General features: G+C 64.4%; 49 protein-coding genes (1 of these 49 running past the window's edge). 40 read left to right on the top strand and 9 right to left on the bottom strand.

Annotation, left to right across the window (positions count from 1 at the left end):
* Positions 1-76: 76 nt before the first annotated feature.
* From B7G53_RS09095 to B7G53_RS09145, 11 genes are all read left to right on the top strand, one after another.
* Positions 77-1,312: a CaiB/BaiF CoA transferase family protein gene (locus B7G53_RS09095; protein WP_096666811.1), complete on the top strand. Its 1,236-nt coding sequence runs from the start codon at positions 77-79 to the stop codon at positions 1,310-1,312.
* Positions 1,309-2,475, top strand: a complete 1,167-nt coding sequence (locus B7G53_RS09100; RefSeq protein WP_096666813.1) for an acyl-CoA dehydrogenase family protein — start codon at positions 1,309-1,311, stop codon at positions 2,473-2,475. The genes B7G53_RS09095 and B7G53_RS09100 overlap by 4 nt, the downstream gene beginning before the upstream one ends.
* A 37-nt stretch (positions 2,476-2,512) precedes the next feature.
* Positions 2,513-3,670, top strand: coding sequence for a CaiB/BaiF CoA transferase family protein (locus tag B7G53_RS09105; protein WP_096666815.1), 1,158 nt, complete (start codon positions 2,513-2,515; stop codon positions 3,668-3,670).
* Between the two features lie 130 nt (positions 3,671-3,800).
* Complete coding sequence (locus B7G53_RS09110; RefSeq protein ID WP_176491322.1) at positions 3,801-4,412, top strand: TRAP transporter small permease subunit; 612 nt, start codon at positions 3,801-3,803, stop codon at positions 4,410-4,412.
* The gene (locus tag B7G53_RS09115) at positions 4,409-5,698 is read left to right on the top strand and encodes a TRAP transporter large permease (protein ID WP_096666819.1); all 1,290 of its coding nucleotides are present in this window, start codon (positions 4,409-4,411) and stop codon (positions 5,696-5,698) included. Before B7G53_RS09110 ends, B7G53_RS09115 begins: the two co-directional genes overlap by 4 nt.
* Before the next feature lie 56 nt (positions 5,699-5,754).
* Complete coding sequence (locus tag B7G53_RS09120) at positions 5,755-6,780, top strand: TRAP transporter substrate-binding protein (RefSeq protein WP_096666821.1); 1,026 nt, start codon at positions 5,755-5,757, stop codon at positions 6,778-6,780.
* Between the two features lie 22 nt (positions 6,781-6,802).
* Complete coding sequence (locus B7G53_RS09125; protein WP_096666823.1) at positions 6,803-7,954, top strand: acyl-CoA dehydrogenase family protein; 1,152 nt, start codon at positions 6,803-6,805, stop codon at positions 7,952-7,954.
* Positions 7,951-8,973, top strand: a complete 1,023-nt coding sequence (locus B7G53_RS09130; protein ID WP_096666825.1) for an acyl-CoA dehydrogenase — start codon at positions 7,951-7,953, stop codon at positions 8,971-8,973. Before B7G53_RS09125 ends, B7G53_RS09130 begins: the two co-directional genes overlap by 4 nt.
* Entirely contained in the window at positions 8,970-9,761 is a 792-nt protein-coding gene (locus B7G53_RS09135) for a crotonase/enoyl-CoA hydratase family protein (RefSeq protein ID WP_096666827.1), read from the top strand. Before B7G53_RS09130 ends, B7G53_RS09135 begins: the two co-directional genes overlap by 4 nt.
* A gap of 47 nt (positions 9,762-9,808) precedes the next feature.
* Positions 9,809-10,558 carry an electron transfer flavoprotein subunit beta/FixA family protein gene (locus tag B7G53_RS09140; RefSeq protein WP_096666829.1) on the top strand — a complete coding sequence of 250 codons (750 nt, stop codon included), beginning with the start codon at positions 9,809-9,811 and terminating at the stop codon, positions 10,556-10,558.
* 12 nt (positions 10,559-10,570) lie between these two features.
* Entirely contained in the window at positions 10,571-11,515 is a 945-nt protein-coding gene (locus B7G53_RS09145) for an electron transfer flavoprotein subunit alpha/FixB family protein (protein WP_096666831.1), read from the top strand.
* A 305-nt stretch (positions 11,516-11,820) separates the two neighbouring features.
* Here the strand turns inward: B7G53_RS09145 and B7G53_RS09150 are convergent, their stop codons facing one another.
* The 7 genes from B7G53_RS09150 to B7G53_RS09180 all read right to left on the bottom strand — a co-directional run bounded on the left by B7G53_RS09150 (position 11,821) and on the right by B7G53_RS09180 (position 19,185).
* Positions 11,821-13,089 carry an acetyl-CoA hydrolase/transferase family protein gene (locus B7G53_RS09150; RefSeq protein WP_096666833.1) on the bottom strand — a complete coding sequence of 423 codons (1,269 nt, stop codon included), beginning with the start codon at positions 13,087-13,089 and terminating at the stop codon, positions 11,821-11,823.
* Positions 13,086-13,970, bottom strand: a complete 885-nt coding sequence (locus B7G53_RS09155) for an HpcH/HpaI aldolase/citrate lyase family protein (protein WP_096666835.1) — start codon at positions 13,968-13,970, stop codon at positions 13,086-13,088. Before B7G53_RS09155 ends, B7G53_RS09150 begins: the two co-directional genes overlap by 4 nt.
* Before the next feature lie 18 nt (positions 13,971-13,988).
* Entirely contained in the window at positions 13,989-15,101 is a 1,113-nt protein-coding gene (locus tag B7G53_RS09160; protein ID WP_096666837.1) for a nitronate monooxygenase, read from the bottom strand.
* Positions 15,098-16,402 carry an MBL fold metallo-hydrolase gene (locus B7G53_RS09165; RefSeq protein ID WP_096666839.1) on the bottom strand — a complete coding sequence of 435 codons (1,305 nt, stop codon included), beginning with the start codon at positions 16,400-16,402 and terminating at the stop codon, positions 15,098-15,100. The genes B7G53_RS09160 and B7G53_RS09165 overlap by 4 nt, the downstream gene beginning before the upstream one ends.
* Before the next feature lie 204 nt (positions 16,403-16,606).
* Complete coding sequence (locus tag B7G53_RS09170) at positions 16,607-17,545, bottom strand: electron transfer flavoprotein subunit alpha/FixB family protein (protein WP_096666841.1); 939 nt, start codon at positions 17,543-17,545, stop codon at positions 16,607-16,609.
* Positions 17,545-18,294 (bottom strand): electron transfer flavoprotein subunit beta/FixA family protein, encoded by a 750-nt coding sequence (locus B7G53_RS09175; protein WP_096666843.1) that lies wholly within the window; start codon positions 18,292-18,294, stop codon positions 17,545-17,547. Before B7G53_RS09175 ends, B7G53_RS09170 begins: the two co-directional genes overlap by 1 nt.
* 291 nt (positions 18,295-18,585) lie before the next feature.
* Positions 18,586-19,185: a TetR/AcrR family transcriptional regulator gene (locus B7G53_RS09180; RefSeq protein WP_096666845.1), complete on the bottom strand. Its 600-nt coding sequence runs from the start codon at positions 19,183-19,185 to the stop codon at positions 18,586-18,588.
* A gap of 145 nt (positions 19,186-19,330) precedes the next feature.
* On the opposite strand from B7G53_RS09180, the gene B7G53_RS09185 reads away from it, so the two are divergent.
* The 20 genes from B7G53_RS09185 to B7G53_RS09280 all read left to right on the top strand — a co-directional run bounded on the left by B7G53_RS09185 (position 19,331) and on the right by B7G53_RS09280 (position 46,262).
* Entirely contained in the window at positions 19,331-20,467 is a 1,137-nt protein-coding gene (locus tag B7G53_RS09185) for an acyl-CoA dehydrogenase family protein (RefSeq protein ID WP_096666847.1), read from the top strand.
* 70 nt (positions 20,468-20,537) lie between these two features.
* Positions 20,538-21,746, top strand: coding sequence for an acetyl-CoA C-acetyltransferase (locus tag B7G53_RS09190; protein WP_096666849.1), 1,209 nt, complete (start codon positions 20,538-20,540; stop codon positions 21,744-21,746).
* A 45-nt stretch (positions 21,747-21,791) separates the two neighbouring features.
* Positions 21,792-23,924, top strand: coding sequence for a 3-hydroxyacyl-CoA dehydrogenase NAD-binding domain-containing protein (locus B7G53_RS09195; RefSeq protein WP_096666850.1), 2,133 nt, complete (start codon positions 21,792-21,794; stop codon positions 23,922-23,924).
* Positions 23,925-23,975: 51 nt separating this feature from the next.
* Entirely contained in the window at positions 23,976-25,595 is a 1,620-nt protein-coding gene (locus B7G53_RS09200; RefSeq protein ID WP_096666852.1) for an acyl-CoA carboxylase subunit beta, read from the top strand.
* 8 nt (positions 25,596-25,603) lie between these two features.
* Positions 25,604-27,565, top strand: a complete 1,962-nt coding sequence (locus B7G53_RS09205) for an acetyl/propionyl/methylcrotonyl-CoA carboxylase subunit alpha (RefSeq protein WP_096666854.1) — start codon at positions 25,604-25,606, stop codon at positions 27,563-27,565.
* Positions 27,566-27,620: 55 nt separating this feature from the next.
* A complete protein-coding gene (locus tag B7G53_RS09210) occupies positions 27,621-28,796 on the top strand; it encodes an acyl-CoA dehydrogenase family protein (RefSeq protein WP_096666856.1) in 1,176 nt (391 codons plus the stop codon).
* Positions 28,793-29,929: an acyl-CoA dehydrogenase family protein gene (locus B7G53_RS09215; RefSeq protein ID WP_096666858.1), complete on the top strand. Its 1,137-nt coding sequence runs from the start codon at positions 28,793-28,795 to the stop codon at positions 29,927-29,929. Before B7G53_RS09210 ends, B7G53_RS09215 begins: the two co-directional genes overlap by 4 nt.
* Positions 29,926-30,894 carry an AAA family ATPase gene (locus tag B7G53_RS09220; protein WP_096666859.1) on the top strand — a complete coding sequence of 323 codons (969 nt, stop codon included), beginning with the start codon at positions 29,926-29,928 and terminating at the stop codon, positions 30,892-30,894. Before B7G53_RS09215 ends, B7G53_RS09220 begins: the two co-directional genes overlap by 4 nt.
* On the top strand, positions 30,878-32,308 hold the full coding sequence (locus B7G53_RS09225; protein WP_176491323.1) for a VWA domain-containing protein: 1,431 nt from the start codon (positions 30,878-30,880) through the stop codon (positions 32,306-32,308). The genes B7G53_RS09220 and B7G53_RS09225 overlap by 17 nt, the downstream gene beginning before the upstream one ends.
* A 32-nt stretch (positions 32,309-32,340) precedes the next feature.
* Positions 32,341-33,981, top strand: a complete 1,641-nt coding sequence (locus B7G53_RS09230; protein WP_096666863.1) for an MBL fold metallo-hydrolase — start codon at positions 32,341-32,343, stop codon at positions 33,979-33,981.
* A gap of 5 nt (positions 33,982-33,986) precedes the next feature.
* Positions 33,987-34,505 carry a PaaI family thioesterase gene (locus tag B7G53_RS09235; RefSeq protein WP_096666865.1) on the top strand — a complete coding sequence of 173 codons (519 nt, stop codon included), beginning with the start codon at positions 33,987-33,989 and terminating at the stop codon, positions 34,503-34,505.
* A gap of 39 nt (positions 34,506-34,544) precedes the next feature.
* Entirely contained in the window at positions 34,545-36,326 is a 1,782-nt protein-coding gene (locus tag B7G53_RS09240) for an acyclic terpene utilization AtuA family protein (protein ID WP_096666867.1), read from the top strand.
* A gap of 38 nt (positions 36,327-36,364) precedes the next feature.
* Positions 36,365-37,558, top strand: coding sequence for an acyl-CoA dehydrogenase family protein (locus tag B7G53_RS09245; RefSeq protein WP_096666869.1), 1,194 nt, complete (start codon positions 36,365-36,367; stop codon positions 37,556-37,558).
* Positions 37,559-37,666: 108 nt separating this feature from the next.
* Positions 37,667-38,347, top strand: a complete 681-nt coding sequence (locus tag B7G53_RS09250; protein ID WP_255249955.1) for a TetR/AcrR family transcriptional regulator — start codon at positions 37,667-37,669, stop codon at positions 38,345-38,347.
* Between the two features lie 247 nt (positions 38,348-38,594).
* Positions 38,595-39,209 (top strand): TetR/AcrR family transcriptional regulator, encoded by a 615-nt coding sequence (locus B7G53_RS09255; RefSeq protein WP_096666873.1) that lies wholly within the window; start codon positions 38,595-38,597, stop codon positions 39,207-39,209.
* Positions 39,210-39,274: 65 nt separating this feature from the next.
* Positions 39,275-39,862: a hypothetical protein gene (locus B7G53_RS09260; protein ID WP_096666875.1), complete on the top strand. Its 588-nt coding sequence runs from the start codon at positions 39,275-39,277 to the stop codon at positions 39,860-39,862.
* 114 nt (positions 39,863-39,976) lie between these two features.
* A complete protein-coding gene (locus tag B7G53_RS09265; RefSeq protein WP_255249956.1) occupies positions 39,977-40,387 on the top strand; it encodes a DUF883 domain-containing protein in 411 nt (136 codons plus the stop codon).
* A gap of 246 nt (positions 40,388-40,633) precedes the next feature.
* On the top strand, positions 40,634-41,692 hold the full coding sequence (locus tag B7G53_RS09270; RefSeq protein ID WP_255249957.1) for an efflux RND transporter periplasmic adaptor subunit: 1,059 nt from the start codon (positions 40,634-40,636) through the stop codon (positions 41,690-41,692).
* A complete protein-coding gene (locus B7G53_RS09275; protein ID WP_096666881.1) occupies positions 41,689-44,970 on the top strand; it encodes an efflux RND transporter permease subunit in 3,282 nt (1,093 codons plus the stop codon). Before B7G53_RS09270 ends, B7G53_RS09275 begins: the two co-directional genes overlap by 4 nt.
* Positions 44,967-46,262: a TolC family protein gene (locus B7G53_RS09280; protein ID WP_096666883.1), complete on the top strand. Its 1,296-nt coding sequence runs from the start codon at positions 44,967-44,969 to the stop codon at positions 46,260-46,262. The genes B7G53_RS09275 and B7G53_RS09280 overlap by 4 nt, the downstream gene beginning before the upstream one ends.
* A 485-nt stretch (positions 46,263-46,747) precedes the next feature.
* Here B7G53_RS09280 and B7G53_RS09285 read toward each other — a convergent pair whose 3' ends face one another.
* On the bottom strand, positions 46,748-47,590 hold the full coding sequence (locus B7G53_RS09285) for a TauD/TfdA dioxygenase family protein (RefSeq protein ID WP_096666885.1): 843 nt from the start codon (positions 47,588-47,590) through the stop codon (positions 46,748-46,750).
* Positions 47,587-48,834: a CaiB/BaiF CoA transferase family protein gene (locus tag B7G53_RS09290; protein ID WP_096666886.1), complete on the bottom strand. Its 1,248-nt coding sequence runs from the start codon at positions 48,832-48,834 to the stop codon at positions 47,587-47,589. Before B7G53_RS09290 ends, B7G53_RS09285 begins: the two co-directional genes overlap by 4 nt.
* Positions 48,835-49,039: 205 nt before the next feature.
* Between B7G53_RS09290 and B7G53_RS09295 the strand changes: the two genes are divergently transcribed.
* The 9 genes from B7G53_RS09295 to B7G53_RS09335 form a co-directional block, all read left to right on the top strand.
* Positions 49,040-49,885, top strand: a complete 846-nt coding sequence (locus B7G53_RS09295) for an IclR family transcriptional regulator (protein WP_096666887.1) — start codon at positions 49,040-49,042, stop codon at positions 49,883-49,885.
* Between the two features lie 16 nt (positions 49,886-49,901).
* Positions 49,902-50,663 (top strand): enoyl-CoA hydratase-related protein, encoded by a 762-nt coding sequence (locus B7G53_RS09300; protein ID WP_096667022.1) that lies wholly within the window; start codon positions 49,902-49,904, stop codon positions 50,661-50,663.
* 7 nt (positions 50,664-50,670) lie between these two features.
* Entirely contained in the window at positions 50,671-52,077 is a 1,407-nt protein-coding gene (locus B7G53_RS09305) for an MmgE/PrpD family protein (protein WP_217992607.1), read from the top strand.
* Between the two features lie 343 nt (positions 52,078-52,420).
* Positions 52,421-53,407, top strand: a complete 987-nt coding sequence (locus B7G53_RS09310) for an NADPH:quinone oxidoreductase family protein (RefSeq protein ID WP_096666889.1) — start codon at positions 52,421-52,423, stop codon at positions 53,405-53,407.
* A 122-nt stretch (positions 53,408-53,529) separates the two neighbouring features.
* Entirely contained in the window at positions 53,530-54,684 is a 1,155-nt protein-coding gene (locus B7G53_RS09315; protein ID WP_096666890.1) for an acyl-CoA dehydrogenase family protein, read from the top strand.
* Between the two features lie 43 nt (positions 54,685-54,727).
* Positions 54,728-55,204 carry a MaoC family dehydratase gene (locus B7G53_RS09320; protein WP_096666891.1) on the top strand — a complete coding sequence of 159 codons (477 nt, stop codon included), beginning with the start codon at positions 54,728-54,730 and terminating at the stop codon, positions 55,202-55,204.
* Complete coding sequence (locus B7G53_RS09325) at positions 55,201-56,427, top strand: CaiB/BaiF CoA transferase family protein (RefSeq protein ID WP_096666892.1); 1,227 nt, start codon at positions 55,201-55,203, stop codon at positions 56,425-56,427. The genes B7G53_RS09320 and B7G53_RS09325 overlap by 4 nt, the downstream gene beginning before the upstream one ends.
* A 200-nt stretch (positions 56,428-56,627) precedes the next feature.
* Complete coding sequence (locus tag B7G53_RS09330; protein WP_096666893.1) at positions 56,628-57,605, top strand: Bug family tripartite tricarboxylate transporter substrate binding protein; 978 nt, start codon at positions 56,628-56,630, stop codon at positions 57,603-57,605.
* Between the two features lie 3 nt (positions 57,606-57,608).
* Positions 57,609-57,671, top strand: the beginning of a protein-coding gene (locus B7G53_RS09335; RefSeq protein ID WP_096666894.1) for a CaiB/BaiF CoA transferase family protein. It continues 1,080 nt past the right edge of the window; 63 of the gene's 1,143 nt are visible here — the first part of the coding sequence; it begins with the start codon at positions 57,609-57,611; its stop codon lies beyond the right edge, outside the window.

Genomic DNA, 57,671 nt, shown 5'->3' on the forward strand with positions numbered 1-57,671 from the left:
TTATCCATAGAAAGTGAAGATTGTTCATGTCGAACAACGCTTCCAACATCATTGAGCAGAAGATTGAGGTCATTACATGGGTCCATTGCACGGCATCAAGATCATCGACATGACGTCGGTGCTGATGGGGCCCTTCGCGACGCTGTCGCTGGGCGACATGGGCGCCGACATCATCAAAATCGAGGCGCCGCAAGGCGACCTGGTGCGCGAGATCGGCCCGGGTCGGCACGCCGACATGGGCCCGATCTTCCTCAATGCCAATCGCAGCAAGCGCAGCATCGCGCTCGACCTGAAGAAGCCTGCCGGGCTGAACGTGCTCCACCGCTTGCTGGCTGACGCGGACGTGCTCGTCTACAACGTGCGGCCCAATGCCATGGCACGGCTCGGACTCGACTATGAAACGGTGGCCGCCATCAACCCGCGCATCGTCTATGCAGGTCTGTTCGGCTTTGGTCAGGACGGACCCTATGCCGCGCGTCCCGCATACGACGATCTGATGCAGGGCGGTGCGGCGCTGTCACACCTGATCGCGCGCTCCGGCGACGGCACGCCGCGCTACGTGCCAACGGCGATGGCCGACCGCATCGTCGGCCTGACCGCCGTGGGCGGCATCCTCGCAAGCCTGCTGGCACGCGAGCGTACCGGGCGCGGACAGCGGCTGGACGTGCCGATGTTCGAAACGATGGTGGGCTTCGTGCTTGGCGACCACCTGGGCGGACTGACCTACGACCCGCCGCTGGATGGCGGCGGCTATGCGCGCCAGCTCTCGCCGGAGCGGCGCCCGTACCGCACGCGCGATGGTTATGTCTGCGCCGTGGTCTACAACGACAAGCAGTGGGAGCGGTTCCTGCGCGCGGTGGGCCGCGAGTCCCTGCTTGCCACCGATCCCCGTTTCGCCACCTTCGCCGCACGCGCGCGCAACATCGACGCGGTGTATGGCGAACTCGCCCGCATGTTCGAAGAACGGACCACTGCCGAATGGATGAAGCTGCTTGAGGAGAGCGACGTGCCGATGATGCCGATGCACGACCTGCACAGCGTGCTCGAAGACCCTCACCTGCAGGCCACGGGTTTCTTCTCGATCACCGATCACCCGAGCGAGGGACGAATCCGCCAGATGCGCATGCCGATGACCTGGTCCGACAGCCAGCCCGGGCCGGCGCGCCATGCGCCCCGGCTCGGCGAACACAGTGTCGAAGTGCTGCAACAGGTCGGATTCAGCGACGCAGAGATCGAGAAGCTCATCGAGGAAGGAACGGTGCTTGTGTGCAGCGAGCGCTCTCCAACCACCCCATCGAAAGGAACCATATGAACTTTACGTTAACCGAGCAGCAGGAAAGTATTCGAGAGGCGATTGCGAAGATCTGCGGCCGCTTCAACGACCAGTACTGGTTTGACCGCGACCACGACGGACGCTTCCCCGAGGAGTTCTACCAGGCGCTCGCGGGCGACGGCTGGCTCGGTATGTGCATCGGCGAGCAGTACGGCGGCGCGGGGCTCGGCGTGACGGAGGCGGCGCTGATGATGCAGACCATCGCGCAATCCGGTGGCGGTATGTCGGCGGCATCGTCCGTGCACATCAATCTCTTCGGGCTCAACCCGGTAGCGGTGTTTGGCAACGAAGAGCAGCGCCTGCGCATGCTGCCGCCGGTGGCGCGCGGCGAGGTCAAGAGCTGCTTTGGCGTGACCGAGCCGAACACCGGCCTCAACACGACACAGCTCAAAACGCGCGCCGTGCGCAAAGGCGACCGCTACGTCGTCAACGGGCAGAAGGTGTGGATATCGACGGCGCAGGTGGCACACAAAATCCTGCTTCTCGCCCGCACAACGCCGCTCGAGGAGGTGGACAAGCCGACGCACGGCCTGAGCCTCTTCTACACGAACTTCGACCGCAGCCGCATCACCGTGCACGAGATCGAGAAGATGGGCCGCAAGTGCGTGGACTCGAACGAACTGTTCTTCGAGGACTTCGAGATTCCGGTCGAGGACCGCATCGGCGAGGAAGGCCGCGGCTTCGAGTACATCCTGCACGGCATGAATCCCGAACGCGTCCTGATCGCCGCCGAGGCGGTGGGCATCGGACGGCTCGCGCTGTCGCGCGCGGTCGACTACGCAAAGCAACGGGTAGTATTCAACCGGCCGATCGGCAAGAACCAGGCGATCCAGCACCCGCTGGCGCAGAACTGGATGGAGCTCGAGGCGGCGAACCTGATGGTCATGCAGGCGGCCTGGCAGTACGACAACGACATGAACTGCGGCGCCGCGGCCAATGCCGCCAAGTACCTCGCCGGGGAGGCCGGCTTCAACGCCTGTCAGCAGGCGGTCATGGTCCACGGCGGCTTCGGCTATGCCAAGGAATACCACGTCGAGCGCTACCTGCGCGAGGTGATGATTCCGCGCATCGCGCCAATCAGCCCGCAACTGGTGCTGTGCTACATCGCCGAGAAGGTGCTCGGCCTTCCGAAGTCCTACTGACGCCCCGGCCGCCGACAACATGAGCACTTCTCCTGGCATGAACGCCGGCCCGCTGGCCGGGCTGAAAGTGGTGGAATTCGCCGGCATCGGTCCTGGGCCGATGTGCGGCATGCTGCTCGCCGACCTGGGTGCGCAGGTGCTGCGCATCGACCGCCTGGAGCCGAGCGGCCTTGGGGTCGCGCGGCCCGCACGCTTCGATCTGCTGCAGCGCGGCAAGCGGTCACTGCGCATCGACCTGAAGCGCGACGCGGGCGTCGCCCTGGCCCGCGAGCTGGTCGCCCGGGCCGACGCTCTGATCGAGGGCTTCCGTCCCGGGACCATGGAACGCATGGGTCTCGGCCCCGACGTGTGCATCGGCCTGAACCCGCGGCTGGTCTACGGTCGCGTCACCGGCTTCGGGCAGACCGGCCCGCTGGCGCGAAGCGCCGGGCACGACCTCAACTACGTGGCGCTCGCGGGTGCGCTGCATGCCATCGGTCGAGAAGGCACCGCCCCGACGCCGCCGCTGAACCTGCTGGGCGACTACGCGGGCGGCGCGATGCTGCTCGCCTTCGGGATCATGAGCGCGCTGTGGAGCGCACGCGAAAGCGGGCGCGGGCAGATCGTCGATGCGGCGATGATTGACGGTGTGGCGTCGCTAATGACCAGCCTGTACGGCCTTCTCGCCGCCGGGCTGCAAAACGGGCCGCGAGGCACGAACCTGCTCGACTCGGGTGCGCCGCACTACGACGTGTACCGCTGCGCCGACGGTGAGTACGTGTCGGTGGCGCCGCTGGAAACAAAGTTTCGGGAGGTTTTCGTCGCGCGTTTGGGGCTTTCCCCGGGTGACCTGCCCGACGTCCAGGATCCCGGCCGGTGGCCCGAAGCCAGGCGGAAGTTGGCCGAACTTTTCGCAGGCCGCACCCGTGCACAGTGGTGCGAACTGCTTGAAGGCAGCGATGCCTGTTTCGCGCCGGTGCTCGCACCGCTGGAGGCGCCGAATCACCCTCATCACCGCGCACGCCAAACCTTCATCGAGATCGACGGCATTGCACAACCCGCGCCGGCCCCGCGATTCAGCGTGACACCGCCGCGTCTCCCCGAGCCGCCGTATCCGCCAGGCGAAGGTGGCATCGAGTGGGCCGCGCAGTGGGGTATTCCCGAAGAGGTGCTGTTCCGCGGTGTCGCACCCGACGACGGCACTGCATCTAACTGAGAAAGATTTACATGACCGGACTGCAGTCATTTTCGGTGGGACATCTATTTGATCGTGTTTACCGCAGTGCGGGTGCCCAGGAGAGACCGCAGGCATTTCGAGCGAAACGAAAACACCAATGGAAAGGCCGATGACCGCCATGCTTGCCAACACCAAAACGCCGCCCGACGACCCCCGCCGGCCCGCCGGAGCCTACGCGATGCTGCGGCGCGCGGTCGACGTGCTCGACGCGGCGCTGATGGTCGTCGGCTGCCTGATGCTGTTCCTGCTGATGCTCGTCGTGGTGTTCGACGTGTCGCTGCGCTATCTCTTCAATTCGCCGCTGATCTGGTCCTACGAGGTGATCTCCAACTACCTGATGCCGGGCCTTTTCTTCCTCGCCGTATCAGACACGCTCAAGGCGCATGCCCATGTCAGCGTCGACATCGTCCACAACTACATCTCCACGAACACGCGCTATTTGTTCCAGGCAATCTGCAGCGTGATCGCCGCGCCCGTGTTTTTCTACATCACGGTCGTCTCAACGCAGCGCACCTTCGAGGAATTCCAGTCGGGAGCGGTGTCCACGAGCGGACTGGAATTGCCCAGTTGGACCATTAGCGCGTTGCTGCCGCTCGGCTTCGGCCTGCTGGCGATCCGCCTGACGCTCGATGCGGGCGGTTATGTCTGGACGCTGGCGTCAGGCCGGGAAATTGTACCGCTGCCACCGATGTCGGGCACGGAAGAAGAGGTGACACCATGATCGCATCCGGGATCGTCTTCCTCTTGTTCCTGCTGCTCGCACTGGGCATGCCAGTGGCTTTTTCTCTCGCCACCGCGGGCACCCTCGGGCTCTATCTGATCGGCGGGCTGGAGGCTCTGGCGGGCGTCGTCGCGACGACGCCGCTGGCGACTGCTGGTACCTATGAGCTGATCTCCGTGCCCATGTTCATCCTAATGGCCGAGTTCGTGATCCTGAGCGGCGTGGCCGACAACTTGTTCAAGGCCGCAGCCACCTGGGTCGGCCGCGTGCCGGGCGGCCTCGCCATGGCGACGGCGCTTGCCGGTGCGGGCTTCGGCGCGATTTCGGGCTCAAGCACCGCCTCGGCCGCGACGCTGTCGTCGACCACTATGCCGATGATGCTGAAGCAAGGCTACGATCCGAAGCTCGCCGGCGGGGTGGTGGCGATTTCGGGAACGCTCGCGATGCTGATTCCTCCAAGCATCGCGCTCGTCCTCTACGGAATCATCGCCGACGTGAATATCGGCCAGTTGCTGGTCGGCGGCGTGATCCCGGGCATTCTCGTCACGCTCACGATCATTGCCACCGTGTGGGTGCTGGTCAAGCTCGACCCCGCCGCGGCGCCGCTCGGCAACGCGTATTCGATGCGCGAGAAATTCGCTTCGCTGAAGGTCGTCGGCCCGATGCTGGCATTGTTCATGTCGGTCACCGGCGTGATCTACACCGGCATCGCGACGCCGACCGAAGCGTCCGGCCTCGGCGCCTTCGGCGCGTTCCTGATCGCGCTTCGGGAGCGCAAGGTCAACAGGGCCTCGCTGATGAAGGCGCTGACCCATGCCGCCCATGCGAGTTGCATGATCATCATGATCATCGTGTGCGCGAAGATCTTCGGGTATTTCTTCACCCTCACGCAGGCGACGCAGAGCATCGTCCAGTGGGTCGGCGCGCTCGACGTGTCGCGCTGGGTGGTAATGGCTTTCATCCTCTTCGGCTTTCTGGTCCTCGGCTGCGTGATGGACCAGGTCGCGATCCTGATCCTGACAGTCCCGATCGTCCTGCCGCTGGTCAAGGCACTCGGATTTGATCCGGTGTGGTTCGGCGTCATCGTCATCGTCGTGGCCGAGGTCGGCCTCGTCACGCCGCCCGTCGGCCTGAACGTCTTCGTCGTCTCGCGCTACGCGAAGCGGCCGCTGCGGGAAATCTTCGCCGGGGTGTGGCCCCATGTCTTCAGCCACCTGCTGTTGCTGATCGTGCTCGTCGCGTTCCCCTCCATCATTCTTTGGCTTCCTTCTCAGATGGCGCCCTGACCGACTAGGTCTAACGCCGATTTTCCGTCCCACGTCCCACAATGAAAGGCTTCCACATGACTCGAATCGTCAACAGGGCCATCCAGACGCTCGCCCTCGTGTCCGTTTGCACCGCAGGGCCCGCTCTCGCCCAGACGCCGATCAAGCTCAAGATCGCCGACTCGTTCCCGGTCGGCCACTACCTGCCAAAGTACATCATCTACCCGATGATGGAGCGGCTGAAGGAGAACCCGGCAGCCAAGGGCATCGAGTTTGAGTACTACCCGGCTGAGCAGTTGGGCAAGGCGAAGGACTTCCTGGCGCTCACGCAGTCTGGCCTGGTCGACATCGCGTACGTTGCACCGGGCTTCGTGTCCGACAAGATGCCTCTGTCCGTCGTGGCCGAGCTGCCGCTGGACTTCACCGGCTCGTGCCAGGGCACCCTCGCCTACTGGAACCTCGCGAAGCCGGGCGGGCTGATCGCGAAGAAGGAGTTTGAGCCCAACGGCGTGCGCTTGCTGTTCACGATCGTGCTGCCGCCTTACCAGATCGTCACGCGCAAGCCCTTCGCCACGCTGAAGGATGTCGAGGGCATGAAAATCCGCGCATCAGGCTCGGCCAAGGAACTGGTGCTGAAGAAAATCAAGGCCACGCCCGTGTTGATGCCGACGCCCGACGTTTACGAGTCGCTGTCGCGCGGCACGATCGACGGCGTGCTGTTCCCGTTCAACAGCCTCGCGCCGTACAACATACACAAGCTGTCGAAGACCTCCACGGTCGGCGAGAACTTCGGCACCTTCATCGCCAACTACGTGATCAGCGAGAAGCGCTGGCAGACTCTGCCCCCGGCGATCCAGGCCCAGTTGTCGGCGATGGGCGATGACATCGTGCGCAGCGCGTGCGCGCAGGTCGAAAAGGATGAAGCCGGCGACATAGAGAAGGTCAAGCAGGCCGGCGTCAATCTCATCACCTTGTCGACGGCCGACAAAGCGGTGGTAGCCAACGCGATGAGCGAAGTCGCCAAGGAGTGGGCCGAGGGCCTGGACAAGCGCGGACGCCCCGGCACCGAGGTGCTGAACGCGTTCAAGGCCGGCCTCAAGTGACGGCGGCGCGCCGGGCAGTCCCATGATCGATGCACTTTCCCTCGTATCCGTGCCGCACGCGGCCGAGGCGCTTCGCGCCGAGGTGCGCGCCTTCCTCGACGACACGCTACGCGACATGCCGCCTGAGCGGCGTGCGCAGTCGTGGCTCGGGTTCGACGCGGACTTCAGCAAGGCGCTGGGCCAGCGCGGCTGGATCGGGCTGGCGCTGCCGCACGAGTACGGCGGTGGCGGACGGGACGCATTCGCCCGCTTCGTCCTGGTCGAGGAACTGCTCTCGCGCGGCGCACCGGTGTCGGCGCACTGGATCGCGGAGCGCCAGAGCGCGCCCGTGATCCTGCGTTACGGCACCGAGGAACAGAAGCGGTTCTACGTGCCGCGCGTGTGCAGCGGCGACCTGTTCTTCTGCATCGGGATGAGCGAGCCGCAGTCGGGCTCCGACCTCGCGAGCATCAAGACGCGGGCAACGCCTACGCCGGGGGGCTGGCGCCTGAAAGGCCAGAAGGTCTGGACCACGAACGCGCACCGATCGCATTTCATGATCGCGCTGGTGCGAACGTCCGGCACGGCGGAAGACCGCCATGACGGGCTCTCGCAGTTCGTCATCGATCTCACGCTGCCCGGCATCACGGTGCGTCCGATCGAGGACCTCACCGGCGGCAAGCACTTCAGCGAAGTGTTCTTCGACGACGTCGAGCTGCCGCACGACGCGCTGGTCGGTCAGGAAGGTTCGGGCTGGAAACAGGTGACGGCCGAACTCGCCTACGAGCGAAGCGGCCCCGAGCGCATCTACTCCAGCATCGTGCTCTTCGACACCTGGCTGGATCACCTGCGTTGCGAGCGGGCCGACGATGAGGCATCCATCGTCCTCGCGGGGCGCATCGTCGGCCACCTGGCGACGCTGCGGTCGATGTCGGTGGCGGTCACGGCGAAGGTGAACGCCGGTGACAGTCCGATGGTGGAAGCGTCGCTCGTCAAGGACCTTGGCACCGAGCTTGAGCAGTTTATTCCGCTCGCGATCGGCGACGCCATCGCGAGCGCGTCCGAACGCGATGCGCCGGCCGAGTTGCTGCGGACGCTGACCTACGTGACGCAGATCGCGCCGACCTATTCGCTTCGCGGCGGCACACGAGAAATATTGCGCAGCCTGATCGCGCGCGGATTGGGACTTCGATGAACGAACTCTTGTCGCAGGCATTCGAGCGCCTGCTGGCCGATTGCTCCACGCCCAAGGCGATCCGGCAGGTGGAGCGCGGCGGGTCCACCGCCGAATTGTGGGCGCGCATCGACGAATCGGGCTACCTGGACGCGCTGGTGGCGGAGCAGACCGGCGGAGCGGGACTGTCGCTCGCCGACGCGTTTCCGCTGTTCGTGGCCGAAGGACACCATGCGCTACCGGTGCCGCTGGCGCACACGATGGTCGTACGCGCCGTGCTGGCGCATGCGGGCATCGAGGCACCGGCCGGAGCGATCGCGATGGCATCGCAAACTCGCGTCGATGCGGGGGGCGCGGTAACCGCGCTCGCGACACCGTACGGCAAGATCGCGGACTGGGTTGCCGCCGCCATGCCCGACGGCTGGCTGCTGCTGCCTACCGCGAAGGCCGATGTGCGAGACACCGGCATTCACGGCAGCCTGCGCGCTGACCTGTACTGGCCGGCGCAGGCGCGCGCGGGACTCGCGCTTCACGCGGCCGTCGCGTGGCGCGAGGCGGGTGCGGCAATCGCTGCGGCGCAGCTCGCCGGCGCCATGCAGCGGACGCTCGAAATGACGGTCGTCTATGCCAACGACAGGGTGCAGTTCGGCCGCTCGATCGGAAAGTTCCAGGCGATTCAGCACCAGATCAGCGTGATGGCCGAGCATGTCGTGGCCGCGCACATGGCCGCCGAAATAGGCTGCAGCGGGCCGGGGCCGCTGCCGCACGGCCTGCGTGCGGCGCTCGCGAAAGCGCGCGCCAGCGAGGCGGCCACGCTGGCGACATCGACAGCGCATGCCGTTCACGGCGCGATCGGCGTCACGGCGGAGATGGACCTGCAGATCTACACCCGCCGCATCCACGAATGGCGCGCCGACTTCGGCTCGGAGCGTCACTGGAATCGTGTACTGGGCCAGGCGCTCATGGCCTCGCCCGCCGCGTCGGCGCTCGAATTCATGCGCGCCGACCTCATCCCAACCACCAAGGAACCCGCGCCATGAGCACTTTTCTTTTGTACGAGCAATCGGGAGCGGTCGTCACGCTCACGATGAATGCGCCCGAGTCGCGCAATGCGCTAACCGGCAATAACGCGCCGCAGGAATTCGTCGACGCCTGTGCGCGCATTTCAGAGGACATGTCGGTGCGCGCCGTGGTGCTCACAGGCGCCGGCCCGGTGTTCTCCTCCGGCGGCAACCTGAAGCACATGAAGGCGCTGTTCGACGAGACGCCGAGCGCGATCCGCAACTGGTACCGCCAGGGCATCCAGCGTCTGTCGACGGCGCTCTATAACCTCGAGGTGCCAACCATCGCTGCCGTCAACGGTGCCGCTATCGGCGCGGGATGCGACCTCACCTGCATGTGCGACATCCGGATCGCGGCGGACACCGCATCCTTCGCCGAAAGTTTCGTGCGCGTCGGTCTTATTCCGGGCGACGGGGGCGCCTGGCTGCTGCCGCGGGTGGTCGGCATGTCAAAGGCCATGGAAATGTCGTTCACCGGCGATTCGCTGTCGGCCGCCGAAGCGCTCGCATGCGGCCTCGTGTCGAAGGTCGTGCCGGCCGACCGGTTGATGGACGAGGCCCGCGCACTCGCTGGGCGGATCGCGAAAAACCCCGGCACGGGCCTGCGCATGACGAAGCGTCTGTTGCGCGAAGGGCAGCACATGCGGCTCGAATCGCTGCTCGAAATGTCGGCCGGCTTCCAGGCCATCGCGCACAAGACGCCACACCACGTCGAGGCGGTGAACGCTTTCATCGAGAAACGCGCGCCGAACTTCCCTGATCGCTGACCACCAACAGGGCGTCAGAGTTTGTACTTTTGAATATTTTTCCCCTTATGAAAATCCTAGTCCCCGTTAAACGCGTAGTCGACTACAACGTCAAGGTCCGCGTCAAGTCGGACAACACCGGTGTAGATATTGCCAACGTCAAAATGAGCATGAACCCGTTTGACGAAATCGCCGTCGAAGAAGCCATGCGCCTCAAAGAAAAAGGCGTGGCCACCGAGGTGATCGCCGTGTCTTGCGGCGTGGCCCAATGCCAGGAAACCCTGCGCACCGCCATGGCCATCGGCGCCGACCGTGCCATTCTCGTGCAGACAGACGTGGAGCTGCAGCCGCTGGCCGTGGCCAAGTTGCTCAAGGCCCTGATCGACAAAGAACAACCTGGCCTGGTGCTTCTGGGCAAACAAGCCATTGACGATGACTGCGCCCAAACTGGCCAGATGCTCGCGGCCTTGGCCGACCTGCCCCAAGCCACATTTGCCAGCAAAGTCGAAGTGGCCGATGGCAAAGCCACTGTTACCCGCGAAGTGGACGGCGGTCTGGAAACCATCTCGGTCACATTGCCAGCCATCGTGACCGTGGACCTGCGCCTCAATGAGCCGCGCTATGTGACCCTGCCCAACATCATGAAGGCCAAGAAAAAGCCGCTTGACATCGTCACGCCGCAAGACCTCGGCATTGACGTGTCACCGCGTCTGAAGATTATCAAGGTCTGTGAGCCGCCCAAGCGCAGCGCCGGCATCATGGTCCCGGATGTGTCCACCCTGGTGGACAAACTCAGAAACGAAGCCAAAGTGATCTAAGGAATTGAAGAAATGAACGTCCTCGTTATTGCGGAACACGACCATCACGCCATCAAGCCAGCCACGCTGAACTGTGTCATGGCTGCTGCCCAAATCAGTATGTTCACTGATGGGCAGGTCCATCTGATGGTAATTGGCCACCATGCCCATCAAGCCGTGGAAGCGGCGACACACATACCCGGCATTGCTAAAGTCATTCATGCCGACGGTGAGCAGTTTGCCCACGCGCTGGCCGAGAACGTGGCCGCCCAAGTGCTGGCCGTGGCCGGCAATTACTCGCATATCCTGTTTGCCGCCACTGCTGGCGGCAAGAACGTGGCCCCGCGCGTGGCCGCCCAGCTCGACGTTGCCCAGATCTCGGACATCACCCGAATCGACAGCATCGATACCTTTGAGCGCCCAATCTATGCCGGCAATGCCCTGGCTTGCGTGCAAAGCCTCGATGCCATCAAGGTCATTACGGTGCGCACGACCGCGTTTGATGCGGCGCGAGCCAGCAGCGGCTCAGCCACCGTTGAAGTAATTTCCGCCGTGCCAGCCCATGGCAAAACCACTTTTATCGGCAGCGAAATCGCCAAAAACGATCGCCCTGAACTGACCGCCGCCAAGGTGGTGGTCTCTGGTGGCCGCGCCTTGGGTTCGAGCGAGAAGTTCACCGAAGTCATGACGCCGCTGGCCGACAAGCTCGGTGCGGCCATGGGTGCCTCACGCGCTGCCGTGGATGCAGGTTACGCCCCCAACGATTGGCAGGTCGGCCAGACCGGCAAGATCGTGGCGCCCCAACTCTACATTGCAGCGGGCATCAGCGGCGCCATTCAGCACCTGGCTGGTATGAAAGACTCCAAGGTGATTGTGGCGATCAACAAGGACCCGGAAGCGCCGATCTTCAGTGTGGCCGATTATGGGCTCGAGGCCGACTTGTTCGTGGCGGTGCCTGAAATGGTCGCTTCGCTCTAGACCGAACTTTGGCACATGTGAAGGAGCGACTCCATTGCTTTACTACGTCAATGCTTGCAGGAGCATCGCTAGCGCCGTCTTGCTCGGTTTGTTGCGTTCACCCATTCGGTGAGTCTCCCAGATCAACGTAACCGCGCGCCAGCGTTGAGGAAACCGCTTCAGGTGGAGCGTCAATCGCTGCGTTTAAGATGAAAGAAGAAAGTGGCTATTCATCGGCTCACAGCAAGCCGGTGAACCTGCCGCCAAGCTGAGTTGTCCCTTCCCCCCCGCCCTGTCTCCAACTGATCGCTGACCAGGAAGTCTCGTCAGAGTCCGTAGAACTCGTGCGCCTGGCGTTCGAGCGCTTCGCGGTGCTGAGGCGCCGCGAGGTCGATCATGGCCTTGACGCGGTGGCGCAAGGGCATCCCCCGCAGGCGCACGGCACCATGTTCGGTGGCCACCACATCGACGTCGCTGCGCGCGGTCGTCACGGGGCCACTCAACCGCGCAACGATCTTCGGCAGCGTGCCGCCCTTCGCAGCGCTCGGCAGCGCGATGATCGATGCGCCACCCGGCGAACGGCCCGCAGCACGCACGAAATCGACCTGGCCGCCGACCGCACCGATGTAGTCGCCGTTCACGCTCTCGGCGTTGACCTGGCCAGTCAAATCGACCTCAAGCGCGGAGTTGATCGACACGTAGCGCGAGAGGCGCGACAGCACCGCACCGGCATGCGTGTAGTCGATTGAGCAGACTCGAACGGCCGGATTGCGATGGACGAAGCGGTAGAGCCGGTCATCGGTGCCGAACAGCACGCCGGTTACGCTGACGCCGACGTCCATCTCCTTGAACGCATTGGTGACGGCGCCGCATTCGACCAGGTCAACGAGCGAATCACCGACCATGCCCGAGTGCACGCCAAGGTCGCGGCGGTTCGAGAGCATCGCGATGACGGCCTCGGGAATCGAACCGTAGCCGACCTGCAGCGTGGCGCGGTCTGGGATGTAGGCATCGACGTGGGCGGCGATGCGGCGCTCGAGATCACCGATCGGCGCGGACGGCAATTGAATTGGTGCGCGACGTGTCTCGACCAGCACGTCGATGTCGCTGGCGACCAGCACCCCGTCGCACAGCGATTGCGGCACGAGGTGGTTCATCTCGGCGATCACTACGCGCGCCTTGTCGACGGCGGCGCGCGTGTAGTCAGCCGCGAGCCCCAGGCTGTAGCGGCCCTGCTCGTCGGGCGGGCTGACCTGCACCAGTGCAACGTCGCACCCGATTTCACCGCCTGCAATGAACTCGTTCACTTGCGAAACGTGGCACGTCATGACGTCAAGCACGCCCGCCTTGACGAGGCGGCGGTTCGTGCCCACACCCCCGAGGCCGCGAAGCTCGATGCCGTCGCACTGCGCGGGATCGAAAGTGTCGGAGAACATCACGCCCAAAAAAACGCGCACGCCACCGAGCTCGCGTCGCTGGCGCACCAGCGCCTCGGTGAGGGTCAGCGGCTCGGCCGTGCCTTGTCCCATCACGATGGCATCGCCGGGGCGGATGAATTCGCACAGGTCGAGCTGCGCCGGGTCAATGCGGATCATGCCGAGGCTCCCGCGTCCAGGCGCTCGGCGAGCGCAACGATGCGCTGTGCGCGCTTGAGCAAAGGTCCGTCGATCATCTTGCCTTCGAAGTCGATCGTGCCGATGCCCTTGGCCGTGGCGTCGGCATAGCGCGCGATAAGCCGGCGCGCGTAGTCCACGTCGCTCGCGCTTGGACGAAACACGCGGTTCGCCACATCAAGCTGCCGCGGCAGCAGGCATATCTTGCCGTCATAGCCCATGCTGCGCCCGGTCTGCGCATCCTGCTCGAAGTGGTTGTCGTCCCGGATCTCCACCACCGCCTGGTCAATGGCAACGATGCGCGCCGCCTTGGCATGCAGCAGCACCTGCGACCTGGCGTACAGCACTTCCATCGATTCTTTCGTGCGACGGGCGCCAAGCTCGCTGGCGAGGTCTTCCGCGCCAAAGTACACCGCAGCCAGTTGCGGATGCGCGCGGCACAGCGCGGCGGCGTTCGCCACACCGTTAATCGACTCCAGCCCGCCAACGATAAAGCGCGGTTCGCGCCGCGGCCTGTCACGCTCGATGCGTCGCAGCCAGTGCAGCGCCGGGTAGAGTTGTTCGATGGTCTCGAGCTTCGGAATCACGATGCCGTCGGCGTCGGTTTGCCACGCGGCGGTGAGGTCGTCAAGGTAGTGGTCAGACTCCGGCTCGTTGACGCGGATCGTCAGCGTACCAGGAAGCTCGCTGCGGCGCAGGTCGGAAACCAGCGCATGAAGACCGGAACGCGCGGCCGCTTTTTCAGCAGGTGGCGTGCCGTCCTCAAGATCGATGACATAACAGTCTGCGCGAAAGCGCGGGAACTTTGCGACCAGGTCGGCGCGGTTCGCCGGCGCGAAGAAAAGGCTTCGAATGGTGTGCATGGGGGGCTTTCTCCAGTTTCAGTTGAGTAGTTCATCGAGCCGTTCCTTGGACTCGATCAATTCGAGCAGCATCTCGTGCACGACGTTGCGCACCGAGGTCTCGCCGGTCATGTCACCGACGATCTGCCCGACCGGGTAAGTGAGGAATTCCTTCGCCCGCACGCGTTCTACTCTGGTGCGGCCCTGGCCCCACCAGAGTAGCGCCTGCAGCGGCGCGGGCAGCGTGTCGGGTGCACCTGGCTTTTCCCACGCATCGGTGAACGTGCTGCGCAGCGTTCGGCACGGCTTGCCGGTCACCGAGCGGGTCAACACCGCGTCGTCGGATTGCGCCTCGAACATCTTCTGCTTGATCTCGGGCGTAACCTCGCTCTCGACCGTCTTCAGCCACACCGACCCGCACCAGACGCCTTCGCATCCCAGGGCCAGCGCGGCCGCCATCTGCCGGCCGCGGCCAACGCCACCGGCGCCGAGTACCGGCATCGGCGCGACGGCGTCCACCACGCGTGGCCACAGTACCATCGAGGTGGTGGTGCCTGTGTGACCGCCGGCTTCAGTGCCGACGGCGATCACGAAGTCGCAGCCGACCTCCTTGTGGCGCAGTGCATGCTTCGGCGCACCCGCCATGGCGGCCACCTTGATGCCGCGGGCATGAGCACGTTCCACCAGTTCCCTCGATGGCGAGCCAAGCGCGTTCACGATCAGCTTGATTGGGTGTTCTAGCGCGATGTCGATCATGCGCGCGCTCTCTTCCGGCGTGAACGTGAACTCGTTGACCATCGCCTTCATGATCTGCTCGGCATCGGCTGCCGGCAAAGGCGGGATACCGGCGTTGTCGAGCATGTTCTTGACAAAATCGCGTTGCGCCTGTGGAAACAACCGCTCGGGGTCGAACTTGCGATCGCCCAGCGCTTCAAAGCTGGCCGGATTGAGGATATCGATGCCATAGGGCTTGCCATCGATATGCTCATCGATCCATTTCAGTTCTTCATGCACCCGCTCCGGACTCATGCGGGCCATACCCAGCACCCCCAGTCCTCCAGCCTTCGAGACTTCGACGACGACGTCGCGGCAATGAGAAAAAGCGAAGATCGGGACCTCGATCCCAAACATCTCGCAGAGGCGGTTTTTCATCTTGTCTCCTTATGGGGGGGTGCCGTCACCAGGAAGCCTCGGCGCGGTGCCAGCCATTCGATATGTTGTTCAGCGAGCCATTCCCGTGGCACCGTTTGTGCGCCAACGAACAACATTTTTTCCTGCACAAGCAGGTAGCTTATGCTGTTGGCCGTCGGGCCGGGTAGAGCGCGCAGCGTGATGCCGGGTACGGCCTCATTGTTCTGCTGAGGACCTCGCACTTGCGCGCCGGTGCGGGCCTGCAGTTGTGCCGCACTTTCGACCTGTTCGGCATCGCCATCGGTGAGGAAAATCCAGCGGATTGGACCCGGGGCAACAGCGATAACGGCGTCGAGATGGCCTTCGTCCTGGGGCCCGGGGTCGATCACTGCCCATTCGTTGTTGCCGATGTCGATCAGGTAGCTGTGGCTGCCCGACCGACCGACGCTGAGTCGAAACACGCCATGTGACAAGCGCACCGGCACGCCGAGTCGTATCTCGCACCATGCATCGCCCCGGCCTTCGGGGTCGAGTCGGCCTACCTCAGCCCATGCCGGGTGATTTGGAAGGACTGGGTTGAGGCCGGCAAAGGTGGTTGCCAGACGTGGCAGCACGCACGTAACCTGCCGCGGTGAACGAGCCCAATTCAATAAGGCACTTGTGTTCGCAAAAGTTCCGATCTGCTCGATCATCGCCCGCGTCGGTGCCATCAGTCGACGGGTGTTCTCAGCCGACAAAGCCATCAAGGGCGTTAGCCAAACTTGTTCGACAGTCTCAAAATCATCATGCATAGACGACTGACCATCGGGCAGAATGGCCAGGAAGAATCGGGTGTCGAAGCGTTTGGCACGCCCCTTTGGCGTTAACCAATGGCCGATGTAGAACAAGCGATCCGCTGAGAGACCTAGCGCAAAGTCACGGCAGAAATCGATAAATTCATAATCACCGCTGTTTAGTCGACCGCGCAATGCCGACAGCCGCTCCCCGAATTTTCTATGGAGGTTAACGACCTGACCGCCTTCGTCTACCGCGAACAGCAAGCCCGCTTCTTCGAAGCACTCCCGTATTGCAGCTACGTAGTAATCCAGCCCGCCAGCTTCAACGCCGAGGCGAGCACTGGCTTGGACGTCGTCAAGGCCGATGCAAACTTCGTGGCTGCGATGATCTGCCGAGTCGATCAGACCTCCAGGGAAGACCCAAGCTCCGCTGTTGTGGTCGCCCTTATCGGCACGGCGCAGCAGCAATACCTCAGGTCCGCTCGACGCATCACGCACCACAACGAGGGTCGCCGCAACCCGTAGATTGACACTATCGGTCTTCATGACTCTTATTTGTTGTTCACATACATGGATTAATAGTCTCTGATGGTGATCTTTATGTCAAGTCAGGGAAAACCCTTGTGCGGTTACCTTGCATACCGGCAAGCAAATCGGTTCAGTCGCATTAACAGACAGGCCGCGAGGGTGTCGCGCTAGCCACTGATGATCGTGATTCTGGCGGGGGCGAACGCGGTCTGCGACACCCTGCTACAGAGCAGCCACCAGTTCCGGCACGGCCGTGAACAGATCGGCCACCAGACCATAGTCGGCCACCTGAAAGATCGGCGCTTCGGCGTCCTTGTTGATGGCGACGATTACCTTGCTGTCCTTCATGCCGGCCAGGTGCTGGATGGCGCCCGAGATGCCGACCGCCACGTACAACTGGGGCGCCACGATCTTGCCGGTCTGGCCGACCTGGTAGTCGTTGGGCGCGTAGCCGGCGTCGACGGCGGCGCGCGAGGCGCCGATCGCCGCGCCGAGCTTGTCGGCCAGCGGCTCCAGCACGGTATGAAACTTGTCGGCCGCGCCCAGTCCGCGTCCGCCCGACACGATGACCGATGCGGCGGCGAGTTCCGGGCGCTCCAGCTTCACCACCTCACGTCCGACCAGGGTGGTCAAGCCGAGATCGGCGCCCGCGTCCAGCGCCTCGACCGCTGCCGTGCCGCCCGCACCGACCGGGTCGAAGGCGGTGGTGCGAATGCTCAGCACCTTGATGGCATCCTTCGATTGCACGCGGGCCAGCGCGTTGCCGGCATAGAACGGGCGCAAGAAGGTGTCGGGCGACTCGATGGCGATCACGTCCGACACCTGGGAGGCGTCCAGCAAGGCCGCCACGCGCGGCAGCACGTTCTTGCCAAAGGCTGTCGCCGGCGCCAGTACATGGGTATAGCCGGCATCGGCGCGCACGCGTGACTGCACCAGCGCGGCCAGGTTCTCGGCCAGATGGGCCTCGTAGTGCGCCGCGTCGGCGTGCAGCACCTTGGCTACGCCCGCGACCGCTGCAGCAGCCTGGGCAACGGCAGCGCAATTGCGACCCGCCACCAGCACATGAATGTCGCCGCCGATGCGCGTGGCGGCAGCAATCGTGTTCAGCGTTGCCGCTTTGAGTACGGTGTTGTCGTGTTCCGCAATGATCAGGGTTGTCATCAGATCACCTTCGCTTCTTCTTTGAGTCGTTTGACGAGTTCGGCCGTGTCGGCTACCTTGATGCCGGCCTTGCGCGTCGGCGGCTCGCTGACGTGCAGGGTCACGGTGCGCGGCGCGATGTCGATGCCGAGCTCGGCCGCCTTGATTACCTCCATCGGCTTTTTCTTGGCCTTCATGATATTGGGCAGCGTGATGAAGCGCGGCTCGTTCAGGCGCAGGTCGGTCGTGATCACGGCCGGCAGCTTCATGGCCAGGGTTTCCAGGCCGCCGTCGATCTCGCGCGTGATGGTGGCGGTGTCGCCGCTGATCTGCACCCTGGAGGCGAAGCTGGCCTGGGCCCAGCCCATCAGCGCGCCAAACATCTGGCCGGTCTGGCCGGCGTCGTCATCAATGGCCTGCTTGCCGAAGATGGCGAACTGCACGCCTTCTTTGGTGGCCACGTGCTGCATCAGTTTGGCCACCGCCAGCGGTTCGAGCCCGGCGTCGGCTTCGATCAGCACGGCGCGATCGGCGCCGATGGCCATCGCACTGCGCAGCGTCTCCTGGCAAGCGCTTGGGCCGCAGGACACGACGATCACTTCCGAGGCGACACCGGCCTCCCTGAGACGGACTGCTTCTTCGCAGGCGATCTCGTCGAACGGGTTCATGGACAACTTCTGGTTCGCGAGATCGACTCCCGAACCGTCGGACTTGACGCGGGCCTTGACGTTGTAGTCCAGCACCCGCTTGACGGCGACCAATATCTTCACTTCATCTCCATGTGATTAAAAAATAGGCAACTCAAAAATGGTAAGAACGGAGCAAATCCGGTCCGCTTAACCCGAATGGCACTTACTTAAGCCAAAAAGGCTGTCATCCCGGCCTTGAGCCGGGATCCATGCCACATGTTCCACCGCACAGGCCCGCGAGGCATGGATTGCGGGTCAAGCCCGCAATGACAACTTCAGGCGTCATCCACGTTTCCGTTTGTCATCCCGGCTCAACGCCGGGGACAGGTTTCTCGGTATTCGCGCCTTAAGTAAGTGCCATTCCGCTTAACCCTAGCTCACTCCCGATGCGGCCACACGAGGAAACAGCATCGTGTACATGCGCTGCGCCAGCGCGTCAACGTCCAGGCGCCCGCCTGGCCGGTACCACTGCGCCGTCCAATTGAGGGCACCGAGCACCGTCTGGCGCACCAGCACGACATCGGCGTCGACCAGGCCCAGAGTCGCGGCCTCGTTGATCGGCTCCATCCACAAGGCCTCGTAGGCGTCGCGCGATGCCATCACCCGGGTCTGCGCGTCCGGCGACAGGCTGCGCCACTCGTAGAGCAGCACGGTCATGGCGTCGAGCCGCGGACCGAGCAAGGCCTTCAGGTGGCTGCGCACCATCGACAACAGCCGCTCGGGCAGCCGGGGCTGGCCGGCCAGCCCGTCGCGCACCGACTGCATGATGTCGCGAACGCCCTCCTCCATGATCGCCACCAGCAACTCCTCCTTGGTGGCGAAGTGATAGAAGAGCGAGCCCGAAGTCATGCCCATGGCCTGGGCAATCTCGCGCACCGAAGTGCGCTCGAAGCCCTGGCGCCGGAACCGGCTCGCCGCGGTCGCCAGGATCGCATCTCTGCGCGGGAGTGGGTTGCTTCGCTGCTCTATCATGCCATATACTATACCATCTAACAAGCGTTTGGTTGATGGCTTTGTCCATCGCGTGTTGGGCGCTTCCGGCGCCTTCCCGCGTGGACGAGCGACTCTTCGCGGCCGTCGGCCATGCCAGTGTCAATCGGACTTCAAGGACAGACCCATGCTCAACCGCACCATCTTCGGTGAAGAACACGAACTCTTCCGGGACCAGGCCCGCCGCTTTCTGGAAGAAGAAGTCATCCCCCATCACGCCGGCTGGGAAACCGATGGCATCGTGCCGCGCGCCGTCTGGCGCAAGGCCGGCGCCGCGGGCTTGCTGTGTCCAGCCATTCCCGAAGCCTACGGCGGCGGTGGCGGCACGCGCCTGCACAGTGCCGTGCTGATTGAAGAAGTCTCGCGCGCCGGCACGAGCGGGCTCGGCTTCGGCCTGCACTCCGACATCGTGGCGCCCTACATCCTGGCCTACGGCACCGAGGAGCAAAAGCGCAGCTGGCTGCCGAAGATGGCCACCGGCGAGGTGATTGGCGCCATCGCCATGACCGAGCCGGGCGCGGGCAGCGACCTGCAAAACGTGCGCACCAGTGCGGTCCGTGACGGGGACCAACTGGTGATCAATGGTCAAAAGACCTTCATCACCAACGGCCAAAACGCCGACCTGGTGATCGTTGTCGTCAAGACCGACCCGACGCAAGGCGCCAAGGGCACCTCGCTGGTGCTGGTCGAGACCGATCGTCCCGGTTTCACGCGCGGGCGCAACCTCGAAAAGATCGGCATGAAGGCGCAGGACACCTCGGAACTCTTCTTCGACGACGTGCGCGTGCCGGTCAGCAACATCCTTGGCGGCGAGGGCAAGGGCTTTTTCCTGCTGATGCAGGAACTGGCCTGGGAGCGCATGCAGATCGCCATCGGCGCGGTGGCGGGCGCCGAGGCCGCGCTCGAATGGACGCTGGCCTACACCAAGGATCGCAAGGCCTTCGGCCAGCGCGTGATTGACTTCCAGCACAACCGCTTCAAGCTCGCCGAAATGAAGACCGAGGTGCAGATCGCACAGGTCTTTGTCGACCGCCTGCTCGGCCTGCTGATGGACGGTCAGCTTGATGCTGCCACCGCCGCGATGGCCAAGTACTGGACCACCGACCTGCACTGCAAGGTGATCGACCAATGCCTGCAGATGTTCGGCGGCTTCGGCTACATGTGGGAGTACCCGATTGCCCGCGCCTATGCGGATGCGCGCGTCGCGCGCATCTACGGTGGCGCCAACGAAATCATGAAGGAAATCATCAGCCGTACGCTGTAGCACCCGCCGCCAGCCGCTTTTCGCCCTCTTGCCTATCGCTTCCACAGATTCAAAAAGAAGGAAACCCACCATGACCGACGCATTCATTTACGACGCCGTGCGCACGCCGCGCGGCAAGGGCCGCAGCTCGGGTGCGCTGCACGGCACCACGCCCATCAGCTTGGCCATCACGGCGCTGCAGGCACTGCGCGACCGCAACACCCTGGACACCGCCTTCGTGGACGACATCATCCTCGGCTGCGTCGAACCCGCCGGCGAGCAAGGCGCCGACATCGCGCGCGTTGCGGCCATCGCCGCCGGGTACCACGAGAGCGTGGCCGGCGTGCAGGTCAATCGCTTTTGCGCCTCGGGGCTCGAGGCCTGCAACATGGCCGCCGCCAAAGTGATGTCGGGCCAGTCGCCACTGGTCATCGGCGGCGGCGTGGAGAGCATGAGCCGTGTGCCCATGGGCACCAGCGGCGGCGCCTGGGCGATTGACCCAGCAGTGGCGATTCCGACCTATTTCGTGCCGCAGGGCATTTCGGCCGACCTGATTGCCACCCTATACGGCCACAGCCGCAGCGACGTCGACAGCTACGCGGTCGAAAGCCAGCGCCGCGCTGCGCTCGCCTGGGCCGAGGGCCGCTTCGCCAAGTCGATCGTTCCAGTCAAGGACGTGAGCGGTTGCCTCGTACTTGAGCGCGACGAACACATGCGCGCCGAAACCACGCTGGAGTCGCTGGCCAAGCTGGAGCCTGCGTTCAAGGTGCAGGGCGAAAAATACGGTTTCGACGCGGTGGCCATCCAGCGTTATCCGGAGCTGGAGCGCATGGTGCACGTGCACCACGCTGGCAATTCGTCGGGCATTGTTGACGGTGCGGCTGCGGTGCTGATCGGCAACGCCGAGGTCGGTAAACAGCTGGGCCTGAAAGCCCGTGCCCGCATCCGCTCGTTCGCCTCCATCGGCAGCGAGCCCACCATCATGCTGACCGGCCCCTCCTACTCGGCGGAAAAGGCGCTCAAGCTCGCCGGCATGAAGGCCAGCGACATCGACCTCTATGAATTGAACGAAGCCTTCGCCTCGGTCGTGCTGCGTTTCATGGAAGTGATGAAGGTCTCGCACGACAAGATGAACGTCAACGGCGGGGCCATCGCGATGGGGCACCCCCTGGGCGCGACCGGCGCCATGATTCTGGGCACCCTGCTCGACGAACTCGAGCGGCGCAACCTGTCCACCGGCCTGATCACGCTGTGCGTGGGCGCCGGCATGGGCACCGCCACCATCATCGAGCGCGTCTGAAGCCCCGGCACGACGCGAACCTCATCACAGACCTGGACCACCACCATGACGATTGACTACAAGCTTGATGCCGACGGCATCGCCACCATCACTTGGGCCATGCAGGACGTGCCCATGAACGTCCTCAACCAACAATCGATTCCTGCCTTCGCCGACGCCGTGAAGCGTGCCCAGGCGGATTCCGCCGTCAAGGGCGTGATCGTCACCTCGGCGAAGGCGGACTTCATTGCCGGCGCTGACCTCAACATGGTGCTGGCGCTCCAAGATGCCGCTGGCATGCTGGATTTTGTGTCGTCGTTACACAGTCTGCTGCGCGGCATCGAAACGGGCGGCAAGCCATACGTGGCGGCCATGAATGGCACAGCGCTGGGCGGCGGCTATGAAATTGCGCTGGCCTGCCATCGGCGCATCGCCGCCGACAATCCCAAAGCACTCATCGGGCTGCCCGAAGTCACGCTCGGCTTGCTACCAGGCGGGGGTGGCACGCAAAGGCTGCCACGCGTGATCGGCGTGCGCAACGCCCTGCCCTTCCTGCTGGAAGGTAAGAAACTCGCACCCAAAAAGGCACTGGAAGCCGGCCTGGTTGACGAGGTCGTCCCGGCCGATGAATTGCTCTCTCGTGCCAAGGAGTGGTTACTCGGCGACGGTGCCAAGAACGCCACCAGGCCATGGGACCAGAAGGGTTTCAAACTTCCCGGAGGCGCTGTGCAAAGCCCCGCCGGCTACGAAACCTTCACCGCAGGCAACGCCATGCTGCGCGCCAAAACCTTTGGCAACTATCCCGCACCTGAGGCGATCTTGAACTGCGTCTACAACGGCTGCCAGGTCGACATCGACACCGGCTGCAAAGTCGAAATGCGTGAATTCGCGAAGCTGGCGACGGGGGTCGAATCCAAGAACATGATCCGCTCGCTGTTCTTCGGCATCACCGCCGCCAGCAAGCTGGCCTCGCGGCCTAAGGGCGTGCCCAAGGCCAGCTACCGCAAGGTCGGCATTCTGGGGGCCGGCATGATGGGCGCGGGCATTGCCTTCGCCGCCGCGGAGGGCGGCATGGACGTGGTGCTGCTCGACAGCAGCACCGACGGCGCGGCCAGGGGCAAGGCCTACAGCGAAGGCCTGTGGAACAAACGCGTTGGGGCCAAGCGCCTGACCGAGGCCGAGCGTGATGCCAAGCTCGCGCTGATCAAACCGACCACCGACTTTGCCGACCTGGCAGGCTGTGACATCGTGGTCGAAGCGGTGTTTGAAGACCGTGCCATCAAGGCCGACGTGACGCGCAAGGCCGAAGCGGTGATTGCCAGCAGCGCCATCTTCGCCTCCAATACCTCCACCCTGCCGATCAGCGGGCTGGCCGAGGCCTCGGCGCGTCCGGCCAACTTCATCGGCCTGCATTTCTTCTCGCCAGTCGACAAGATGCCGCTGGTCGAGATCATTCGCGGCCAGGCTACCAGTGACGAATGCCTGGCCCGCGCCATGGACTTCGTCAAGGCGATCCGCAAAACGCCCATCGTCGTCAATGACAGCCGCGGCTTCTACACCAGCCGCGTGTTCTCCACCTACGTCGGCGAAGGCCTGGCGCTGCTGGCCGAAGGCGTGAAGCCGGCCCTGATCGACAACGCCGGGCGCATGACCGGCATGCCGGTGGGGCCGCTGGCGCTGGCCGACGAAGTCTCGCTCGAACTGATGGCGCGCATCCGCAAACAAACCGCCGCCGACCTCGGCGCGGCCTACCAGCGCAGCGCCATCGACGACGTTTGCGACCGCATGGTGGACAAATTGGGGCGGCTGGGTAAAAAGACCGGCCAGGGCTTCTACGACTACCCGCAAGACGGCCCCAAGCAGCTCTGGCCGGGCCTGGCGCAGGAGTTCCCGCTGTCAGCCACGCAACCCACAGTCGAAGAGGTCAAGCAGCGCCTGATGTTCATCCAGTCGCTTGAGACCGCACGCTGCCTCGAAGAGAAAGTTCTGCTGGCACCGATCGATGCTGATGTCGGCGCGATCCTGGGCTGGGGCTTCCCAGCCTACCTGGGTGGCCCGATCGGCCAGATCCACAGCCTGGGGGTGTCCGCCTTTGTCAAAGCCTGCGAGAGCCTGGCAGAGCGGCACGGTGCGCGCTTCGCGCCGCCGCAACTGCTGCGCCGCATGGCCGACCATGGTGAGCGTTTTTACGACCTGTAAGCAGGCCTGTTACCACATTCGTTCACTGCGACCTTTCAGCGAGAACCGCCCATGCCCGCCATTCAAAGTCAAGTCGACCCGCAGTCAGAGAGCTTCCAGCGCGAGCGCGCACAGATGCTCGCGCTGATCGACAGTTTCCGCACGCTCGAAGACCGTGTGCGCAACACGTCGAACAGCCAGGAAGCCAAGTTCCGCGCCCGCAAACAGCTGCTGCCGCGCGAGCGCATCGCGCTGCTGCTCGACCGCGGCTCGCCGTGGCTGGAGTTCTCGACCCTGGCCGGTTTCAGGATGCACGACGACGACGGCGAGAAGAACGTGCTGGGGGGCGGGATCATCTGCGGCATCGGGGTGGTGTCGGGCATCCGCTGCGTGGTGATCGCGTCGGACAGCGCGATCAAGGGCGGCACCATCACGCCGATGGGCCTGCGCAAGAGCCTGCGCGCCGAAGCCATCGCACTGGAGAACAAACTGCCGGTGGTGCGACTGGTCGAGTCCGGCGGCGCCAACCTGATGCATGTGGGCGAGGTGTTCATTGACGGCGGCCGCGGCTTCGCCAACCAGGCACGGCTATCGGCCAGGGGCATTCCGCAGGTCTGCGTGATGCACGGCCACTCGACCGCCGGCGGCGCCTACCTGCCGGGCATGTCCGACTATGTGATCATGGTGCGCGGCCGCGCCAAGGCTTTCCTGGCCGGCCCGCCCTTGCTCAAGGCCGCCACCGGCGAGATCGCCACCGGCGAAGAGCTGGGCGGCGCCGAGATGCACTGCTCGATGTCGGGCGTGGCCGAGTACCTGGCCGAGGACGATGCCGACGGCATCCGCATCGCACGCGACATCCTGGCGCGGCTGCCGTGGAACGACCGCTTGCCGATGCGAGCGGTGAAGACCTGGAAAGAGCCGCGTTATCCGGTCGAGCAACTGGCGGGCGTGGTGCCGGTTGACTTCCGCCAGCCCTACGACATGCGCGAAGTGCTGGCGCGGGTGATCGACGACTCCGACTTCCTCGAATTCAAATCGCTGTACGGCTCCAGTACCGTGTGCGGCCATGGCGCCATCGAGGGACACCCTTGCGGCTTCATCGGCAACAACGGGCCCATCGATCCGCAAGGCGCCACCAAGGCGACCCAGTTCATCCAACTGTGCTGCCAGTCTGGCACCCCGATCGTCTATCTGCAGAACACCACCGGCTTCATGGTCGGCAAGGACGTCGAACAGGTCGGCATGATCAAGCACGGCGCCAAGATGATCCAGGCCGTGGCCAATGCCACCGTGCCGCAGATCACCGTGATGACCGGCGCCTCCTTCGGCGCCGGCAACTACGGCATGTGCGGCCGCGCCTACGACCCGCGCTTCATGTTCGCCTGGCCCAACGCGCGGGTGGCGGTGATGGGCGGCGAACAGGCCGCCACCGTGATGCGCATCGTGACCGAGGAAAAAATGGCCAAGACCGGACAGGAACCATCGGCCGAAACCATGGCCACCATGAAGAGCGAGATCCTGGCGCGTTTTGACCTCGAATCGCATTCGCTGTTTGCCACCGCGCGCCTGTGGGACGACGGCATCATCGACCCGCGCGACACCCGCCGCGCGCTCGCCACCACCCTGGCGGTGTGTCGCGAAGCCGGGTTGCGGCCTCTGAACTCGAACACCTTTGGCGTGGCACGGATGTGAGAACCCTGATGAACTTCACAAAAATTCTGATTGCCAACCGCGGCGAAATCGCCTGCCGGATCATCCGCACGGCCCAGGCGCTGGGCTACCGCACGGTGGCCGTTTACAGCGAAGCCGATGCTCAAGCGCTGCATGTCACCATGGCCGACGAAGCCGTGTGCATCGGCCCGGCGCCGGTGCGTGAGAGCTACCTCAATGTCGCGGCGCTGCTGGCGGCGGCGCGCAGCACGGGCGCCGATGCGGTCCACCCCGGCTACGGCTTCCTGTCCGAGAACGACGCCTTTGCGCAGGCTTGCCTCGACGCCGGGCTGGTGTTCATCGGCCCGGACCCGCAGGCCATCCTGAAAATGGGCAACAAGGCCGGCGCCAAGCGCTTGATGCTGGCCGCGGGTGTGCCCTGCGTGCCGGGCTACCAGGGCGCGGACCAATCCGACGCCACACTGGTCGCGCAGGCGCGCGACATCGGTTTCCCGATCATGGTCAAGGCTGCCGCGGGCGGCGGCGGACGCGGCATGCGGCTGGTCGAACAGCCGCAGGACTTGCCCTCCGCGCTGGTCAGTGCCCGTTCGGAAGCAGGCAATGCCTTCGGCAGCGAAGAGCTGATTCTCGAACGCGCGGTGATCGAACCGCGCCACGTCGAAATCCAGGTCTTCGGCGACCGGCACGGCCACATCATCCACCTGGGCGAGCGCGACTGCTCGATCCAGCGTCGGCACCAGAAGGTGTTCGAAGAAGCGCCCTCCCCGGCGGTCACGCCCGAGCTGCGCGCGCAAATGGGTGCGGCGGCGGTGGCGGCGGCGCGCACCGTGAACTACGTCGGCGCCGGCACGGTCGAGTTTTTACTTGACCGCGAAGGGCGTTTCTACTTTCTGGAGATGAACACACGGCTGCAGGTCGAACACCCGGTGACCGAGTGCATCACCGGTCTGGACCTGGTGGCGTGGCAGATCGCCGTGGCCCGTGGCGAGCCCTTGCCGCTGACTCAGGAGCAAGTGCAATTGAACGGGCACGCTATCGAAGTGCGCCTGTATGCCGAAGACCCGTACGCGGGCTTCCTGCCGCAAAGTGGCGATGTTGCGCTCTGGCGCCCGCCCACGGGCGAGGGCGTGCGCGTTGATCATGGACTGACATCAGGTCAGACCGTCAGCCCGCACTACGACCCCATGATCGCCAAGATCATTGCGCACGGCGCGACCCGCGACGAGGCCCGACGACGCCTGATCGGAGCGCTGCAACGCACCCGCCTGCTCGGCCTACCCCACAACCGTGCCTTCCTCGAAGCCGTGGCCAGCCACCCGGCCTTCGCCGCTGGCGAAACGACCACTGCCTTCATCGCCCAGCACTTCGACAGTGCGGCGCTGGTGCGGCCCCAACCCGATTCGTTGGCGTTGGCGCTGGCCAGCACGCTGTGGTTCGAAGCCAGCGCCACGCCGGTCGCAGCCGCGCCCTGGCGCTCCAGCGGACCGGCACGCTGGCCGATGCTGATCGGCGAGGGCGAACACCGCCATGCCGTGCACATCACGGTCACAGGAACCCACAGCTACACGCTCGAAGTGGGCGCGGCGCTGCACCACATCACCCTCAGCGGGCGCGAAGGCGAGTGCCTGCGCCTGATCGCCGATGGCGTGCAGCAGCACGCGGCGGCGGTGTTTGCCGGCGGCGTGTTGCACCTGGAACTGGGCGACCTGAGCGCCAGCTTTGAAGACTTGACCTATGCCCCGCCGGCCGCGGCTGCAGGAAGCGCGGAGTCACGCGTGCTCGCACCCATGAATGGACGGGTGCTGGCAGTTGACGTCCAAAATGGCGACACGGTCACCAAGGGGCAACGCCTGGCGGTGCTCGAAGCCATGAAGATGGAGCATCAACTGCTGGCCCGTCGCGATGGCGTGGTGGACCAGGTTGCGGTGCGCGCTGGCGACCAGGTTGCCACGCGCGCATTGTTGGTGTCACTGGTCGAGCAGCCTGATTGATGCGCACGTCGCCCTGCACGCACGACACACGCCATACCCACGAGGAGTAATACCCATGCCAGCCGAAACCCTGCCTGCCAAGAGCCCCTTCTATACGCCCGAGCACCTGGCGTTCCGCGATGCGATGCGCCGCTTCGTCGCCAGAGAAATCAGCCCGCATGTTGACGCCTGGGACGAAGCCGAGTCCTTTCCTGTCGAGTTGTACCGCAAGGCAGCCGAGATCGGCCTGCTTGGCTTGGGCTTCCCCGAAAGCCATGGTGGCAACGACGGCGACCTGTTCATGACCATCATCGCCGCGCAGGAACTTGCGCGTTGCGGTGCTGGCGGTGTCCTGGCGAGTCTGCTGTCGCACACCATCGGCTGTCCGCCCATCGTCAATGTGGGCAACGAGGCGCTCAAGCATCGCGTCTTGCCGCCGGTGCTGCGGGGCGAGAAGATCAGCGCGCTCGGCATCACCGAACCCTCCGGCGGCTCGGACGTGGCCAACCTCAAGACCACGGCGCGCCGGGATGGCGACCACTACGTCGTCAACGGCTCGAAAACATTCATCACCTCCGGCATGCGCGCCGACTTCTACACCGTGGCGGTGCGCACTGGCGGGCCGGGGCCAGGCGGCGTGTCGCTGCTGCTGATCGAGAAAGGCACGCCCGGCTTTACGCAAACGCCTTTGAGAAAAATGGGCTGGTGGTGCTCCGACACCGCCGCCCTGTATTTCGACAATTGCCGCGTGCCGGTGGAGAACCTGGTGGGGGTGGAAAACCAGGGCTTCAAGGCCATCATGAAGAACTTCAACCGCGAGCGCATCTTCCTCGCCGCCGGTGCCAACGGTTTTGCCCGTGTCTGCCTGGACGAAGCGCTGGCCTGGTCGCGTGAACGCGAGATGTTTGGCGGCAAGTTGATCGACCAGCAGGTCACCCGCCACAAACTCGCCGACATGGCCATGCGCGTCGAGGCGACCCAGGCCATGCTGGAATTGCTGGCCTGGCGCGTCGAACAGGGCGACACGCCAGTGGGCGAAATCTGCCTGCTGAAGAACCAGGCCACCCAGACCATGGCCTATTGCGCTAGCGAGGCGGTGCAACTGCACGGCGGCGCCGGCTTCATGCGCGGTGTCAAGGTGGAACGCATTTACCGCGAGGTCAAGGTCAACGCCATTGGTGGCGGCGCCGAAGAGGTGATGCGCGACCTGGCGGCGCGCCAGCTCGGGTTTTACGCCGGAAGCCCTCGATGAAGTCCACCACCTCACCCACACAGCACATGCCGCCTTCGGCGCTGCCCGAGGCCATGCGCCTGGCCTTGTCGGACGCGCCAGCGCCTGACTGCGCGCACGGCTTCCCCCGTGCCTGGTGGCGTCATCTCGGCGCCAGCGGCCTGCTCGGTGTGGGGTTCGACAGCGACGGCGGGCCGCCCGTCACGGACGCCGTGCGGGTCAGCGCTGTGGCCGAAATCGTCGCCCGGGAATCCGCCAGCCTGGGCCTCGGCATGGCGTGGATGATGCAGCAGATGCTGGGGCGCTTCGTGCTGGCGCCGAATCTGCGCAGCGACCGGCATCGTGCCCTGCTGCAATCAATGACGGTCGGCGACACACTGCTGGCACTCGCGATCTCCGAGCCCGGCACCGGCGCGCATCCCAAACACCTGAGCTGCCGGGCGGTTCGGGACGGCGACGACTGGCTCTTAGACGGCCACAAGGCCTTCGTCAGCAACGGCCCGGCCGCCGATGCCATCATCGTGCTGGCCGTCAGCGGCGAGCACCAGGGGCGCAAGCGCTTCGATGCGTTCGTCGTTGAGGCCAACACACCGGGTCTGACCCGCGAACTGGACGACAAAGTGCGCGGACTGGCGCCGCTCGGCCATTGCGGCCTGCGCCTGGTCGGCTGCCGGGTGCCGGACAGCCAGCGCCTGGGCGCGCCGGGGCAGGCCTTCGACACCATCGCGCGGCCGCTGCGCGCGATCGAAGACGCGCTGCTGCTGGGGGCTATGCTCGGCGCCATGCAAGCCGAGCTGGATGCCCTGGCACGCTGGTTCCGCAATGCAGCCCGCACGCCGGCTTTGACGCGTGACCTGGGCGCCCTGCAACTCGAACTCGATGCCCTGTCACCCGTGGTCCGACATGCTGCCCAGCACCTGGACCAGCACGGGCCGGACGAGGCACTGGCGGCGTTCAATCTGGGCGCGCGCCGCCTGTTTGATCGCTGGCAAGGCGCCTGTGAATCCTTTGCCGCGGCCCTGGACGACCATGAACCGGCCCTGCTCACCCTGGCGCGCGACCTGCGCCTGGTGCTGGGCATAGCCCGCGGCATCGCCGACTCCCGACAACTTCAAGCCGGCGAAAAAATGCTGCTCACCCAAGGAAACCGATGAAAACACTTTACCAAACCCACTTTGATTCCATTGATGGCCTGGCGCAGCGCCTGGCTGCGGTCGACTACATTGCCAGCCGCGAAATCGCCACCTCGGTCTACCTGGGCTTCAACCTGGAAAAGCCGATCCTGGTCGAAGGCCCGGCCGGCGTCGGCAAAACCGAACTGGCCAAGGGCATGGCCGAGATCCTCGACGTGCCCCTGATCCGCATGCAGTGCTACGAGGGCCTGGACGAGTCCAAGGCCCTGTACGAGTGGAAATACGGCAAGCAACTGCTGTACACGCAACTGCTCAAGGACAAGCTGGGCGAGATGATGCAAGGCGCGGTCGGCTTGGCGGCCTCGATCGAACGGCTGCATGCACACGACGACCTGTTCTTCTCCGAACATTTTCTGGAGCCGCGCCCGCTCTACCAGGCCTTGCACCAGGAGCGCGGCTGCGTGCTGCTGGTGGACGAGGTTGACAAGTCCGATCCCGAATTCGAGGCGTTCCTGCTCGAAGTGCTGTCGGACTTCCAGGTCTCGGTGCCCGAACTCGGCACCATCAAGGCCAAGGTCAAGCCCATCGTCTTCCTCACCAGCAACAACACGCGCGAGATGAGCGACGCGCTCAAGCGCCGCTGCCTGCATTTGCACATTCCCTTCCCCGAGGCGAAGCTGGAGCGGCGCATTCTGGAGCGCCGCGTGCCCGGCTTGTCGGCAACCCTGAACCGCGAGCTGGTGGCCTTCATTCAGGCGGTGCGCCAGATGGACCTGAAAAAGCAGCCCTCGGTCAGCGAGACCATCGACTGGGCCAAAACGCTGCTGCTGCTGCACGCCGAACACCTGAGCCTGGACATGGTGAAGGGCACGCTCAACGTCTTCCTCAAGTTTGAGCAGGACATTGCCTCGGCCAGCGAGCAACTGTCGGCCCTGCTGCAGCAAGCGCGCAAGGATGCGGAGATTCCCCGTGCAAGCCACGCTTGAAGACTTTTTCAAGGCGCTGCGCGGCAGCGACCTCGAGATCAGCCTGAACGCCCAGATCGATGCGGCGCGCGCCGTGGAACTGGTGGGCTGGCGCGACCGCACCCTCCTGAAAAGCGCGCTGGGCACGACACTGGCGAAAACCACCCCGGATCGCGTCCTGTTCGACGAGTCCTTTGACCGCTTCTTCCGTTTCAGCTCTTTTGAGAACATGACCGCGCAAGGCCGCCCGACCAAGCACGCTTCCAACCCCGGCGCCGACGCCACACCAGCGCAAGACCTGCCCGAGCAAAGCCCCAAAGACCCGACGGCCACCGGCTCCGGCGGGCCGGGCGGCTGCCAGGGCAGCGGTGGCCAGGCCTTGTCGCAATTGCTGCTGGCGGGCGATTCGGCCGCGCTGGCCAAGCGCATGCAGGAAGCCGCGCGCGAGGTCGGCCTGACCGACATCTGGTTCTTCACGCAAAAAGGCTACTACACCCAGAAGATCCAGAAGGCCATGGGCCTGGAATTGCTGGACCGCGAAATTTCCGACACCAAACGCCAGACGTTGGCGCCCGAGCGCGCTCGCGAACTCGAACGGGTGCGCAAGAAATTGTTCGTGGAGGTGCGCAATTTCGTCGAACGCAAACTCGCGCTCTACGGCACGGCACCGACGCGCCAGTTGCACGACGATTTCCTGCAATCGCAAAAGCTCTCCAACATCGAAAAACGCGATTTCGCGCGCATGCACGTCATCGTCAGCAAGATCGCCAAGCGGCTGGCCGATCGCCACTCGCGGCGCAAGAAAAAACGGGTGCGCGGCCAGCTCGACTTCCGCAAGACCCTGCGCAAGAACGCGGCCTACGACGGCGTGATGTTCGAGACCTTCTGGCGCTCCAAAGTGGTGGACCGTCCGCGCGTGGTGGCCATTTGCGATGTCAGCGGCTCGGTACGCCAGTACGCGCGCTTTTTGCTGCTGTTCCTGCACAGCCTGGGCGAGCAGGTGAGCGACCTGCGCAGCTTCGCCTTCACCAACCACCTGGTCGAGGTGAGCGACACCTTCGAGTCGCTGCCGGTCGAACAAGCGGTCGACAAAGTGATGCAGGCGGTGGGCGGCAGCGGCACCGACTACGGGCAGACCCTGCTCGATATTGAAGAACAATTGCTGGGCGACATCGACCGCCGCACCACGGTGCTGATCCTGGGCGACGCGCGCAACAACCGCGGCGAGGCGCATGTCGAGGTCATGAAGCAGCTTTATGAGCGCGCGCGCCGGGTGATCTGGCTCAACCCCGAACCGACCTCGTTCTGGGGTTTGGGCGACTCGGAAATGAAGCGCTACGCGCCCTATTGCCACATCGCGCGCGAATGCAATTCGCTGGCCCACCTGGAAAGCACGCTCGATGCCTTGTTGCGCACCCATTCGGCCAGCGCGTAGAGCCCATCCACCCCCGCCCAAGGAACACCGCCATGGCCCGCTCCACCCTGCAACTGCACCCCCATAAAGAACCAGCCGTGGCGCACCCGGCGGCCACCCTGTTACTGCTACGCGATGGCGCGCAAGGGGTTGAAGTTTTGATGACCCGGCGATCGCCGACAGCCAGCTTTTTACCCGGCGCCTATGTGTTTCCCGGCGGGCGAGTGGACGCCGACGACCACCAGGCCCACCCGCTGGCGCGCGCACCCGGCGCGGGCGGACGCTACCGCACGGCGGCACTCGCTGCCCTGCGCGAAACCTTTGAAGAGCTGGGCCTCCTGCTGGCGGTGCAGGCCGACGGCAGCCCCGTCACCCACAGCCACCTGCAGGAGCTCGACCGCGGCCAGGCCCTGTACCCGCAACTGCACAGTCGGGGCTGGTCGCTTTCGGTTGATCGGGTGCGCATGCTGGCCTGCTGGACCACCGACCGCAGCGTGCCCAAGCGTTTCGACACCGCCTTCTTCGCCGCCATGATGCCGGCCCAGCAAGAGCCCGTGGCCGACGAGAAGGAACAGTTCGAGCCCGTCTGGGTCAGGCCCGAGGATGCGCTGACGCAGCACCAGGCCGGCAATTTTTTCATGATCTTTCCCACCATCCGCACCCTGCACTGGCTGGCGGAATTCGAGCAGGCCGAGCAGGCCCTGGCTGCCTGCACCGACGACGAACCACTGTGGAACTCCTGCCCCCGTGGCGGCATGGTGAGCGGACAGGCGCAGCGCTTCATGGAACAGGACCTGCCCTACGCCGAACTCGCGCTGGTGTGCCCGTCCGGACAACTGGAGCATGCGCTGGACTGGCAGCACGAGCGGCCGGTGCCCCTGTTGCGGCACCTGCATCGCCTCACCGCCCCCAACGCCAGCGTCATGACCGGCCCCGGCACCAACAGCTACATCGTGGGCGACGCGGCCAGTGGTTACATCGTCATTGATCCGGGCCCCTTGCTGAACGACCATATCGAACGCCTGCTGGCGTTCACGGCGGGCAGGGTCAAGGCCATCGTCTGCACCCACTCGCACCCGGACCACTCCCCCGCCGCGCAGCCGCTGGCCCAGGCCTGCGCCCGCCTGACGGGCCAGACACCACCGGTGCTGGGCCTGGCCTCGGCCGCCACGGCCCGCGCCACGGCGCAGTTCACCCCCGACCGCGCTCTGGCCGACGGCGAGCGCCTGACGCTGCACGATGGCGAGCACACCAGCACCCTGCGCGTGCTGCACACACCGGGGCACGCCGCCAACCACCTCTGCCTCATCCTCGAAGAAGACGGTCTGCTGTTCTCGGGCGACCACATCCTCAGCGGCAGTACCACCATCATCGACCCGCCCGACGGCGACATGAGCGCCTACCTCGATTCGCTGGACCGCCTGGCGCAGGCCTGCGAAAAGGACGGTATCGAATTCATCCTGCCGGCGCACGGCCACGTCATCGGCTGGGCGGCGCAGTCCATTGCGCAGCTCAAGGCGCACCGCCTGCGGCGCGAGGCCAGGGTGCTGGCGGCCATGCGCGCCGTCCCGCAAGGCGGCCTGGACGACTGGCTACCTCTGGCCTATGACGACACCCCCGCGGCGCTCTGGCCAATGGCACGCCGATCATTGGCGGCCCATGTGCAACGCGTCGAGCAACTGGCGATGTTTTGAATCCCATGCGCTTTTTTAAAAACCCACAGGAGCCCAATTTGAATACCAACGCCCCCCACCTTGACCGCATCGCCGCCTGCAAGCAAAGCTGGAACGATAGCCCCTTTCTGAAGGCGCAAGGGCTGGAAGTTGAAGAAACAGCCGTAGGCCGGGCTATTGTGCGACTGCCTAAAGCCCTCCCCACCCAACGCGGCGGCGGCGGTTCGGACACCGTGCTCAATGGCGGCGTCATCTCTTATATGTTTGACGGCGCGCTTGGCTGGGCCATCATCTCCTCGCTGCTGGCCATGCCCGAGGCGGCCGACATTGACCCCTTCGAGCTGCGCCAGTTCACGATCAACCTCGACATCACCTTCCTCAACGCCGCCATGGGCGATAGCTTCGAGGCGCGCGGCAATGTGGTGCGCATCAGCCGCACGACGGCATTTGCCGAAGGGGAGTTCCTGGATGCCAATGGCACAGTCTGCGCCACGGCCAAGGGCATCTGGCGCGTGTTCTGGCCGCGCAGCACCGTGTCCGCCTGAACCCGCGATCCAGGCTTCCCCCCACAAAAGGAGACAAACATGAAACAAAGCACCCTTCGCATCGGCAGCGCCTCGGGCTTCTGGGGCGACAGCGAGTTCGCCGCCGCCCAACTGGTGCAGCGCGGCAACATCGACGTCCTGGTGTTCGACTACCTGGCCGAAATCACCATGTCGCTGCTCAGCCGCGCCAAGGCCAAGGATCCGGCACTGGGCTATGCACCGGATTTCGTGACCACCCTCCAGCCCCTGATGAAGGAGATCAAATCACGCGGCATCAAGGTCATTGCCAATGCCGGCGGCGTCAACCCGTCCGCCTGCCGCGCCGCGCTGGTGGCGGCAGCGCTGGCCGAAGGCGTCGACCTGAAAATCGCCGCCGTGCTGGGCGACGACCTGATGCCACAGGTGGACGCGCTGCGCGCCGCCGGCACCCGGGAGATGTTCTCCAGCAGCCCCTTCCCCGCCAAAGTGATGAGCGCCAACGCCTACCTCGGCGCCTTCCCGATTGCGGCCGCGCTCGATGCCGGCGCCGACATCGTGGTCACCGGCCGCTGCGTCGACAGCGCGGTCACGCTGGCGCCGCTGATCCATGCCTTTGGCTGGACCGTCGCCGACCACGACCGCCTGGCGCTTGGCAGCCTGGCCGGCCACCTGATCGAGTGCGGCACGCAGGCCACCGGCGGCAACTACACCGACTGGGACACGGTGCCGGGCTGGGACGACATGGGCTTTCCCATCGCCGAGTGCCGCGCCGACGGCAGCTTCGTGATCACCAAGCCCGAAGGCACCGGCGGGCTGGTCTGCCCCTCGACCGTGGGCGAGCAGATGCTGTACGAGATCGGCGACCCGCGCGCCTACATCCTGCCCGACGTGGTGTGCGACTTCACCGGCGTGACGCTGACGCAAGTCGGCCCGAACCGCGTCGAGGTCAAGGGCGCGCGCGGCCTGCCGCCGACCGACCAGGCCAAGGCCAGCATCACCTACGCCGACGGCTTTCGGGCCATGAGCCTGTTCATGATCGGCGGCATCGATGCCGGCGCCAAGGCGCAGCGCGTCGGCGCCGCCATGCTGGCGCGCATGCGGCGCCACTATGCGCAGCGCGGCTGGCCCGACTTCACCGAAACCTGTGTCGAGGCCATCGGCGCCGAAGACACCTACGGCCCCCATGCGCGGCCCGATGCGCGCGAGGTGATGCTCAAAGTGGGCGTGCGCCATCCAGTCAGGGATGCGCTCGAACTGTTTTCGCGCGAGGTGGCGCCCATGGCGCTGATGTCGGCCCCGGCCATCACCGGTTTCACCGGCGGCCGGCCCAAAGTGCAGCCGGTGGTTCGGCTGTTCTCCTGCCTGGTGCCCAAGACGCGGGTGGCCGCCAGCATCGACATGGGCGAGCAGACCGTGGCAGCACCCCAGTTGAACGGCCAGACGTTTGATCCGGCAACCCTGCCCCAGGTCGGCGGCCCCCTGCCCGCCGCCGACGCCTTTGCGCGCGGCACGCGCACCGTGCCGCTGGTCAAGCTGGCTTGGGGCCGCAGCGGCGACAAGGGCGACGCCGCCAACATCGGCATCCTCGCGCGCCAACCCGACTACCTGCCCTTCATCCGCGCCGCCCTGACCGAGCAGGCGGTGGCGGCCTGGTTCGCCCACCTGGTCAAGGGCAGCGTGCGGCGATTCGATTTGCCCGGCACGCACGCGCTGAACTTTCTGATGCACGAAGCCCTGGGCGGCGGCGGCATCGCTTCGGTTCGCATGGACTCGCAGGGCAAAGCCTTTGCCCAGATGCTGCTCGATTTTCCAGTCCCGATTCCAGCCGACCTGGCGCTTTGACAAACGCCCATCAACAACCCAAGACGGAGACACCCACCATGAGCACCCCAGCCACCACCGCCATTGCCAACACCGCTTCCGCAAGCCTGCGCGAGCGCATCCGCGACGTGCAGGAAGCCGCCCGCGGCGTCACCACCCTGTACCCGCGCAGCTACATCCTCCAGTGCATCAAGGAAGACCGCTTCCCCGATGAGCTGTGGCAAAAGCTCGGCGAGTTCGGCCTGCTCGGCCTGTCCGTCCCGGAAGAGTACGGCGGCTCCGGCGGCGGCGTGCTGGAGATCACCGCGCTCAACGAGGCGCTCGCTTTGGCCGGCGTGCCCACACTGTTCCTGGTCGTCACCGGGCTGGGCCGGGTGCCGATCATGCGCCACGGCACGCCCGAGCAAATCAAGAAATACGTCACGCCCACCTGTACCGGCGAGAAGAAGCTGTGCTTCGCCATCACCGAACCCAATGCCGGCACCAACAGCTTTGCCATGACCACGCTGGCCACACCGGACGGCGATGGCTGGATGCTCAATGGCCAGAAGGTCTTCATTTCCGGCGCGCGCGATGCCGACTACATGCTGGTGATCGCACGCACCACCAAGGCAGGCGAGGTAAAGCACCGCACCGACGGCATCTCGCTGTTCGTGCTCGACATGAAAACGCCCGGCATCCAGCTGGCGCAACTCAACATCCAGGTCGAAACTGCCGAGCGCCAGTACATGGTGTTCTTTGACAACGTCAAGCTGCCCGCCGACGCGCTGATCGGCGAAGCCGGCAAGGGCGCCAAGCTGATGTTCGAAGGCCTGAACTCGGAGCGCCTGCTGGCCGCCGGAGCCGCCATCGGCCTGGGCGACTATGCGCTGGCCAAGGCGGTGGCCTATTCGAAGGAGCGCAAGCCCTTCGGCAAGCCGATCGGCTCCTACCAGGCACTGCAGCACCGCATGGCGCAGGCCAAGGCGCAGATCGAGGCAGCGCGCCTGATGACCTACAACGCCGCCGAGCGCTTCGACGCCGGCGAGGATGCCGGCGCCCACGCCAACATGGCCAAGCTGCTGGGCTCGCAAGCGGCGGTGGCCGCCGTCGAGGCCGCGCTGCAAACCCACGGCGGCTACGGCTTTGACCGCGACTACGACATCATTACGCTGTGGCCCATGGTCCGCCTGCTGGAAATCGCGCCGATCAACAACGAGATGCTGCTCAACTACATCGGCGAACATGTGCTGGGCTTGCCGAAGTCGTACTGAGCCGATGGCCGTCATCCCCGGCACCGACCACCCGGACCGAGGTTCGCAACACGGTCGAGGCCGCCGGCCGCCGTTTTCGGGGTGGCCTGAGCTTGCGAACCGGCACCATTGGCAGGCGTCGCTACTCGTTCGCTGATGATGTGTGCCGCGCGCTCCCTCCCCACTTTCGCAGCAGCCAAGCGGCCGCGAGGCCGCCCACGCAAGACGCCGCAAGAGCGAAATGAAGGCAACCGCCGTCAAGATATCGTCAAGGCCGCGGCCAAACTGTTTCGACGCAACGGCTTTAACGGAACGAGCACGCGTGCCATCGCCTGCGCCGCAGGCATGCATTCCGGATCACTGTTTTGTCACTTCAAAAGCAAGGATGCGCTGTTGTATGAAGTGATGCAGGAAGGCATGCGCAGCGCGCTGGCGCGCCAGATGATCGTGCTGCTTGCCGAACATGACGCTGCGACCACACTGCGGCAATTGATCCGTTCGCATTTCCACACGCTGCTGGGATCGAACAGCGATTTCATGCAGGCAGTGCTCTACGAGTCGCGCTCTCTCACGACGCGGCAGCGCAGCGTCATCGCAAAGCTGCAAGGCGATTACGAAGCGGCGTGGACGCCTGTGCTCCAGGAACTGGCATCGGCCGGCTGCCTGCAAGCCGAGGTGCCCCTGGCGCGCCTTTTGATCTTCGGCGCGCTGAACCGGTCAGTACAGTGGTTCGACCCCAAGAAGGGAACCTCGCTTGATGACCTGACCGATGCAGTGATGGCGCTGTTCATACGCAAGAAGCCGCGATAGTCAGCATCCGTCCGGCCAACCTGTTCACAGGGACTTCCCGACGTGCTGTCCTGCAGCCTACCCAGCGAGCCGGTCAGACGGACGAGTTGTTGCCGCATAGCTGGCAACCTCACGCCGGAATCCGTTGACCGCCAATGCACCGACCCATTCATCGCTTCAATTTGTGTTCCCAACGCGTTGCGGAATAATGAAAACTGGTGCTTAATGAACGTTCGTTAAGTAGCGTACAAAATACAGGTGATATCCAATGGCGAAGCCAGCTTTCAGGCATACGCGCAAAGAGATCCTCGGGCTGTCAGTTCCGCTCTTCGCAACGGTCGGATTTGACGGGGTTTCGATGCGTGATATCGCGGCTGCCGTGGGTGTGACGCCTGCCGCCCTCTACCACCACTTTTCGGACAAAGAGCAGCTCTATCTGGATGCGGTCGGCCATGCCTTCGAAGAAAAAGTGGGGCCCTTGAAGTCCCTTCTGGAAGGTGGAGAAAACCCCTGGGATCGGCTCGAAGCGTTCGTCGCACTCTTCACGCGCATGCTCGCCAGGGAAAAGGACTTCAGACGCCTGATGCAATGGGTGCTGCTGGACAGCAATGAGCAGCGCCTGCAAAGCTTGGTGGACTGCGTCTTTCGAGACCTGTTTAGCGCACTGCACAAGCTCGCCGGTGAGCTCGCCCCGGTCTATGACGCCCACCTTCTTGTCGTTTCGATGTTCGGTCTGGTGATCTACCCTTTTGAAACCCAGTCGGTGCGGCGCTTCCTGCCGGGCTACCAGCAACAGCACGAAGACCCCGAAGCCATTGCGCGGCATGTCGTCGGCTTGCTGCGCAATGGTCTTGGCATAAACAACGAGGAAAAATCACATTAACGCCCGGCCCAGGGCAAACGTGTGGAGCAGACGTCCCTGCTCCATGACTGCAAGGAGAAAAAGCGATGAAACTGCAAAAATGGTTGATCCTGTCTGCATTGGTGGTGGGCGCAAGTGCGCAGGCTGCGGGAGAACCCGCAGCAAAGGCGGGCGAGGCGGCCAAGGTGTCCGTGCTGCAGAAAGCGGAGGAAGGCGCGAAGAAAGCGGCCGAGGAAGCTAAAGAGGCAACGCGCAAAGCCGCAGAAGCCGCCCAGCGGGCTGCAGAGAAGGCTGAACAGGCAGTCAGTGACGCCTCGCAGAAAACTGCGGAAGCCGCCCGGCAGGCAGCGCGAGACGCTGATGAAGCTGCCAAAAAGGCTGTACGGAAGACCGCAGAAGCGACCAAGAAAGCGACCGCAGCCACCAAAGAGGCTGCACAGAAGGCAGAAGAAGCCGCTAAAAAAGCAGCCGTAGCCACTAAGGAATCTGCACAGAAAGCCGGGGAAGCCGCCAAAAAAGCGGCCAAGTCGGGCAAGGAGGCGGCGCAGAAAGCGGCCGAAGCCACGCGGGAAGCCGCACGAAAAGCCATGGAAGCCACCCGGGAGGCTGCCGACAAGGCGCTTGAGGCAACCAAAGAAACGGCCAAAAACGTCAAGGATGCCGTAACGAAGTAACCCTTGTCGGGCAGGCTGCCTGCCCGATAGTTTTTCAGATCGTTGCGCTTTTATTTTTTATTTTTATCACTGATAGAGAGGAATCCAATGTCTGAATCCAACACGCCCGGCTCCATGAGCAAAGACAAACTGATCGCCGACATGAAGCGCATCGTCGCCGATGCCGATGAGCTCCTGCGCGCCACCGCCGATCAAGCGGGCGAGAAGGTCGCCGGCTTGCGCACCCGCCTTGAGGCAAACCTGAAGGCAGCCCCAGGCCGCCTTGCCGAGTTCGCGGCTACGGACGTCAACAAAACTACGCAAGACATCCGGGACGCGCTGCAAAAAATCTCGGATGCGGCCACCCAATCTTCTGAAGCCGCCAGGGAAGCAGCGCAGAAAGCCGAGGACTCGGTCAAAAAAGCAACTGAGTCTGGCAAGGAAGCAGCCCAGCATGCGGCAGAAGCCGCCAGGGATGCCGCCAACAAGGCACTGAATGCAATCACGGAGATGGCCAGGAAAGCCAAAGACGCCATCAACAAGTAGAGGTTTTGGCAAGCACGGCCTGTCCGCATGAGCGGGCGGGCCGTGGGAGGCACGCACTTTAGATCAATTCCCCCGCGGGTGCCTGAGGCGATGCCATGTCCGTTGCGGCCGCACAGGTTGTTGGCATTTTTCATGTGCGGTACAGCCATGACATCAGGTTGTTCATATCAGCACTTCGCAAGATTTTCCAGCATGCTGGATGAATCAACCAATAAAAAAAGTACCCTCCTTATGAAAAGAAAACACTTGCTCCCGTCCCTGGCGCTGGGCGCACTCCTGAGCGCTTGCGGCAAAGCGCCGGAGGCCCCTGCTGCATCGAATACGACAAGCCATCCCCTGCCGGTCATGACCGCGTCCACCGGGGCGCCGCTCGAATATACGGCGGTCGGCTCGGTGGTGTCGGACCAGCGCGTCGAGGTCGCCTCGCGGCTGAGCGGCTATATCCGCGACATCCTGGTGCAGGAGGGCGACCGGGTGCGGCGCGGGCAGTTGCTGGCCCGGCTGGACGCGTCGGACGTGGAAGGCGGCATTCGCCAGGGCCAGGCGGCGGGCGGCGCGGCAGAGGCGGCGCTGCGCGATGCACAGATTGACCTGGAGCGCTTCGAGCGTTTGTTCGAGCGTGGCAGCGTCTCGGACAACGAATTGCGCAAGGTGCGCCTGAAGTTCGAGGCCGCGCGCGAGGCCCGTAACCAGACGCGCGCCGGGCTCGACACGGCGCTGGCCCAGCGCGCCTACGCCGAAATCACCAGCCCGGTGGACGGCGTGGTGGTGGCGCGCCACAAACGAACGGGCGACCTCGCCCTGCCCGGCATGCCGCTGCTGACCCTGGAGTCGGGCCGCGGCCTGTTGTTCGAGACCTTCGTGGCGGAGGGCCAAGTCGCCGCCATCGCGGCCGGCCAGCCGGTGCAAGTCAACATCGACGGCGTGCCCGCGCCGCTCAAGGGCACGGTGAGCCGGGTGGTGCGCTCGGGCGACCCGGTCTCGCGCAGCTACCAGGTCAAGATCGCCCTGCCCGAAACGGCGGGGCTGATGCCCGGCATGTTCGGGCGCGCGGCGTTCGGGCTCGGTGCGAGCCCGGCGCCACTGGTGCCCAGACGGGCGCTGGTCGAACGTGGCGGGCTCACCGGTGTCTTCGTGGTGGACGGCGAAGGCCGGGCACGCTTTCGCTGGCTGCGCATAGCCCGCGAGTGGCCCGATCAGGTCGAGGTGAGTGCTGGTCTGGCCGCCGATGAGCGCTTCGTGGCAGCGGCTACACCGGCCCTGCGCGAGGGCGACCGCGTCACCGCCGCGAAGGAGGCGCAATGAACCAGCACAAGCTCAACAGCGCCGGCCGCCTGGCGAATCTCTTTGTCACCTCCAAGCTGACCATTTTGTTCATGCTGGCCTGCATCCTGCTGGGGCTGCTGGCCGTGACGCTGACCCCGCGCGAGGAAAACCCCCAGATCGTGGTGCCCGGCGCCCAGGTATGGGTGACACTGCCCGGAGCCTCTGCCGAGGAGGTGGAGGAGCTGGTGATCCGCCCGCTGGAGGGCATCGTCAAACAGATTGCCGGCGTTGATCACACGTATGCGACCGCCGTGAATTCGATGGGCGTGCTGATGGTGCAGTTCAAGGTCGGCGAGGACAAGGAAAAATCGCTGGTCAAACTCTACGACCGGGTGCTGGGGCAGCGCGAGCGCCTGCCTGCGGGCGCGGGCGAGCCGCTGATTCGCAGCGTGGATGTGGACGACGTGCCCATTGTCACCGTCACGCTGGCCTCCGAGATCTACGACGATTACGCCCTGAAGCGTCTGGCCGACCGCCTGATGGAAGGACTGCGCAGCCTGGACAAGGTCTCTGCCATTTCCGTCAAGGGCGGGCGCGACCGGGAACTGCGCATCGAACTGGACCCGCAGCGCCTGCAGGCCTTCGGCGTCACGCTGGACCAGGTGCATGCCACCCTGCGCGCAAGCAATGTCGCCGCGCCCCTGGGAACGGTCGTGCAACAGGGCCAAAACCGCCAGGTGTTCCTGGACGGCTTTCTGAGCTCGGCGCAAGACCTCAAGCGCGTGATCGTGGGCAGCCATGCCGGGCGCCCGATCTATCTGGGCGATGTGGCACAGGTCGTCGACGGTCCGCCGCAAGAGCGCACGCACCTGAGCCGTCTTACATTTGGCCCGGCCGATGCGCGCTTTGGCAAGACGCAGCAGGCGGAGATGCCGGCCGTCACGCTGGCCGTGGCCAAGAAAGCCGGTAGCAACGCCGTCTTTGTTGCCAACGATGTGCTGGAGCGCATCGAGCGGATGAAGGCCCAATTCGTACCGGCAGGGGTCGAACTGGTCGTCACCCGCAATGACGGCGAGAAGGCGGATGCCGCCGTCAGCGGGCTGATCGAGCACCTGGGTATCGCGGTGCTGGCCGTGTTTCTGGTGACTGCCGCGTTCCTGGGCCTCAAGGAGGCACTGATCGTGGGCGTGACCGTGCCGCTGATCCTGGCCCTGACCCTGGGCGCTGCCTATCTCTTTGGCCTGTCCATCAACCGCGTTTCGCTGTTCGCGCTCATCCTGTCGCTGGGGCTGCTGGTCGATGGCGCGATTGTCGTGATCGAAAACATCCACCGCAACTACAGCCGTCTTGGCAAGCAGGACAAACGCCGGGTCACGGTGCAGGCCACCAACGAAATCGGTAACCCCACCAACCTGGCGACGCTGGCGGTGATGTTGGTTTTCGGATCGCTGCTGGTGGTCAGCGGTATGCCGGGGCAGTATTTCTACCCGGTGGCCTTCAACGTGCCGGTCGCCATGGCGGCCTCGCTCTTGGTGGCCTACGCGGTGGTGCCCTGGGCCGCCAACCGCTGGCTCAAGCCCGGTGAAGGGCACGATCTGGAAGACCACGATACCCAGGACCGCCTGCACCGGTTCTACCGCGCCATCATGTCGCCGCTGGTGGATCGCTCGCGCAGCCGCTGGCTCGTTTTTCTGTTGGCGGGGCTGGCGATCGCCTTGTCGTTGCTGCAACCCGCTTGGCAGCTCCTGCGCCCGGCCGGTTTGAGCGGGCCGCAGTCCTGGTTCGGCGTTGAGCTGGCCATGATGCCCAAGGACGACAAGAACACCTTCAACATCACCCTGGACCTGCCCGCGACCGCGCCGGTGGAGACGACCGACCAGTTCGCGCGCGAAGTCGGTGCGCTGCTGCGCGAGAACGCCTACGTTCGCAACTACCAGAGCTGGATCGGCGAGGCCGGCGTGATCGACTTCAATGGCTTGCTGCGTGGCGCCGGCAACAAGCAGGGGGCGCACGTCGCCGAGATCCGCGTCAACCTGCTGGACAAGTCCGATCGGAGTAAGACCTCGATCGACATCGTGCGCGAATTGCGGCCTGCGGTGCAGGCTGTGGCCGCGCGTTACCCCGGCAGTACGGTGCAACTGGTGGAAGACCCGCCGGGGCCGCCGGTGCGCGCTACCGTCCTGGCCGAAATCTATGGCAAGGATCTACCGCAGTTGCGCGCGCTGTCCGCGCAGGTCAAAGCGGCCTTCCAGCAGACGCGCGACATGGTGGAGGTGACCGACTCCGAGGCCCGGGACGTCTACCAGTACCGCCTGACGGTTGACCGGGAAAAGGCCGCGCTGTCCGGGCTGAGCGTGGCCGAAGTAGCGGTCGCGCTGCGTCGCCTGATCGATGGTGAGGAAATGGGTCGGGCCCGCATCGCCGGCGAGAAGAACCCGGTGTCCATCCGCTTGCAGATTCCCCGGCGCCACCAGATCGACCCCGCGTTGCTGGCACGCGTGTCTGTGACCAACCGGCAGGGCCAGCGGGTGCCGCTGTCCGAGCTGGTGCAAGTCGTCCCCGGCGCAGTCGACCGGGCGATCTCGCACAAGGATGGCGAGCGCGTCACCTACGTCGGCGGCGAACTCGAATCCACCGCCCCCGTCTATGCCGTGCTCGACCTTGACCGGCGACTGGACGGCTTGCTGCTCGCCGATGGCAGCCGCCTCACCACCGGCAACCTGCGCCTGAACCCGGTGGCGCCCGACACCCTGGAGGGCCCGCGCCTGCTGTGGGACGGCGAACTGCGCATGACGCTGGATACCTACCGCGACATGCTGGGCGCGCTGGGCCTGGCGCTCACCTTCATCTTTCTGGTGCTGGTGGCTTATTACCAGTCGTTCAGCCTGCCGCTGGTTGCCATGGCGGCGATCCCGCTGGGACTGGCCGGCATCTTTCCGGGGCACTGGCTCATGGGGCAGCCCTTCACGGCCACGTCCATGATCGGCATCATTGCGCTGGCCGGGGTGGTGGTGCGCAACTCGCTGCTCATCATCGATTTCGTGCTGGATTACCGGCGCCAGGGCATGGACTTGCGCGAGGCCATCCTCGAAGCTGGCGCGGTGCGCCTACGGCCCATCCTGCTCACCGCTTTGGCCATCGTGCTGGGCAGCGCCGTGATGCTGACCGACCCGGTGTTCGGCGGGCTGGCGATCTCGCTGATTTTTGGCACGCTGGCCTCCACCGTGCTCACCCTGGTCGTGGTGCCGCTGTTGCTGTATCTGCTGCTGCGCTACAAGGACCAGAAAGAAGCAAGCCTGAAAAAAGGAACCCCATGAACCGCTCGATAAAAGTTCGCGGCCTGTTGCCGCTGGCGGCTCTGGCCGCTGCGCTGCTTGCCGGCAACGCCGCCGCCGAGTCCTTGCAACAGGCATGGGACATTGCACTGACCGTTGACCGTGGGCTCAAAGCCTCACGCGAAAGCACCGCAGCCGCCGCAAGCCTGCTGGAGGCCGCGAAATCCGCCCGCCTGCCCAACCTGGCGCTGGAGGCGGGCTATACCGCCCTCGATAAGGCACCGGCGGCCAGGGTTGATTTTTTTGGCCAGTCGCTGCAAATGCCGCTGGCACAGCGGGAAAGCGCCGCCTACAAGGCCATGGCGACGCTGCCGCTCTACACCGGTGGTCGCATTGAGCGCGGCATTGACGCGGCCACGGCAGGCATGGATGCGGCGCGGCTGGGCGAAAGCGCCGACGCACAGAACCTCAAACTGCGCGTGGCGGATGCCTATGTCAACGTGCTGCGCGCCAGCCGCATGCTGAAGGTCACTGAGAGCCACGTCGCCAGCCTGCAGGCCCATGCGCGTGACGTGGGCAACCTGCACGAGCAGGGCATGGTGGCCAAAAGCGACCTGCTCTCGGTGCAGGTGGCCCTGGCCGATGCGCGCCAGCGCCATCTGCAGGTGGCCAATGGGCTGGATCTGGCGCGCGCCGCCTACAACCGCCTGCTGGGGCGGCCGCTGGATCAGTCCGTCTCGCTCGACGACCTGTCGCCCGAGGCGACGCAGGCTCAGTTTCACGCCCTGACCGAGCGGGCACTGGCCCGGCGCAGTGAGCTGGCGGCACTGGCGCGTCAGATTGAAGCGATGCGCCACCAGGCCGCCGCCGTGCGCGGCGAAACCGCCCCGCAGGTCGCGCTGTCCGGCGGTTACGGCTACCAGGAGAATCGCTATCAGGTACACCCGGGGCAATGGATGGTCACCCTGGGGGTCAAGTGGAGCCTGTTCGATGGCGGCGTGGCCGGCCACCGCGCCAGCGCTGTCGAGCGCCAGGCCGCAGCATTGACGGAGCAGCGCGACGACCTGGCCTCCATCATCGCCCTGCAGGTCCGCCAGACCTGGCTGGATGTGGAAGAGACCCGCAAGCGCCTCATCGTCACCCAGTCGGCCATCGCCCAGGCCGAGGAGAACCTGCTCGTGGCGCGCGACCGCTATGCCAACGGCCTGTCCACCCATACCGAGGTTCTGAATGCCGAGACCTTGCGCACGGGCAGCGAGAGTAACCACGCCAATGCGCTGTTTGATGCCGCACTGGCGGGGCTGCGGCTCAAGCGCGCCACAGGCGAACTCTGAGTTTGGCGAGAATGGTGTGGCAGCTTTGAGTTTGAATCTGCTATCCGGCGAAACTACGCCTGCTAAAGCAACCAAGAAGTTGCTATTGCCGCTGCGGAAATCTGCCGAGCAATTGAGGGCGATGGCCCCGCAGTTTTTAGCCTCCGTTGGGCACACTTTGCCACGAGGCTAGGGGGTCTGGGCGGCAGAACGCCGCGACGCGGAGGTTGACGAGTCGGAAGGTGCGGGCATTGCTCTGGCGGGAAGTGTCCGAATTTCTATGTGTGAGGCGGGAGAAACGTTCCCACAGCGACTGGCGCGGTGGAAAATTTGATTTCATCTTAGAACTTATGTGTAGATTTTGACGCAGTAAGAAATTAATGGATGATCGGTTCTACTGCGCTTGTTCTGGGCTCAGCGAATCACCCCCACGCCGCCGTTGAGGCCGCACGACATCCTGGTAAGCCGATGTCGCGGCCGCAGCCGAAACCCCGGCAAGCGCCAAGCTACCGGCGAGGCCGGTCACCCGCCAGCGTGATGCGGTGCATGACCCGGCGAAAACCGTGGTAATCGTTAACCGGGTAGTGGTGCGTGCAGCGGTTGTCCCAGAGCGCCATGGAACCCACCTGCCAGCGGAAGCGGCAGGTGAACTCTTCCTTCTTCTGGTGCGTGAATAAAAATTGCAGCAGCGGCGCGCTCTCCTCTTCGGTCATGCCGACGAAGCGCGCGGTGTGGGCGCAGTTGATGTACAAGGCCTTGCGGCCGGTTTCCGGATGAGTCCGCACCACGGGGTGCTCGGCCTCGTAATGGCTGTGCTGGTCGGCGCGTCCGGCTTCGGCCAGGCGGTCTTCGCGGGTGCGCGTCACATCAGCCTTGGCCGAGGTGTTGACCGCCGCCAGGGGATCGAGCAGCCGCTTCATGCCATCCGACAAGGCCTCATAGGCCAGCACCTGGTTGGCAAACAGCGTGTCGCCTCCGTAAGGCGGAACCTCGCGCGCAAGCAGCACCGTGGCCATCGGCGGCTGCGCCAGGTAGGCGGTATCGCTGTGCCAGACACCACCGAAATTGACTTTTTCGTGCGCCAGCTTCTTCACTTCGATGATGACCGGAAAGTCCGAAATGCCGCTGACGAACGGGTATTCAACCGGTGTGCCAATGGCCTGGGCGAAGGCCAGAAATTGTTCAGAGGTGAGCTGCTGATCACGCAGAAAGACGACGCCGTGCTCTAACCAGGCACTGCGCAGCGTCGCCAAGTCATGCGGTCGCAACGGCTGCGACAGGTCGAGCCCGGAGAGTTCCGCACCCAGTGCGCCAGACAGTCGGGTCACGATCAATGCCAAGGCGCTCATGCTGACACCTCCGCATCGGCGGCCACCGACACCGCTGCGCCACTGGCCAGCAAGGACGCCAGCGCGCTTGCATCAAAGCCGCATTCGCGCAGCACCGATTCAGTGTGTTCCCCCAGTCGCGGCGCGGGCGCCAGCTTGCTGACGTCGTAACCCACCCAGCGCGCCGGCGCGCCAAAGGTGCGCATGGCTCCCTCGCTCGGGTGCTCGACCTGCTGAAAGAAGCCCACCGCCGCCAGGTGCGGGTCATCCAGCAGGGACTCGATGGTATTCAGCGGCACCGCCGGCACGTCGATTTGTTCGAACAGCGCCAGCCAGTGCGCGGTGCTTTGCCCGCGAAGCGTCTGGCCCAAAAAGCCGTACACATGGTCAATGTGCCGCGTACGGCTGGCCAGGTCGGCGAAGCGCGGATCGACCCGCAAATCGTCGCGCTCGATGGCGCGCAGAAAACGCTGCCAGTGCCCGTCGTTGTAGACCAGCGCACAGATGTAGCCATCGCTGGTTTGGTACGGCCGGCGCCCGGGGGACAGCAGCCGCACGTAGCCGGCGTCACCGCTGGGCGGCTCGAAGGTGTGCCCGTATAGGTGGTCCGACAGCACCACGCTGGCCATGGTCTCGAACATCGGCACGTCGATGCGACAGCCGCGCCCGGTGCGCTCGCGCCCGTACAGCGCCATGGCCACGCTGTGCGCCGCATGCAGGCCGACCATGCGGTCGGCAATCGTCAATGGCACGTAGCGCGGCTCGCTCGCCCCGCTGCGCTGCTGCAGGGCGGCAATGCCGACCGCGCCCTGGATCAAGTCATCATAAGCCGGGCGGCCTGCGTAGGGACCGTCCTCGCCGTAGCCATACACGCCGCACCAGATGATGCGCGGATTGATCGCCGACACGCTCTCATAGTCCAGCCCGAGCCGGGCGATGGAGGCCGGGCGCAGGTTGTGCACGAAGACATCGGCGCCTTCGATCAGGCGCCGCATCGCGGCCGCGCCCTGCGGGGTTTTGAGGTCGAGCGCCACGCTGCGCTTGTTGCGGTTCAGGTGCAGAAACAGCGGACCCATGCCGGGATGGCGTCCGGGGCCGATCCAGCGGGTCGAGTCGCCCTCGGGGGATTCAATCTTGATCACGTCCGCGCCATGGTCGCCAAAAATCTGGGTGGCGTAGGGCCCCATCAGCACCGCGCTGAGGTCAATCACCCGCACGCCCGCCAGCGGCCCCGCAAGTGCCGCCTGGTCTTGTTTGTTCGTCATCTGTGTCTCCTCCGGTCAAGTCGGGGCTTCCTCCACGATGCGCTGCCAGGAAACCCCGATTGACGGTTGTGCATCCTAACGTTATTCTCATATTCAAACAAATATTCTGATATCAGAACGAACGGGAAGCATTGACCCAATGAGTAATCCAATAGCCGCCCGACAGGAACGAACGGGTGCTGCACACCGGGTAGAAGGTGTGCCGATGTCGCTTACACGCGTGCTGCAACTGCTGCAGCTGCTGGCCGACCAGCCCCTTGGTATGGCCCTTGCTCCGCTGTGCGTGTCGATGAATGCACCGAAAACCAGCGTGCTCTCGCTGTTGCGAGGCCTCACCGCGCATGGCTACTTGCAACGCAGCGACGCGGTGTATCGATTGGGCCCCGAATCGTTCTCTCTTGGGGCTTCGCTGGTTTCGGCTAGCTCGCTCGACGTCGTGGCCATGCCGTTCCTGCGCGAAGCGGTGGCGAGATCCGGCGAGACGGCATCGATCGCCAAGATAAACCGCGATGCGGGTCAACTCATCTACAGCCCAATCATCGAGAGCACGAGAACGATTCGATACGCCGTACCGGCCGGAACGACACGACCGCTGTTTGCCTCGTCCGCCGGGCGCGTGTTACTCGCGTTCCAGGACGAGGCATGGCGCGGCGAATATCTGCAAAGCACCGACCTGCGTGCAATGACCCCGCGCTCCGTCACCGACCGAAAGCAACTGACGCGCATCATCGAGCAGGTTCGAGAGACCGGCGTGGCCGTCACGATCGGGGAAGTCACACCGGAAGTGGCCGGTTTTTCAGCTCCGATCTTCGAGCCCGGTGGCCGCGTGAACGCGGCGCTGATCATCGCCGCGCCTATCGAGCGCGGTCGCGCCGCGGCTGCTGACCTGCAGCGCCTGGTGATGGAACTCGCCGCAAACATTTCGCGTGCGCTCGGCTACCGTCCAGAACCGGACCCGCGTGAATTAGCGCCAAGTCAAGCACTGAAAACAAAGCAGCTCCTGCGCCGATCGCGTCAGCACGCGGCCCCAAAGAACCGAACCACAACTTGACATGGAGACTGTCCCTATGACCAACGAACTTCTCTACGAGGTCAGCGACGGCATCGCCGTCATCACCATCAATCGGCCCGAACGCCGCAATGCGCTGAACCGCGCCGTGCGCGAAGGCTTTTTCGATATCTGGCGCCGCTTCGAAGCCGATGCCGAGGCCCAGGTGGCCATCCTCACCGGGGCCGGTGACAACTTCTGCGCTGGCATGGACCTGGTGGAAGCCGCCGACACGCAACTGCGCATCCCGCCCGCGGGTTTCATCGCCGTGCTCGGCGACAACATCGAGGTCACCAAGCCCGTCATCGCCGCCGTGCAGGGCTATGCCTATGCCGGCGGCTGGCTGCTGTCGCAGATGTGCGACCTGTGCGTGGCCGACGAGACCGCCAAATTCGCCATCACCGAGGCCAAGGTCGGGCGCGGCATGCCGTGGGCCGCGCCGGTCATTCACATGTTGCCGCAGCGCATCCTGATGGAAGTGGCGATGACCGGCGACCCGCTGACGGCGCAGCGCGCCTACGAACTCGGCTACATCAACCGCCTGATGCCCAAGGGGCAAGCATTGCAGGGCGCCAAGGAACTGGCGGCCCGGCTCATGGCCAATGCGCCGCTGACGGTGCGCGCGGCCAAGGAAATGGTGCGCCTGTCCACCGAGATGGGCCGCACCGCCGCGTTGCGCGCCTCCAACCGAGCCTTCGATGCCGTTTACCTCAGTGAAGACGCCTTGGAAGGCCCACAGTCTTTCCGGGAAAAGCGCAAACCGGTCTGGAAGGGGCGCTGAAATGAGCGTGACCACGACCACAAAACCCGCACCGTCGGCCGCCGTCCACACCGCTGGCATCACGCGGCAACTGGCCGCACGCAGCGCTGCCCTGTGCTACAACGATCTGCCGGAGGATGTGCGCCTGCGGGTCCGGCAATGCCTGCTCGACTGGATCGGGGTGACGCTGGCTGGCGCGTGCGAGCCGCTGGTTCACATGCTGGCCGAAGAAGCCCGTGAACAGGGAGGCCACGCCCAAGCCACCGTCGTCGGGCACGCCATGACGACCTCCAGCCGACAGGCAGCGTTGATCAATGGAACGGCCTCGCACGCCCTCGATTACGACGACGTCAACATGGCCTGCACCGGCCATCCCTCGGTGGTCCTGATCCCGGCATTGCTGGCCCTGGCCGAGTCGCGCGGCGCCAGCGGACGCGACTTCATGACTGCCTTCGCCGCCGGCTACGAAACCATGTGCCAACTGGGGCTGGCGAGCGGCGACGCACAGTATTCCAACGGCTTCCACACCACGGCCACGCTGGGCACACTGGGCGCGGCCGCCGCCTGCGCGCGCCTGCTTCAGCTCGACGCCGATGACACCGCGACCGCGCTGGGCATCGCCAGCACCATGGCGGCCGGGCTGAAATCGATGTTCGGCACCATGTGCAAGCCCTTGCATGCCGGGCGCGCCAGTGCCGACGGCCTGCAAGCTGCCCAGTTGGCCGCGCGTGGCTTCACCAGCCGTGCCGATGCGATTGAATGCCCGCAAGGCTTCATCGCCACGCACGGTGGCACCGCATCGCTGGAAGCGGCTCTGGCCGCGCCGGACGGCGGCTGGCACCTGCGCCACAACCTGTTCAAGTTCCACGCCGCCTGCTACGGCACCCACGCCGCTATCGAGGCGGCGCGCCAGTTGCGCCTGCAACACGCGCTGCGGTCTGATGACGTGCTTCGGGTGACGGTGCGTGCCAGTGCCGCCAGCGAGGGCGTGTGCAACATCGCCGAGCCGCGCACCGGGCTGGAGGCCAAGTTCAGTCTGCGCCACACGGTGGCGATGGCGCTGGCCGGGGTCGACACCGCCGGACTGGACGCGTTCAGTGACGAGGCCGTGCGCGCGCCTGAGGTCGCGGCCCTGCGTGAGCGCGTGCAGGTCTTGCTCGCACCCCAATGCCAGGAGCTCACCCTCAGCGAGGTGGTGATCGAGACCCAGAGCGGCACCGTGCTGCGCCAGCGCCACGACAGTGGTCGCCCGGCCAGCGACCTGCTGGAGCAGCAGCAGCGCCTGGAGGAAAAGTTCCGTCGCTTGGTCAAGCCCGTGCTTAACCTTGCCGAGAGCGACGAACTGATCGAGCTGGTAGCCCGGCTCGACCACCTGAGCGACCTCTCGCCGCTGGCCGGCATGCTGGCTCGCCAAGCGTGCGTTGTTCCGCGCTGACGGCGGCTCACTAAAACGGGCGAGCCAACGCGCGGGGAAACATGGGTTGTGCAGTGTCCGTCATCGGCCTGTGTCCTCGCTGCTGACCGGGGCGCTGTGCCCAATACGGCCAGCAAGCACTGCAGCATGCCAATCGTCTCGCCGCGCGCACGCTGCTGCGGGTGGTGGCCGACGCCAGGCAATGCAGTCACTTCAAGCGGCATCAGTCCATGGCGGAACATGAAATCAACGAAGAACCAATTGAACTATTATGAAGAGGCGTATTTCCGGCACGAGAGCGACTGCAGGTGGACGGTAATCGCTTTCTCATGATTAATCGGAGTCATAGCCAAGGAGTTTCCTGATGGTGTCTGCCGTTGTCTGCCGTACCTTGGGTACTCCCGATCTCCTGAAGCTGGAAAATTCGCCGGTCATGCATGTCGGGCCGGGTGAAGTCCGAATTGCCATCCACGCAGCCGGCCTTAATTTTCCGGATATCCTGATGGTGGCAGGCAAGTATCAGTTGAAGCCACCCATGCCTTTCATTCCCGGCATGGAGGCCGCAGGAATCGTCACCGAGGTGGGATCCGGCGTAGTGCATCGGCGACCGGGTGAGCGCGTCATGTTTCGCGCATGGCACGGCTGCTACGCCGAGGAGACGATTGCGCCGGTCGAAGAGGTGTTGCCGCTGCCCGAGAATTTCAGCTTTGCCGAAGGCGCCTCATTCATGGTGGCGGTGTCGACGGCGACCAATGCGCTGCTGCAGCGCGGACAGCTGCAGTCCGGCGAGGTGCTGCTGGTACACGGCGCGGCCGGCGGTGTTGGTCTCGCGGCCGTTGAGGTCGGCAAGCTTCTTGGCGCGACCGTCATTGCCACTGCCTCCAGCCCGGAGAAACTCGCGATCGCGCGAGAGCGCGGCAGCGACTATGCGATCGACTACACGCGCGACAGCTTCAAGGATCGCGTGATGGAGATCACCGGAGGCAACGGGGCCGACTTGATCCTCGACACCGTTGGCGGCGAGGTGTTCGAACAGTCAATGCGTTGTATCGCCTGGGGCGGCCGCCTGCTGGTGGTTGGTTTCGCCAGCGGACGGATTCCGGAAATCAAGATGAATCAACCGCTGCTCAAATGCTTCAGCATCGTTGGGGTGCGTGCTATCGAGCATGTCAAACGCAAGCCAAAGGAAGGCGCGGCCTATCGAGACTGGATGCTCGGCTGGGCCAACAAGGACCGGCTAAGGCCGCATGTCTCCCATGTGTTCCCGCTGGAGCGTTTCCGCGAGGCAATGAAACTGCTGGAATCCCGCAAGGCCATAGGCCGGGTCGTGATCGAGGTGCGACCGACTTGAAGTGGTTCATGGTGTCGGTACAAGGAGGAGAGTTGACACAACCATGCAGCGACGTTTATAATGCTGTACACTGTTCATTTATAATGGCAATTTCGTGATCACCACCGTAAGGAGGTTCGCTCTTGTTATCCGCTCTGACCGACGACCAAATCCAGATTCGCGACCTGATTCGCCGAGTCGCCAAAGAACAAGTTGCGCCGCGTGCCAACGAGATCGACCGTAGCGCCGAATACCCGCAGGACATGTTCGACCTGCTCAGGCAACTTGGCCTGTTCACGCTTCCGTTTCCGCAGCAGTACGGTGGCACCAACAGCATGGTTTCCGCATGCCTGGCGATCGAGGAATTCGGCCGGGTCTGCTACAACACCGCCTATCTGCTGCTACTGCAGTGGGTTCCCTTCGGGGCGATCCTAGCTGGCGGCACCGAAGACCAGAAAGGGCGCTTTTTGCACGGCCTGGCCTCGGGAGAACTGCGCGGTGCGATCTCCACCACCGAGTCTCAGAGCGGCTCCGACGTGGCCGGCATCAAGACGCGGGCGACGTCGGTCGCCGGCGGCTACAGTCTGACCGGCTCGAAGATCTGGTGCACCAATTCCCACATCGCCGACTTCGTGCTGGTGGCCGCCAAGACCACCGACGACAAATCCACCGGCAGCATCAACCTGTTCATCGTCGAGCGCGGCAGCAAGGGCTTCGAAGTCGGTCGCAAGGAGGAAAAAATGGGCGCGCGCGGCGTGCCGTCCTGCCCCCTGTTCCTCGACGATGTGTTCGTGCCCGAATCAAATATCCTGGGCGAATCCGGCAAGGGCTTCAAGGTGGTGATGGAGGCATTCAACAAAAGCCGGCCGCTGATCGGCGCGCGCGGTGTCGGCCTGTCGCAAGGCGCGATCGACCATGCCAGCGAATACATCCAGAACCGTGTCGCTTTCGGCCAGAAGATCAGCGATTTCCAGGGCATACGCTGGATGTTGGCCGATATGGCGATCCAGACGGAGGCCGCACGCAACCTTGTCTACAAGGCAGCTGCGATGGTCGACGCAGGGGCCGCCGGCAGCGATCTCGCGCCGATTGCCGCAATGGCCAAGTGCTTCGCGACCGACACCGCGATGAAGGTTGCAACCGATGCGGTGCAGTTGTTCGGCGCCTCGGGCATTTCCAACGAATATCCGATCAACCGCTATTTCCGCGATGCCAAGGTGCTGCAGATCGTCGAAGGCACCAACCAGATCCAACGCAACATCATCGCCAATCACATGCTAGGTCGACCGGCACGCTAGCAGCCTGTGAATCCAATTCTCAATCAAGTAACAAGGAGCAGCAATGCAAACTGTCGGACTAGGGCTTTACTTCGAAGATCTCCCTGTAGGTAAAACCTTCAAAACCCTCGCGCGCACCATCCAGGATGCGGACATCTGCGCTTTTTGCAACGTCATCCACATGACCGAAGTGCTCTTCACGGACATGGAATTTGTCAAGAACGAATCCGACATCAAGGGGCGCCTAGCCCCCGGTGCGCTGAGCTATTGCTTTGCCGAGGGATTGCTAGCGCAGGCGACTATGCAAAAGACCGGCTATGCGTTTCTCAACATGGAACTCAACATAGAGAATCCGGCGTTTGCCGGCGACACCATCCACGTCGAATGCGAGATCATCGAATCGCGGCTGTCCAACAGCCGGCCCGGGCGCGGGCTGGTGCGCAGCCGCAACAAGGTGATCAAGCAGGACGGCAAGGTCGTGTTGACCTACACGCCGCTGCGCATGGTCAAGTGCCGCAGTGAACTTAAGGCCGGAGAGTGACGACCGCCTTTAACACCCCCGCTGTCGGCGCTCTCGCCGGAGTACGTGTGCTCGATCTAACCATCAATGTCCTGGGGCCGGTCGCGACCCAGACTCTAGGCGACATGGGTGCCGACGTGATCAAGATCGAGGCACCGCAGGGTGACCCGATGCGCGATACCGGGCCTGCGCGGCATCCGCAGATGTCGGCCTTTTATCTCAACATGAATCGCAACAAGAAAAGCGTGGTGCTGGACCTCAAAAGCCCCGCCGCGTTCGATGCATTGCTTCGTCTGCTCGGTGATGCCGACGTGCTCGTTCACAGCATGCGCCCGCAGGCAGCCGAACGCTTGGGCCTGAGCTACGCTGCGGTTGCAGCCCACAATCCCCGCCTGGTATACGCCTCGGCGCCAGGATACAGCCCGGACGGGCCGTATCGTGATCGACCGGCCTACGACGATGTGATTCAGGGCGAGAGCGGGCTGGCCGACATGGTCCATACGGCCACCGGCGTACCTGGCTATCTGCCTACAGTCGCGGCTGACAAACTGTGCGGCGTGTTTCTCGCCTCCGCCATCGGCATGGCCTTGTTCAGCCGCGAACGCACAGGCCGCGGGCAGCAGGTGCAGATACCGATGCTCGAAACCATGCTGTCGTTCAACTTAGTCGAGCATCTGTGGACCGGCGCGTTCGGCGACGAAGGCGACCTAGGCTACGGGCGCGCACTGTCGCCCCACCGCAGGCCCTATGCAACCAAGAATGGCTTCATCTGCCTGCTCGCAGTCAGCGACGAACAGTGGAAACGCCTGTTTGTCGCGCTTGACCGGCCGGAACTCGCAGTCGACCTGCGTTTCGCAACCATGGGTGCGCGCACTCAGTACATCAACGCCTTGTACTCGATTGTGGCGGACCAGATTGGCCTGCGCACCACCGGGGAGTGGCGCGCGCGTCTGGACGCGGCGGATATTCCAAACGGGCCAATGAACCGGTTGCAGGACCTGCCCGCCGACCCGTACTTGAGAGAGACCGGTTTCTTTGAACAGTATGAGCACCCCAGCGAAGGGCCGCTGATTACCACTGCGATCCCGCAGCGGTTCTCGCAAACACCCGGCAGCATCCGTCTCCCGCCGCCGCGCCTGGGCGAACACACCCGCGAGGTGCTGCAATCGGCGGGTTATGACGACGCCGATATTGCGCGCATTGTGCAGAGCGCACAGGCCCGTCCGGTAGCAGCATCAGCGTAACCGCGGCCATCTGTCGGGCGCAAAAACCAATCGAAACGACAAGGAGAAGACATGTAAGAACTTGGAGGCAAGATGGTGATCGTTTCGGCGAGGCCGGCGGCATGGCACTGATGAAGCACTTGGCGCGCGTGATCAAGCAGGCCCACGTGACTAGATAGTAACGACACTTAAAACCCGAAGATGGGATCCAAGGAGATTGTATGAATATTTTTTCGAGAGTCGGCGCGAGCCTGTTCGCAGTCTTGGCATTGAGCGCTGCGCAGGCTTCGCTCGCGCAGGATAACTATCCCAACCGGCCGATACGCATCGTTATCGGCTTTGGCGCAGGCGGCGGCACCGACGCGGTGCTGAGGTCGATTGCCGGCAAGCTTGCCGAAAACCTTGGTGTGCCGGTAGTGGTGGACAACAAGCCAGGCGCGAACGGCAACCTCGCCGGTGATGCGGTGTCCAAATCGTCGGCTGACGGATACACGCTGCTCTACAACACATCTTCCCTTGTGCTGAGCCCGCATTTGTACACTCAGCTGAGTTACGACTTCGCCCGCGACCTCACGCCGGTGGCGTTGACGGCAAATATTCCTCTGGCGCTGGTCACCCATCCCTCGGTGCCGGTAACGACGGTGCAAGAGTTCGTGGCTTATCTCAAGGCAAATCCGAACAAGGTCAATTACGCCTCGGCGGGCAACGGCAACGTCACCCACCTGGCGGCGGTGCAACTATTGCAAAGCGTCGGCGCTCAGGCCACCCACGTGCCATACAAGAGCGAGGGGAACGCGCTGCCTGACCTACTCGGCGGTCAGGTCCAGTTCTACCTTGGTACCGTCAATGCAATGATCCCCCAGATCAAGCAGAAAAATCTGAGGGGCCTGGCGGTGACCAGTCTGACGCGAATTGAGGCCATCAGCGATGTCCCAACGCTTGCCGAGACCATCCTTCCGGGCACAGAATTTGGCGCGTGGTCGGGCGTGATGGCGCCGACAAAGACACCGCGCGCGATTGTCGCAAAACTCAACGCCGCGTTGAACAAGGCGCTGCAGGATCCGGAGCTGCGGGCCAAAATCATTGGCACCGGCGCCGAAGTGCGTGGCTCCACCGTCGAGCAATATGACGCCTTTCTCAAGTCGGAGTTCAAGCGCTGGGGCCAGGCGGTCAAGGCCGCTGGCCTGAAAATGGAGTAGCACATAGGACCGCTGGCAGGCATCAAGGTGGTCGAACTCGCCGGCATCGGGCCGGGGCCGATGTGC

The organism is Polaromonas sp. AET17H-212 (genome assembly GCF_002379085.1).
GTDB lineage: Bacteria > Pseudomonadota > Gammaproteobacteria > Burkholderiales > Burkholderiaceae_C > Polaromonas.

What these genes read in the sequence shown, in the direction of transcription:
- B7G53_RS09095 (WP_096666811.1), top strand. Translation starts at nt 77, where the DNA reads ATGGGTCCATTGCACGGCATCAAGATCATCGACATGACGTCGGTGCTG.
- B7G53_RS09100 (WP_096666813.1), top strand. Translation starts at nt 1,309, where the DNA reads ATGAACTTTACGTTAACCGAGCAGCAGGAAAGTATTCGAGAGGCGATT.
- B7G53_RS09105 (WP_096666815.1), top strand. Translation starts at nt 2,513, where the DNA reads ATGAACGCCGGCCCGCTGGCCGGGCTGAAAGTGGTGGAATTCGCCGGC.
- B7G53_RS09110 (WP_176491322.1), top strand. Translation starts at nt 3,801, where the DNA reads ATGACCGCCATGCTTGCCAACACCAAAACGCCGCCCGACGACCCCCGC.
- B7G53_RS09115 (WP_096666819.1), top strand. Translation starts at nt 4,409, where the DNA reads ATGATCGCATCCGGGATCGTCTTCCTCTTGTTCCTGCTGCTCGCACTG.
- B7G53_RS09120 (WP_096666821.1), top strand. Translation starts at nt 5,755, where the DNA reads ATGACTCGAATCGTCAACAGGGCCATCCAGACGCTCGCCCTCGTGTCC.
- B7G53_RS09125 (WP_096666823.1), top strand. Translation starts at nt 6,803, where the DNA reads ATGATCGATGCACTTTCCCTCGTATCCGTGCCGCACGCGGCCGAGGCG.
- B7G53_RS09130 (WP_096666825.1), top strand. Translation starts at nt 7,951, where the DNA reads ATGAACGAACTCTTGTCGCAGGCATTCGAGCGCCTGCTGGCCGATTGC.
- B7G53_RS09135 (WP_096666827.1), top strand. Translation starts at nt 8,970, where the DNA reads ATGAGCACTTTTCTTTTGTACGAGCAATCGGGAGCGGTCGTCACGCTC.
- B7G53_RS09140 (WP_096666829.1), top strand. Translation starts at nt 9,809, where the DNA reads ATGAAAATCCTAGTCCCCGTTAAACGCGTAGTCGACTACAACGTCAAG.
- B7G53_RS09145 (WP_096666831.1), top strand. Translation starts at nt 10,571, where the DNA reads ATGAACGTCCTCGTTATTGCGGAACACGACCATCACGCCATCAAGCCA.
- B7G53_RS09150 (WP_096666833.1), bottom strand. Translation starts at nt 13,089, where the DNA reads ATGATCCGCATTGACCCGGCGCAGCTCGACCTGTGCGAATTCATCCGC.
- B7G53_RS09155 (WP_096666835.1), bottom strand. Translation starts at nt 13,970, where the DNA reads ATGCACACCATTCGAAGCCTTTTCTTCGCGCCGGCGAACCGCGCCGAC.
- B7G53_RS09160 (WP_096666837.1), bottom strand. Translation starts at nt 15,101, where the DNA reads ATGAAAAACCGCCTCTGCGAGATGTTTGGGATCGAGGTCCCGATCTTC.
- B7G53_RS09165 (WP_096666839.1), bottom strand. Translation starts at nt 16,402, where the DNA reads ATGAAGACCGATAGTGTCAATCTACGGGTTGCGGCGACCCTCGTTGTG.
- B7G53_RS09170 (WP_096666841.1), bottom strand. Translation starts at nt 17,545, where the DNA reads ATGACAACCCTGATCATTGCGGAACACGACAACACCGTACTCAAAGCG.
- B7G53_RS09180 (WP_096666845.1), bottom strand. Translation starts at nt 19,185, where the DNA reads ATGATAGAGCAGCGAAGCAACCCACTCCCGCGCAGAGATGCGATCCTG.
- B7G53_RS09185 (WP_096666847.1), top strand. Translation starts at nt 19,331, where the DNA reads ATGCTCAACCGCACCATCTTCGGTGAAGAACACGAACTCTTCCGGGAC.
- B7G53_RS09190 (WP_096666849.1), top strand. Translation starts at nt 20,538, where the DNA reads ATGACCGACGCATTCATTTACGACGCCGTGCGCACGCCGCGCGGCAAG.
- B7G53_RS09195 (WP_096666850.1), top strand. Translation starts at nt 21,792, where the DNA reads ATGACGATTGACTACAAGCTTGATGCCGACGGCATCGCCACCATCACT.
- B7G53_RS09200 (WP_096666852.1), top strand. Translation starts at nt 23,976, where the DNA reads ATGCCCGCCATTCAAAGTCAAGTCGACCCGCAGTCAGAGAGCTTCCAG.
- B7G53_RS09205 (WP_096666854.1), top strand. Translation starts at nt 25,604, where the DNA reads ATGAACTTCACAAAAATTCTGATTGCCAACCGCGGCGAAATCGCCTGC.
- B7G53_RS09210 (WP_096666856.1), top strand. Translation starts at nt 27,621, where the DNA reads ATGCCAGCCGAAACCCTGCCTGCCAAGAGCCCCTTCTATACGCCCGAG.
- B7G53_RS09215 (WP_096666858.1), top strand. Translation starts at nt 28,793, where the DNA reads ATGAAGTCCACCACCTCACCCACACAGCACATGCCGCCTTCGGCGCTG.
- B7G53_RS09220 (WP_096666859.1), top strand. Translation starts at nt 29,926, where the DNA reads ATGAAAACACTTTACCAAACCCACTTTGATTCCATTGATGGCCTGGCG.
- B7G53_RS09230 (WP_096666863.1), top strand. Translation starts at nt 32,341, where the DNA reads ATGGCCCGCTCCACCCTGCAACTGCACCCCCATAAAGAACCAGCCGTG.
- B7G53_RS09235 (WP_096666865.1), top strand. Translation starts at nt 33,987, where the DNA reads ATGCGCTTTTTTAAAAACCCACAGGAGCCCAATTTGAATACCAACGCC.
- B7G53_RS09240 (WP_096666867.1), top strand. Translation starts at nt 34,545, where the DNA reads ATGAAACAAAGCACCCTTCGCATCGGCAGCGCCTCGGGCTTCTGGGGC.
- B7G53_RS09245 (WP_096666869.1), top strand. Translation starts at nt 36,365, where the DNA reads ATGAGCACCCCAGCCACCACCGCCATTGCCAACACCGCTTCCGCAAGC.
- B7G53_RS09255 (WP_096666873.1), top strand. Translation starts at nt 38,595, where the DNA reads ATGGCGAAGCCAGCTTTCAGGCATACGCGCAAAGAGATCCTCGGGCTG.
- B7G53_RS09260 (WP_096666875.1), top strand. Translation starts at nt 39,275, where the DNA reads ATGAAACTGCAAAAATGGTTGATCCTGTCTGCATTGGTGGTGGGCGCA.
- B7G53_RS09265 (WP_255249956.1), top strand. Translation starts at nt 39,977, where the DNA reads ATGAGCAAAGACAAACTGATCGCCGACATGAAGCGCATCGTCGCCGAT.
- B7G53_RS09275 (WP_096666881.1), top strand. Translation starts at nt 41,689, where the DNA reads ATGAACCAGCACAAGCTCAACAGCGCCGGCCGCCTGGCGAATCTCTTT.
- B7G53_RS09280 (WP_096666883.1), top strand. Translation starts at nt 44,967, where the DNA reads ATGAACCGCTCGATAAAAGTTCGCGGCCTGTTGCCGCTGGCGGCTCTG.
- B7G53_RS09285 (WP_096666885.1), bottom strand. Translation starts at nt 47,590, where the DNA reads ATGAGCGCCTTGGCATTGATCGTGACCCGACTGTCTGGCGCACTGGGT.
- B7G53_RS09290 (WP_096666886.1), bottom strand. Translation starts at nt 48,834, where the DNA reads ATGACGAACAAACAAGACCAGGCGGCACTTGCGGGGCCGCTGGCGGGC.
- B7G53_RS09295 (WP_096666887.1), top strand. Translation starts at nt 49,040, where the DNA reads ATGTCGCTTACACGCGTGCTGCAACTGCTGCAGCTGCTGGCCGACCAG.
- B7G53_RS09300 (WP_096667022.1), top strand. Translation starts at nt 49,902, where the DNA reads ATGACCAACGAACTTCTCTACGAGGTCAGCGACGGCATCGCCGTCATC.
- B7G53_RS09310 (WP_096666889.1), top strand. Translation starts at nt 52,421, where the DNA reads ATGGTGTCTGCCGTTGTCTGCCGTACCTTGGGTACTCCCGATCTCCTG.
- B7G53_RS09320 (WP_096666891.1), top strand. Translation starts at nt 54,728, where the DNA reads ATGCAAACTGTCGGACTAGGGCTTTACTTCGAAGATCTCCCTGTAGGT.
- B7G53_RS09330 (WP_096666893.1), top strand. Translation starts at nt 56,628, where the DNA reads ATGAATATTTTTTCGAGAGTCGGCGCGAGCCTGTTCGCAGTCTTGGCA.